Source organism: Streptomyces lincolnensis (genome assembly GCF_021173675.1).
GTDB lineage: Bacteria > Actinomycetota > Actinomycetes > Streptomycetales > Streptomycetaceae > Streptomyces > Streptomyces lincolnensis_B.
Window position 1 is genome coordinate 1 of record NZ_JAIHON010000015.1, and the last position, 53,675, is coordinate 53,675.

Annotated in this window: 64 protein-coding genes, 3 tRNA genes and 1 pseudogene (1 of these 68 running past the window's edge); 48 read left to right on the plus strand and 20 right to left on the minus strand. The window is 68.0% G+C overall.

Features of this window, described 5'->3' with window-relative positions; genetic code table 11:
* The 8 genes and pseudogenes from K4B79_RS36880 to K4B79_RS36915 form a co-directional block, all read right to left on the minus strand.
* A pseudogene (locus K4B79_RS36880) lies at positions 1–535 on the minus strand (ATP-binding protein); the annotation flags it as partial.
* Between the two features lie 121 nt (positions 536–656).
* On the minus strand, positions 657–812 hold the full coding sequence (locus tag K4B79_RS36885) for a pRL2-8 (protein WP_232031792.1): 156 nt from the start codon (positions 810–812) through the stop codon (positions 657–659).
* Between the two features lie 2 nt (positions 813–814).
* Positions 815–1,132, minus strand: coding sequence for a hypothetical protein (locus tag K4B79_RS36890; protein ID WP_232031793.1), 318 nt, complete (start codon positions 1,130–1,132; stop codon positions 815–817).
* 2 nt (positions 1,133–1,134) lie between these two features.
* A complete protein-coding gene (locus K4B79_RS36895) occupies positions 1,135–1,482 on the minus strand; it encodes an RRQRL motif-containing zinc-binding protein (protein WP_232031794.1) in 348 nt (115 codons plus the stop codon).
* Complete coding sequence (locus K4B79_RS36900; RefSeq protein ID WP_232031795.1) at positions 1,482–2,642, minus strand: conjugal transfer protein; 1,161 nt, start codon at positions 2,640–2,642, stop codon at positions 1,482–1,484. Before K4B79_RS36900 ends, K4B79_RS36895 begins: the two co-directional genes overlap by 1 nt.
* Positions 2,639–3,094 (minus strand): Pycsar system effector family protein, encoded by a 456-nt coding sequence (locus K4B79_RS36905; RefSeq protein ID WP_232031796.1) that lies wholly within the window; start codon positions 3,092–3,094, stop codon positions 2,639–2,641. The genes K4B79_RS36900 and K4B79_RS36905 overlap by 4 nt, the downstream gene beginning before the upstream one ends.
* Positions 3,091–3,354 carry a DUF6284 family protein gene (locus K4B79_RS36910; RefSeq protein WP_232031797.1) on the minus strand — a complete coding sequence of 88 codons (264 nt, stop codon included), beginning with the start codon at positions 3,352–3,354 and terminating at the stop codon, positions 3,091–3,093. The genes K4B79_RS36905 and K4B79_RS36910 overlap by 4 nt, the downstream gene beginning before the upstream one ends.
* Before the next feature lie 155 nt (positions 3,355–3,509).
* On the minus strand, positions 3,510–3,686 hold the full coding sequence (locus K4B79_RS36915; RefSeq protein ID WP_232027561.1) for a hypothetical protein: 177 nt from the start codon (positions 3,684–3,686) through the stop codon (positions 3,510–3,512).
* 611 nt (positions 3,687–4,297) lie between these two features.
* On the opposite strand from K4B79_RS36915, the gene K4B79_RS36920 reads away from it, so the two are divergent.
* The 3 genes from K4B79_RS36920 (at position 4,298) to K4B79_RS36930 (ending at position 6,192) form a co-directional block, all read left to right on the plus strand.
* On the plus strand, positions 4,298–5,056 hold the full coding sequence (locus tag K4B79_RS36920) for a GntR family transcriptional regulator (RefSeq protein WP_232031798.1): 759 nt from the start codon (positions 4,298–4,300) through the stop codon (positions 5,054–5,056).
* Positions 5,053–5,724: an AAA family ATPase gene (locus K4B79_RS36925; protein ID WP_232031799.1), complete on the plus strand. Its 672-nt coding sequence runs from the start codon at positions 5,053–5,055 to the stop codon at positions 5,722–5,724. Before K4B79_RS36920 ends, K4B79_RS36925 begins: the two co-directional genes overlap by 4 nt.
* Positions 5,725–5,979: 255 nt before the next feature.
* Positions 5,980–6,192, plus strand: coding sequence for a hypothetical protein (locus K4B79_RS36930; RefSeq protein ID WP_232031982.1), 213 nt, complete (start codon positions 5,980–5,982; stop codon positions 6,190–6,192).
* 15 nt (positions 6,193–6,207) lie between these two features.
* Here the strand turns inward: K4B79_RS36930 and K4B79_RS36935 are convergent, their stop codons facing one another.
* The 3 genes from K4B79_RS36935 to K4B79_RS36945 all read right to left on the minus strand — a co-directional run bounded on the left by K4B79_RS36935 (position 6,208) and on the right by K4B79_RS36945 (position 8,642).
* Positions 6,208–6,588 (minus strand): nuclear transport factor 2 family protein, encoded by a 381-nt coding sequence (locus tag K4B79_RS36935; RefSeq protein WP_232031800.1) that lies wholly within the window; start codon positions 6,586–6,588, stop codon positions 6,208–6,210.
* Between the two features lie 2 nt (positions 6,589–6,590).
* Positions 6,591–7,247, minus strand: coding sequence for an NAD(P)H-binding protein (locus K4B79_RS36940; protein ID WP_232031801.1), 657 nt, complete (start codon positions 7,245–7,247; stop codon positions 6,591–6,593).
* Positions 7,248–7,355: 108 nt separating this feature from the next.
* The gene (locus tag K4B79_RS36945) at positions 7,356–8,642 is read right to left on the minus strand and encodes an amidohydrolase family protein (RefSeq protein ID WP_232031802.1); all 1,287 of its coding nucleotides are present in this window, start codon (positions 8,640–8,642) and stop codon (positions 7,356–7,358) included.
* Between the two features lie 251 nt (positions 8,643–8,893).
* Between K4B79_RS36945 and K4B79_RS36950 the strand changes: the two genes are divergently transcribed.
* The 6 genes from K4B79_RS36950 (at position 8,894) to K4B79_RS36975 (ending at position 11,704) form a co-directional block, all read left to right on the plus strand.
* A tRNA-Thr gene (locus K4B79_RS36950) sits at positions 8,894–8,966 on the plus strand.
* A 46-nt stretch (positions 8,967–9,012) separates the two neighbouring features.
* Positions 9,013–9,085, plus strand: a tRNA-Met gene (locus K4B79_RS36955).
* 90 nt (positions 9,086–9,175) lie between these two features.
* Positions 9,176–9,340, plus strand: a complete 165-nt coding sequence (rpmG, locus tag K4B79_RS36960) for a 50S ribosomal protein L33 (RefSeq protein ID WP_003948671.1) — start codon at positions 9,176–9,178, stop codon at positions 9,338–9,340.
* Positions 9,341–9,447: 107 nt separating this feature from the next.
* The gene (locus K4B79_RS36965) at positions 9,448–9,900 is read left to right on the plus strand and encodes a MaoC family dehydratase N-terminal domain-containing protein (RefSeq protein ID WP_232031803.1); all 453 of its coding nucleotides are present in this window, start codon (positions 9,448–9,450) and stop codon (positions 9,898–9,900) included.
* An 8-nt stretch (positions 9,901–9,908) separates the two neighbouring features.
* On the plus strand, positions 9,909–10,337 hold the full coding sequence (locus tag K4B79_RS36970; RefSeq protein ID WP_232031804.1) for a MaoC family dehydratase: 429 nt from the start codon (positions 9,909–9,911) through the stop codon (positions 10,335–10,337).
* Between the two features lie 311 nt (positions 10,338–10,648).
* A complete protein-coding gene (locus tag K4B79_RS36975; protein WP_232031805.1) occupies positions 10,649–11,704 on the plus strand; it encodes a UDP-N-acetylmuramate dehydrogenase in 1,056 nt (351 codons plus the stop codon).
* A 42-nt stretch (positions 11,705–11,746) separates the two neighbouring features.
* Here K4B79_RS36975 and K4B79_RS36980 read toward each other — a convergent pair whose 3' ends face one another.
* Positions 11,747–12,385, minus strand: a complete 639-nt coding sequence (locus tag K4B79_RS36980) for an NAD(P)-dependent oxidoreductase (RefSeq protein WP_232031806.1) — start codon at positions 12,383–12,385, stop codon at positions 11,747–11,749.
* 106 nt (positions 12,386–12,491) lie between these two features.
* On the opposite strand from K4B79_RS36980, the gene K4B79_RS36985 reads away from it, so the two are divergent.
* Complete coding sequence (locus K4B79_RS36985) at positions 12,492–13,130, plus strand: TetR/AcrR family transcriptional regulator (RefSeq protein ID WP_232031807.1); 639 nt, start codon at positions 12,492–12,494, stop codon at positions 13,128–13,130.
* A 36-nt stretch (positions 13,131–13,166) separates the two neighbouring features.
* Positions 13,167–13,841, plus strand: coding sequence for a hypothetical protein (locus K4B79_RS36990; protein WP_232031808.1), 675 nt, complete (start codon positions 13,167–13,169; stop codon positions 13,839–13,841).
* On the opposite strand, the gene K4B79_RS36995 is transcribed toward K4B79_RS36990, so the two are convergent.
* Complete coding sequence (locus tag K4B79_RS36995) at positions 13,822–14,862, minus strand: adenosine deaminase (protein WP_232031809.1); 1,041 nt, start codon at positions 14,860–14,862, stop codon at positions 13,822–13,824. The two genes, K4B79_RS36990 and K4B79_RS36995, sit on opposite strands and share 20 nt — an antisense overlap.
* A 118-nt stretch (positions 14,863–14,980) precedes the next feature.
* Positions 14,981–16,207 (minus strand): pyridoxal phosphate-dependent aminotransferase, encoded by a 1,227-nt coding sequence (locus K4B79_RS37000; RefSeq protein WP_232031810.1) that lies wholly within the window; start codon positions 16,205–16,207, stop codon positions 14,981–14,983.
* A 250-nt stretch (positions 16,208–16,457) separates the two neighbouring features.
* Here K4B79_RS37000 and K4B79_RS37005 point away from each other — a divergent pair.
* From K4B79_RS37005 to K4B79_RS37055, 11 genes are all read left to right on the plus strand, one after another.
* Positions 16,458–16,530 (plus strand) — tRNA-Trp (locus K4B79_RS37005).
* Between the two features lie 108 nt (positions 16,531–16,638).
* On the plus strand, positions 16,639–16,926 hold the full coding sequence (gene secE / locus K4B79_RS37010) for a preprotein translocase subunit SecE (protein ID WP_232031811.1): 288 nt from the start codon (positions 16,639–16,641) through the stop codon (positions 16,924–16,926).
* 81 nt (positions 16,927–17,007) lie between these two features.
* Complete coding sequence (gene nusG / locus K4B79_RS37015; protein WP_232031812.1) at positions 17,008–17,889, plus strand: transcription termination/antitermination protein NusG; 882 nt, start codon at positions 17,008–17,010, stop codon at positions 17,887–17,889.
* Between the two features lie 148 nt (positions 17,890–18,037).
* On the plus strand, positions 18,038–18,472 hold the full coding sequence (gene rplK / locus K4B79_RS37020; protein WP_020135826.1) for a 50S ribosomal protein L11: 435 nt from the start codon (positions 18,038–18,040) through the stop codon (positions 18,470–18,472).
* A gap of 77 nt (positions 18,473–18,549) precedes the next feature.
* Positions 18,550–19,275, plus strand: coding sequence for a 50S ribosomal protein L1 (gene rplA / locus K4B79_RS37025; protein WP_232031813.1), 726 nt, complete (start codon positions 18,550–18,552; stop codon positions 19,273–19,275).
* A 123-nt stretch (positions 19,276–19,398) separates the two neighbouring features.
* Positions 19,399–20,268, plus strand: coding sequence for a hypothetical protein (locus tag K4B79_RS37030; RefSeq protein ID WP_232031814.1), 870 nt, complete (start codon positions 19,399–19,401; stop codon positions 20,266–20,268).
* 90 nt (positions 20,269–20,358) lie between these two features.
* Positions 20,359–21,207, plus strand: coding sequence for a DUF1396 domain-containing protein (locus K4B79_RS37035; RefSeq protein ID WP_232031815.1), 849 nt, complete (start codon positions 20,359–20,361; stop codon positions 21,205–21,207).
* A 288-nt stretch (positions 21,208–21,495) separates the two neighbouring features.
* On the plus strand, positions 21,496–22,026 hold the full coding sequence (gene rplJ / locus K4B79_RS37040) for a 50S ribosomal protein L10 (protein WP_030039746.1): 531 nt from the start codon (positions 21,496–21,498) through the stop codon (positions 22,024–22,026).
* Between the two features lie 116 nt (positions 22,027–22,142).
* A complete protein-coding gene (gene rplL, locus K4B79_RS37045) occupies positions 22,143–22,526 on the plus strand; it encodes a 50S ribosomal protein L7/L12 (protein ID WP_232031816.1) in 384 nt (127 codons plus the stop codon).
* A gap of 593 nt (positions 22,527–23,119) precedes the next feature.
* Positions 23,120–26,605, plus strand: coding sequence for a DNA-directed RNA polymerase subunit beta (gene rpoB / locus K4B79_RS37050; protein ID WP_232031817.1), 3,486 nt, complete (start codon positions 23,120–23,122; stop codon positions 26,603–26,605).
* Between the two features lie 100 nt (positions 26,606–26,705).
* The gene (locus K4B79_RS37055) at positions 26,706–30,605 is read left to right on the plus strand and encodes a DNA-directed RNA polymerase subunit beta' (protein WP_232031818.1); all 3,900 of its coding nucleotides are present in this window, start codon (positions 26,706–26,708) and stop codon (positions 30,603–30,605) included.
* 60 nt (positions 30,606–30,665) lie between these two features.
* Here K4B79_RS37055 and K4B79_RS37060 read toward each other — a convergent pair whose 3' ends face one another.
* From K4B79_RS37060 to K4B79_RS37085, 6 genes are all read right to left on the minus strand, one after another.
* Entirely contained in the window at positions 30,666–31,700 is a 1,035-nt protein-coding gene (locus K4B79_RS37060) for a M48 family metalloprotease (protein ID WP_232031819.1), read from the minus strand.
* A 49-nt stretch (positions 31,701–31,749) separates the two neighbouring features.
* Entirely contained in the window at positions 31,750–32,268 is a 519-nt protein-coding gene (locus K4B79_RS37065; RefSeq protein ID WP_232031820.1) for a Pycsar system effector family protein, read from the minus strand.
* Positions 32,265–33,320, minus strand: coding sequence for a hypothetical protein (locus K4B79_RS37070; protein WP_232031821.1), 1,056 nt, complete (start codon positions 33,318–33,320; stop codon positions 32,265–32,267). Before K4B79_RS37070 ends, K4B79_RS37065 begins: the two co-directional genes overlap by 4 nt.
* 20 nt (positions 33,321–33,340) lie before the next feature.
* Positions 33,341–35,461 carry a hypothetical protein gene (locus K4B79_RS37075; protein ID WP_232031822.1) on the minus strand — a complete coding sequence of 707 codons (2,121 nt, stop codon included), beginning with the start codon at positions 35,459–35,461 and terminating at the stop codon, positions 33,341–33,343.
* Entirely contained in the window at positions 35,458–36,198 is a 741-nt protein-coding gene (locus K4B79_RS37080) for a hypothetical protein (protein ID WP_232031823.1), read from the minus strand. The genes K4B79_RS37075 and K4B79_RS37080 overlap by 4 nt, the downstream gene beginning before the upstream one ends.
* 141 nt (positions 36,199–36,339) lie before the next feature.
* Positions 36,340–37,056 (minus strand): Crp/Fnr family transcriptional regulator, encoded by a 717-nt coding sequence (locus K4B79_RS37085; RefSeq protein WP_232031824.1) that lies wholly within the window; start codon positions 37,054–37,056, stop codon positions 36,340–36,342.
* Positions 37,057–37,308: 252 nt separating this feature from the next.
* Here K4B79_RS37085 and K4B79_RS37090 point away from each other — a divergent pair, with 252 nt between their 5' ends.
* The 26 genes from K4B79_RS37090 to rpsE form a co-directional block, all read left to right on the plus strand.
* Positions 37,309–37,902, plus strand: a complete 594-nt coding sequence (locus K4B79_RS37090; protein ID WP_374208555.1) for a DUF1707 and DUF4190 domain-containing protein — start codon at positions 37,309–37,311, stop codon at positions 37,900–37,902.
* A 334-nt stretch (positions 37,903–38,236) separates the two neighbouring features.
* On the plus strand, positions 38,237–38,608 hold the full coding sequence (gene rpsL / locus K4B79_RS37095; protein ID WP_003948652.1) for a 30S ribosomal protein S12: 372 nt from the start codon (positions 38,237–38,239) through the stop codon (positions 38,606–38,608).
* Positions 38,609–38,610: 2 nt separating this feature from the next.
* Complete coding sequence (rpsG, locus tag K4B79_RS37100) at positions 38,611–39,081, plus strand: 30S ribosomal protein S7 (protein WP_003998848.1); 471 nt, start codon at positions 38,611–38,613, stop codon at positions 39,079–39,081.
* Positions 39,082–39,120: 39 nt separating this feature from the next.
* Positions 39,121–41,247, plus strand: a complete 2,127-nt coding sequence (gene fusA, locus K4B79_RS37105) for an elongation factor G (RefSeq protein ID WP_232031825.1) — start codon at positions 39,121–39,123, stop codon at positions 41,245–41,247.
* 153 nt (positions 41,248–41,400) lie between these two features.
* Positions 41,401–42,594, plus strand: a complete 1,194-nt coding sequence (tuf, locus tag K4B79_RS37110) for an elongation factor Tu (protein WP_030671874.1) — start codon at positions 41,401–41,403, stop codon at positions 42,592–42,594.
* A gap of 277 nt (positions 42,595–42,871) precedes the next feature.
* Complete coding sequence (locus tag K4B79_RS37115) at positions 42,872–44,089, plus strand: acyltransferase family protein (protein ID WP_269464430.1); 1,218 nt, start codon at positions 42,872–42,874, stop codon at positions 44,087–44,089.
* A 67-nt stretch (positions 44,090–44,156) separates the two neighbouring features.
* Positions 44,157–44,534, plus strand: coding sequence for a hypothetical protein (locus tag K4B79_RS37120; RefSeq protein ID WP_232031827.1), 378 nt, complete (start codon positions 44,157–44,159; stop codon positions 44,532–44,534).
* A 453-nt stretch (positions 44,535–44,987) separates the two neighbouring features.
* Complete coding sequence (gene rpsJ, locus K4B79_RS37125) at positions 44,988–45,296, plus strand: 30S ribosomal protein S10 (protein ID WP_003948644.1); 309 nt, start codon at positions 44,988–44,990, stop codon at positions 45,294–45,296.
* A 17-nt stretch (positions 45,297–45,313) separates the two neighbouring features.
* A complete protein-coding gene (rplC, locus tag K4B79_RS37130) occupies positions 45,314–45,958 on the plus strand; it encodes a 50S ribosomal protein L3 (RefSeq protein WP_232031828.1) in 645 nt (214 codons plus the stop codon).
* Between the two features lie 7 nt (positions 45,959–45,965).
* Positions 45,966–46,622, plus strand: coding sequence for a 50S ribosomal protein L4 (rplD, locus tag K4B79_RS37135; RefSeq protein ID WP_232031829.1), 657 nt, complete (start codon positions 45,966–45,968; stop codon positions 46,620–46,622).
* On the plus strand, positions 46,622–47,041 hold the full coding sequence (gene rplW / locus K4B79_RS37140; protein WP_232031830.1) for a 50S ribosomal protein L23: 420 nt from the start codon (positions 46,622–46,624) through the stop codon (positions 47,039–47,041). Before rplD ends, rplW begins: the two co-directional genes overlap by 1 nt.
* Positions 47,042–47,079: 38 nt before the next feature.
* Positions 47,080–47,916: a 50S ribosomal protein L2 gene (gene rplB / locus K4B79_RS37145; RefSeq protein WP_028805741.1), complete on the plus strand. Its 837-nt coding sequence runs from the start codon at positions 47,080–47,082 to the stop codon at positions 47,914–47,916.
* A gap of 12 nt (positions 47,917–47,928) precedes the next feature.
* Positions 47,929–48,210, plus strand: coding sequence for a 30S ribosomal protein S19 (rpsS, locus tag K4B79_RS37150; RefSeq protein ID WP_007384069.1), 282 nt, complete (start codon positions 47,929–47,931; stop codon positions 48,208–48,210).
* 44 nt (positions 48,211–48,254) lie between these two features.
* Positions 48,255–48,602, plus strand: coding sequence for a 50S ribosomal protein L22 (rplV, locus tag K4B79_RS37155; protein WP_003974262.1), 348 nt, complete (start codon positions 48,255–48,257; stop codon positions 48,600–48,602).
* Entirely contained in the window at positions 48,602–49,426 is an 825-nt protein-coding gene (gene rpsC / locus K4B79_RS37160; protein WP_062023386.1) for a 30S ribosomal protein S3, read from the plus strand. The genes rplV and rpsC overlap by 1 nt, the downstream gene beginning before the upstream one ends.
* 5 nt (positions 49,427–49,431) lie before the next feature.
* Positions 49,432–49,851 (plus strand): 50S ribosomal protein L16, encoded by a 420-nt coding sequence (gene rplP, locus K4B79_RS37165; RefSeq protein WP_004927269.1) that lies wholly within the window; start codon positions 49,432–49,434, stop codon positions 49,849–49,851.
* Positions 49,851–50,075: a 50S ribosomal protein L29 gene (gene rpmC, locus K4B79_RS37170; protein ID WP_005481220.1), complete on the plus strand. Its 225-nt coding sequence runs from the start codon at positions 49,851–49,853 to the stop codon at positions 50,073–50,075. The genes rplP and rpmC overlap by 1 nt, the downstream gene beginning before the upstream one ends.
* Entirely contained in the window at positions 50,075–50,362 is a 288-nt protein-coding gene (gene rpsQ / locus K4B79_RS37175) for a 30S ribosomal protein S17 (RefSeq protein ID WP_079660412.1), read from the plus strand. Before rpmC ends, rpsQ begins: the two co-directional genes overlap by 1 nt.
* A gap of 98 nt (positions 50,363–50,460) precedes the next feature.
* A complete protein-coding gene (rplN, locus tag K4B79_RS37180; protein WP_003998823.1) occupies positions 50,461–50,829 on the plus strand; it encodes a 50S ribosomal protein L14 in 369 nt (122 codons plus the stop codon).
* 2 nt (positions 50,830–50,831) lie between these two features.
* Entirely contained in the window at positions 50,832–51,155 is a 324-nt protein-coding gene (gene rplX / locus K4B79_RS37185; protein WP_003992365.1) for a 50S ribosomal protein L24, read from the plus strand.
* Complete coding sequence (gene rplE / locus K4B79_RS37190; RefSeq protein ID WP_020135807.1) at positions 51,155–51,712, plus strand: 50S ribosomal protein L5; 558 nt, start codon at positions 51,155–51,157, stop codon at positions 51,710–51,712. Before rplX ends, rplE begins: the two co-directional genes overlap by 1 nt.
* Positions 51,713–51,717: 5 nt before the next feature.
* Positions 51,718–51,903 (plus strand): type Z 30S ribosomal protein S14, encoded by a 186-nt coding sequence (locus K4B79_RS37195; protein ID WP_003956452.1) that lies wholly within the window; start codon positions 51,718–51,720, stop codon positions 51,901–51,903.
* A gap of 210 nt (positions 51,904–52,113) precedes the next feature.
* On the plus strand, positions 52,114–52,512 hold the full coding sequence (gene rpsH, locus K4B79_RS37200; protein WP_007384075.1) for a 30S ribosomal protein S8: 399 nt from the start codon (positions 52,114–52,116) through the stop codon (positions 52,510–52,512).
* A gap of 24 nt (positions 52,513–52,536) precedes the next feature.
* Positions 52,537–53,076, plus strand: a complete 540-nt coding sequence (rplF, locus tag K4B79_RS37205; RefSeq protein ID WP_232031831.1) for a 50S ribosomal protein L6 — start codon at positions 52,537–52,539, stop codon at positions 53,074–53,076.
* 3 nt (positions 53,077–53,079) lie between these two features.
* A complete protein-coding gene (rplR, locus tag K4B79_RS37210) occupies positions 53,080–53,463 on the plus strand; it encodes a 50S ribosomal protein L18 (RefSeq protein WP_037680387.1) in 384 nt (127 codons plus the stop codon).
* 36 nt (positions 53,464–53,499) lie between these two features.
* Positions 53,500–53,675 carry the start of a 30S ribosomal protein S5 gene (gene rpsE / locus K4B79_RS37215; protein ID WP_108954805.1) on the plus strand. 433 nt of this gene lie beyond the right edge of the window, so only the first 176 of its 609 coding nucleotides appear in the window; it begins with the start codon at positions 53,500–53,502; its stop codon lies beyond the right edge, outside the window.

Here is a 53,675-nt window from a genome sequence, read left to right on the forward strand (position 1 = left end):
GCAGGCCGATGAACTCAATCGTGGCCGCAAGCGGGGTGATGACGTCGGTGATGTCGTGGTTGTTGATGGCCATCACGACGCCGAGCGCGACCAGGACGCCGATGCTCATGCCGACGCCGACCCCGACGCCCTTGGCGAAGTCGGCCGGGGAGTGGAGCAGGTCCATGCGGCGGCGGTGACGGGCCTCGCGGAAGCGCTGCAACCGCTCCTCCCACTCCTCCGCCAACTCGAAGTTCCCGGCCGCCTCCGCAGCCCGGAGCATGCGTTCGTAGCGGGCACCGGTCTTGCCGTCCCAGGTCCGGCGGGCCACGATCCGGCCCCCGTTGAGGGTGTAGAGGCCGTGGCGGACCACCGCGCGGGCGGTCGTCCTGGTGGTCTCGTGGGTGGCGAACGTGCGGACCGCGCGGCCGGAGCGTACCCACAGCGGGACCGGCTTGGCCGGGGCCGGGTCGGGGACCACGGTCAAGGTGGTCACGGACGCGCTCTCATCAGGGATTTCGGGGCTCTTGTGGAGGCTGACGACGTTCTCGGACATGCTGGGAGGACTCCTGACTGCCCCGGAGTTGGGGCGGGAGCTTGTGGGAGGGTGCGGGGGCGGACCGGGTCCGTGGCAGGAGAAGGTCCGCCCCGGCGTAGCGCGGGTCAGGCGGGGACGTTCACCGCCGGCGCAAGGTCTGCTTGGGCACGAGGGTGGGGCAGCCGTTGATCATGTGGTCCACGCACTGCGGGCAGTCCTCACGCGGGGCGAGGTGACGGTGCGCGCTGCGGTCGTGGGCGTGCTGCCAGCACTGCGGGCACTCCTTGCGGGCCATGCTCACCACCACCCCGACGACTTCTTCGCCGCCTTTTCCTTGGCGTCCTCGGTCACGATCTGCTGCCGCGCCTTCTGCATGGCGGTGATCTCGGTGCTGAGCCGGGTCTCGGCGGACGACCACGCGGCTTCCAGGCGGGCGTCTTGGCGGTCGGTGTCCTTGCCGCGCACGATGCGGTAGGAACCGCGGGCCATGTTGGACAGCAGTTGCCGGCGTTCGGCGCCGGTCAGCGGCCACATCTCCTGATTGCGGACCGCTTTGAGCTTGCGTTCGGCGTTGCGGATCTCGGCGTCCAGGCGGCGGGTGTTGGGCTTGCCCATGGTCAAGCACTCCTGAGGGAGGGGGAGTTGTCGGGGTAGGCGCAGGTCACGCACATGCCGAGCGAGGTGGGGATGACGTATCCGGCATCCCGGCGGCACTCGGGGCAGGTGCGGCGCGCGGTGTTGGCCTTGGCCAGGGCCGCCCACCGGCCGGGCGTCATCGGGCGGACCGGTTTGGCCAGCTCGACGCGGTACAGGTAGGCGACCAGCGGTGGCCGGCGGCGGCGCGGCCTCTCCAGCTGAGCGGCCACGTCCTGGCCGCCGGGGCGCAGGTCGAGCGCGCGGAGTTGGCGGCGGGTGGCGTAGCCGTCCGGGGCCAGGCGCCACCGGAACACCGGCAGCCCTGCCATCAGGCGGCCTCAGCGCGCTCAGCAAGGATCGTGTCCCGCAGCATCCGGGCGTTCGCCGGCGAGGTGTGCACCTCACGGCGGATGCCCTCAGCGGTCACCTTCGCGTCCGGCCAACCGGCCGTCACCGTCCGCGCCTCAGCGAGCAGTTCGGCCGGGGTGCGCTTCGGGCGCGGCGATCGGGCGGCCTCGGGGACGCGTCCGGTCGCGCCACGCGGGCGGGTCGACTCCGCCGCGACCACGGGCTTGTCCTTGGGCAGGGGCACAGCGGTCAGGACTCGATCGCGGGCGGTGGCTGCCGGGTCGATCGGTGCCGACTCGATCGCCCGCACGGGCTTGAGCGGCACCACCGACTTGGTGCAGTCGACCGGTACCGGATCGGGCACCCGCACCACGGTTGCGGTGATCGGCGACGGGGTCGATTCCGGCAGGTCAGCCGTAGACTGATTCCTGACGGTCTCGGTAGATTCCTCCGCATTCGCGTCCCGGGTGGGATCGAGGGCAGGCGCCGGGAGGGTGCCGCCGAACATCGCGGCCAGTGAGGCGTTCGCACCGGCGGTGACCCGATCGCGCTGCACCTCCAGCAGCCTCGATCCCAGCGCCACATCCCCGACGCCGACCCTGCGGGCCAGGCGCCACGACTTGCGCTCCGACCACCACTTGACCCGATCGGAAGGGTGGTTGGCGGCGCGGCCCTGGTGGTAGGCGAGGGCCTGCACGAGGTCGGCGGCCCTGCGCTCGGCTTCCGCGTCGCGGCCGTCGACGTGGACCACGATCCGGCGGGCCAAAAACGCCATCCCCTTAGCGGAGACGGACATGCCCATCGGGGTCAGGGCGTAGATGACGGTGCGGGCTGCGTCCGGGGCCGCCATCGCGGCCATCACCGACGCAGCCGCCGGCAGCGCCCACAGCCCGGCGCGCACCACGTGCGGGGAGGACTGCCCGAGCATGGTCAAGCCGAGCAGGACCAGGGCGAGCACGGCGGTGGCGCCCTCGCCGGCGGCCAGGGCTCCGAGTGCGGTGCCTTGGCCGTAGACGTGCCCGATGTTGCTGAACGTGCCGATCCCGCCGGCCACACCGGTAGCCAGCATCGGCACGAACGCGGCGATCAGGACGCCCTTTTGCGTCCGGGTCAACGACCTGCGGGTCTGCGGGGTGTTCATGCCGCACCTCCCGCCGCGATCACGACGGCGACAACGAGCAGGGCGCCGCCGGCAAGGGTCAGGTCGATCGCCCGGCGCAGGCCGGTGAACTTGACGACTGCCAGGCGGGACAGGCCGGCGATGTCGGCGGCGAGGTCCCGGGAGGCGGCGAGGTCGGCGATCTGCTCGGGGGTCAGGGTGGCCCACAGCGGGAAGCCGTGTCGACCGGACAGGTTCGGCCGCACCGACCGCAGCAACAGAGCCGCCGCCGCGACCAGCAACACCATGCCGAGTCCGCCGACGATGGCGGCGGGCAGGTTCATCGGCAGGCCGCGGGCCAGCGTCCAGGCACCGGCCAGGGTGGCGCCGACGAACGCCAGCAACAGCGCGACCTTGGTGTCGGTCCGCGCGATCTCCGCCTTCACCTCAGCATGCTGAGCGGTCAGGTTCTGCGTGGCGGGGGTGGTGCTCATGCGGCACCTCCCGCCGTGGCGGAGGTGCGGTTGGCCAGGTCCCGGCGGGCCGCGAGGACCCGGTTACGGGCCCGGCGGATGCGGCGGGCGTCGACCTCGTTCGGCGTGCGGTCCATCGCGGTGATCTGCGCGTCGAGCAGGACGACTTCCGCCAGGACGACGGGCATCTCCTGCTCGATCGCGTTCAGCTCAGCGGCGGTCGGCTCGATGAAGTCGGCGAACGCGGTAACAGCGTCCTGAACAGTAACGATGTGATTCATTGGGTCGTGTACTCCCTTGCAGGTGGAACGGCCCGAACAGCGGCTCCCGGGGTGCCTCCCGGGAGCCGCGCGCCGTTGATGGGGGAAGTGCTGGGAGACTGCGCGGTATGCGGCCGCAGTCAGCGGCCGGGTTCCCGATCGGCAGTCGGTTTGGGCTACGAGCGGTGCCAGGCCTTCTCGCGGCGGACATGCTCCGCCTCGTGGGCCCTCTTGCGTGCGATGGCCGTGGACCGGGCGGTGATCGGGCCGCTCTGGCGACCGCAAGCGCAAACCCAGATCCAGTAGCTGTTGCGGCCGTTGTGATCCAGCGTGATGCGTGCCTTGTAGGCCACGGTGAGTCCTCTCAGGCGATGGAGACGGAGTGTTCCGGCTCCCCTCAGCCCCGCTCGTGCTAGACGAGCGAGGGAGGCAACCGGCCGCAGCGATCAGCGCTGCGGAACCAGAAGAAAGTGACCGGGCTTTTGCCGGTGCGCCGTTGCCACGGAGCACCGCTCCCGAGCCGGAAGAGTCGGGTGCGTCATCGTCACTGCTCTGACGCCAGCAGGGCAGCGTGCGGCAGGTGGCACCACGTGCGGTTGACCTCCCGGAAGGAAGGGATGATCCGCGCGAGTGTTCTCCAGAGCTGACGCACAGGGCAGGACACGTTCACCTGCCACGAAGTGGCTGCCAACGGCCATCACCCCGGCCGTTCGGGGGACGGGACTCGTAGCCCGTCAGAGTTGAATCTCTATTGAATTCTCAACGAACGGTCGCTGCCTTCGTACTGACCCCTGCGGGCTTTCCTCCGGGCGGCGCCCGGCCGGAGCGCGGGCGCATCAAGGTGCAGCGCCTTCCGGTCGACGTTCCGACCGGCGGGCACATCCCTAAGGTTCCCTAGGGTTCCCTGCGGTGTCAAGCGGTAAGCTAGGGAACCTCAGGGAACCGACGCGAAGGAGCAGGAGAAATGGCCGGTCAGGCCGACAATCGGGCGCCGTACGCGAAGATTGCCGCGCACTACGCGGAGCTGATCACGTCCGGCCAGCTACCGCCGGGGACGCTCCTGCCGAGCATCAAGAACCTGTCGGAGGAGTGGAGCGTGAGCACGGCCACGGCCGAAAAGGCGCTGCGCAAGCTTCGCAACGAAGGCATGGTTCGGGGTATCCACGGGATCGGAACGGAAGTCCTAGACCAGCCGGGCCCGATGTCGTCGGGATCTCAGCGTCAGGACCGGGGCCGCCGGACCGGATCAAGTTGGGGGTCCGGCGAGCGGTCCGACTCACACAAGGCCGATGTGGTCCCTGCGCCTCTGGAAGTGGCGCAGGCTCTTGGTATCGAGCCGCGATCCGACGTGATTCGTCGGAGCCGGGTGTACCGGGACCGGCACGGCATCGTGGCGCACAGCACGTCTTGGATCCCGGCTCGATACGGCAAGCTGATCCCGCAGTTGGCGAAGAGCGAGCGATTGACGGGGGGTACCTCACTCCAGCTCATCGCCGAAGCGACCGGCCTCCCGATCAGTCATCGGATCGACACCGCGTCAGCGCGCCTGCTCACACCGGAAGACACCGAGCACTTGGAGTTGGACCCGGCGAACCCGCCGACGGAACCCGTGGTCGTGATGACCGCGAAGTTCATCGACAGCGAGAACAACGTCGTGGAATACGGCGTTGACCTCGGTGGGCCTGGTCGAACCTGGCGGACGGAATCGGAGGTTTCCCCGTGACCACCTTGGATGACACGCTCTTGAGCGTGCTTGAAGATCGGATGGGCGCTCTACTCACCGCCCGCCGTATCGGCACGCTCGCGCCCGAAGCCGAAGTGGAAATCTCTGCGATCTCCCAGACCCTCACGAGACCAATGACCGCACGTGCGCCGTTCTGCGTCCTCATGGCCGGGCTTCCTGGCTCCGGCAAGACCACGCTGTCCCGAGTCCTCACCGATCGCGGGTTCGTACGCCTCTGCCCGGATGAGGAGATGTACCGCCGACATGGCGTGTACGGGGTGGACTTCCCGCGAGGCACCTTCCCCACCCTCGAACGGCCGGTCCTTGAGGACGTGGCGGTCGAGCTACGCGAACTGCTTCAGGCAGGGCGGGACGTCGTAGTCGATCACGGCTTCTGGACTCCCGAGGACCGTGCCCGGTGGCGCACCATCGCGACCGACGCCGGCGCCACTCCGCTGCTCGTCTACCTCGAAGCAAGCCATGACGAACTCTGGTCAAGGATCAACAAGCGCAACGAGTTCCACGCCGACGATCCGAATTCGATCTACTTTTCCGAGAGTGACCTACAGCGCTACCGCACCCGCTTCGTTCCTCCCGAGGCAAGCGAACCGCACCTCATCTACCACGGTGATCCTGCGGGCGTGATCGCGGCACTGGACAGCGAATAAGCGCCCTTGATCCCCCATGTGTCCCCCGAGCGCGACCCGAGGCAAGGAAACCGCAGGTCAAAGCCACCGAACCCGTCCCGCTGTAAATCTGCCGGCTCAGCCTTCCCAGGTTCGAATCCTGGCGCCGCCACGCTGAGAAAGAGACCCCCTCCGAACTGCGGAAACGCAGGGCGGAGGGGGTCTCTTCGTGTGTCGGGGCGCCTGCCCTCGGGAGAGGCGCGTCGTGCGGGGCACACTGAGTCCATGTCCATGCCCATGTCCACGCGCCGCAGACACTGCCCCGAATGCCGCCGCGAGATCGCCGTCGTCGCCGGCCGCTTCGCCCGCCATGATCCGCCCGGCGCACGGGAGAGCGGAGGTCTGGTCTCCTGCCCCGGCTCCCGCAGGCAGGCGGAACTCGGAGCCGCGCAACCCGCGCTGGACGGATACGTCGTCCCCGAGTTCCCCGGGCAACTCCCGCTGTTCTAGACCGCGGCCCTCGCCTCAGGCCGCCGTGGCCCGCACATCCATCCGGGTCACCAGCCCGTCCTCGCCGAACCGGTACACGTGCTCGACCGTGTCACCCCAGTGATCGCCCTCCGCGTCCCGCATCCCCAGCCCGACGGTCGCCACCACCGCCTCGCCGTCCTCGTCGAGCCGCACCCCGTCCAGGCGTACGAGGGGATGCCCGGCCGCGAACTGCCGGGCCCAGTAGGCCCGTACCGCCTCGCGGCCGTGCAGCCGGACCCCGTCCAGGACGTTCGGCCAGTCCACGTCGGGAGCCAGGCAGTGCGGGACGAAGGCGTCCCGCTCGTCGGTGGAGAAGACCTCGTACATGCGCCGCAGCAGCGCCTCCCGCGCGGCCGGAACCCCCTCGGCGGCCAACGTCAGTTCCCGGCCACCGACTTGACCGCCACCGACGCCGGAACCGACCCGCTCACCAGCTCCAGGACCAACCCGGCCGTCGCGGGCGTATCGAGCAACTCCACCAGTACGGCGGCCACGTCGTCGCGCGGGATCGGGCCCCGGCCCGTGTGCGCCTCAAGGCGGACGAGGCCCTTGCCGGCGTCGTCCGTCAGCGCGCCGGGGCGCAGGATCGTCCAGTCCAGAGCGTCCAGGCCGCTCACGTACGCGTCCGCCTCGCCCTTGGCCCGCAGATAGACGTCGAAGATCTCGCTGCCCTCGTGCTTCGGATCCGCGCCCATGGACGACACGACCAGAAAACGCCGTACGCCGGCCCGTACCGCCGCGTCCGCGAACAGCACCGCCGCGGCCTTGTCCACCGTGTCCTTGCGGGCCGCGCCGCTGCCCGGGCCCGCACCCGCGGCGAACACCGCCGCGTCCGCACCCCGCAGCCGCTCCGCGACCTCCTCCACCGAAGCCGACTCCAGGTCGAGCAGCACCGGTTCGGCACCGGCCTCCCGCAGGTCGTCGCCCTGCTCGGCGCGACGGATGATCCCCGCGACCTCGTCCCCACGCGCGGCGAGCAGCCGCTCCAGCCGCAGCGCGATCTGACCATGACCACCAGCGATGACAATGCGCATGCTTCCGACCGTACGCCCGCCCGACCGCATCCGCCGCACAACTCCGGCCACGCCCCAGGGCCACAACCGAGGACCGTGAGCTACGACACGACTCCTACGGCACCACTCCTACGACACCTCCCCGCGCCCCTGCCTGGGCAGCCCCAACTCCGCCGCCGCAGCGGAGTTGCAGTACTCCCGCACCGCGCTCGTCCGGGCCACCACGCGCCCCCGGTGCACCACGATCCGGCTGTACGCCAGGGACAGCGCTCCCGACAGCCGGTCTCCGCGTACGGCCAGCAGTTCGGCCGGAAAGCCCGCCTCGACGCGGACCTCCGGCAGGCCCAGGACGGCCCGCGCCGAGGCGCTCACCGCGTCGTAGGCGTCCTCCGGGCGCAGACCGTGCCGGGAGGCCAGCAGGTAGGCCGCTTCCAGGGGGTCACCGCGTCCCACGGGATTGGACACGTCCCGCAGGGCACCGCTCCCGGCGGCCACCCGCACACCGGCCGCGCGCAGCAGCCGTACCGGAGCCGTGCTCCGCCGTTCGACGCCCCCGCAGCCGCCCTGGGGCACGCACACCACGGCGACGCCGGCGGCGGCGAGTTGGTCGGCGGTGCGGGAGGCCACCTCGGTGGGCAGGCGGCCGAGGCCACCGCACGGGGCGAGCGTCACGCCGGGCCGCAGCCCGCCGGCCATCGCCGCGATCCGGGCCAGCCGGGCCGGATCGGTGGCGTCGGTGTGCAGGTCGACGGGGCAGCCGTGCTCGGAGGCGACCTCCAGGACCGCCTGCACATAGCCCGTCGGATCCGGATCCAGGTCCGGGCAGCCGCCCACCACGGACGCCCCCATCTTCACCGCGTCCCGCAGCATCGCGAGCCCGTCGGCACCGGCCACCCCGGTCAGCAACCTCGGCATCGCCACGGTCGACAGCTCGGTGAGCCCGCGCAGGGAGCGCCGCGCCTGGAGGACGGCGGCCAGCGCGCCGAGCCCCTGGACGTCGCCCACCCGCACATGGGCGCGTACGGCGGTCGCCCCGTGACCGAGCTGGAGCAGGGCGGCCTCCGTGACCCGGCGCTGGACGTCCTTGGGGTCGTAGGAGACCGGTCCGTCCTCGTCGGCCGAGAGCGCGGTGTCGCCGTGTGCGTGCGGCTCGGCGGGAGCGGGCAGGAGCAGATAGCCGCCGAGGTCCACCCGCGCGCCGCACGCGCGCGTGCCGCCCGCCGCGAGACTCCCGGCCGTCCCGACGGCCTCGATACGCCCGCCGCCCAGCCGTACGTCCACGGTCCGGCCGTCGGTGAGCCGCGCCCCGCAGAGCAGCAGACCGGCCCCCTCGGACCGCCCCGACGAGGAGTCGGACGAAGAACTGGACGAGGAACCGGAGGAGGAGTGGGGCGGCTGCGGCTGACTGTCGGGCATCGCGCTCCAGAGGCTCGGGGGCTGCGCAAGCTCGGGGACCGCGCAAAGGGGACACAAGATCACGCAGAGTGAGTCGAGCCTAGGGTGACGCCACGCTCACGACCGGGAGGAGCGCAATAGTCGTACCGGTGTGGTCCGCCGTGCCGGAGAGGCTTCCGTGGCCGGTGGGAGAGGCGCGGATCAGCGCTGGACGAGGGCCACGAAACGGATTTGGGCGAACGGCGGCCGACCGTGTAATGTCTTCATCGCTCGCCCCAATAGCTCAGTCGGCAGAGCGTCTCCATGGTAAGGAGAAGGTCTACGGTTCGATTCCGTATTGGGGCTCTGGTGTGTGAGGTTCCCGTCGCAAGGCGGGAACGGATCGCATCACAGCGGTGTAGCTCAGTCGGTAGAGCAAGCGGCTCATAATCGCTGTGTCACCGGTTCAAGTCCGGTCACCGCTACTGACAGTAGCCGATTGTGGGGTCGGTCCTTCGATCGGCTACTCTTTTATGCGTTGAACCCGTCCCATCCGTTCGTCAAGGAGCACTCACGTGGCTGCCACCGACGTCCGCCCGAAGATCACGCTGGCCTGCGTGGAGTGCAAGGAGCGGAACTACATCACCAAGAAGAACCGGCGTAACAACCCGGACCGACTGGAGATGAAGAAGCACTGCCCGCGTTGCAATGCGCACACCGCGCACCGCGAGACGCGATAAAGATCAGGCTCGTACATGAGGCCGCCCCCGCAGTTCGGGGGGCGGCCTCATGTCGTTTCCACCGCTTCAGCGAACGTTCGTTATCGACACCAGGAGGTACCGGGCCCATGGCGCTCGACCAGTCCTTCGTGGGGCGGACTTACCCGCCCACCGACCCCTACGAGGTGGGACGGGAAAAGATCCGTGAGTTCGCGGAGGCCGTGGGGGACACGAACCCGGCGTACACGGACCCCGATGCCGCCAAGGCGCTCGGTCACCCCGATGTGATCGCCCCGCCGACCTTCGTCTTCGCGATCACCTTCAAGGCGGCCGGCCAGGCCGTCCAGGACCCGCAGCTCGGCCTGGACTACAGCCGCGTGGTCCACGGCGACCAGAAGTTCTCCTACGTCCGCCCGGTGCGCGCCGGTGACCGGCTCACCGTCACCTCGACCATCGAGGCCATCAAGTCCATGGCGGGCAACGACATCCTGGACATCCGCGGCGAGGTCCACGACGAGGCCGGCGAGCACGTCGTGACCGCCTGGACCAAGCTGGTCGCCCGTGCGGCCGAGGAGGTGTGAGCGATCCCATGACGGCTAAGATCTCCTACTCCGACGTCGAGGTAGGCACCGAGCTGCCCGCCCAGACCTTCACCGTGACCCGCGCCACCCTCGTGCGGTACGCGGGTGCCTCCGGCGACTTCAACCCGATCCACTGGAACGAGAAGTTCGCCAAGGAGGTGGGTCTCCCGGACGTCATCGCCCACGGCATGTTCACCATGGCCGAGGCGATCCGCGTGGTCACCGACTGGACCGGCGACCCGGGCGCGGTCGTCGAATACGGCGTCCGCTTCACCAAGCCCGTCGTCGTCCCCAACGACGACGAGGGCGCCGCCATCGAGGTGAGCGGCAAGATCGGCGCCAAGCTCGACGACAACACGGTCCGCGTCGACCTCACGGCCACCAGCGCCGGTCAGAAGATCCTCGGGATGTCACGGGCGGTCGTACGACTGGCCTGACCGAGGACCGGTGTAAGGGGCGCCCTCCTGTGTGCGGGTGGGTGGGGTTGCCGTGCGCCTATGGGGGTGCGAGCAAGCACAGTCGCCCGGCGATCGAAAGTAGCCGCCGACGGCGGTGAGGGGACGGGGCGGGGGGTGTCCGCCCGCAGCGGCCGGCGTCCGACACGCGGTACTGCCCGGAGAGACAGTTCCGCCGGACCGAGGACGGAGACCCCCCGACCCGTCCCCGACCCACCACACAACCGTAGGCGCTACATCCGCCCCCACCGGGGCCGCACAGCGCGCCGCAGGCACCCCGTACGCTGGGCCCCGTGCAGGTACGACACAACGCCCCCCTCGCCCCGCTGACCACCTTCCGCCTGGGCGGTCCCGCCAGTCGGCTGGTGACCGCGACCACCGACGCGGAGGTGATCGAGACCGTCCGCGAGGCGGACAGCACGGGCACCCCGCTGCTGATCGTCGGCGGCGGCTCCAACCTGGTCATCGGGGACAAGGGTTTCGACGGCACGGCCCTGCGCATCGCCACCCACGGCGTGGAACTCACCGGCACGGACCTCGAACTGGCCGCAGGCGAGGTATGGACCGACGCGGTCGCCCGCACCGTAGAGGCAGGACTCGCGGGCATCGAGTGCCTCGCCGGCATCCCCGGCTCCGCGGGCGCGACCCCCATCCAGAACGTGGGGGCGTACGGCCAGGAGGTGTCCTCCACCATCACCGAGGTCATCGCCTACGACCGCCACACCGGCGAAACGGTCACCCTCACCAACGAAGAGTGCGCCTTCGCCTACCGCCACAGCCGCTTCAAGGAAGACCCCACCCGCCACGTCGTCCTCCGCGTCCGCTTCGCACTGGAGGACGCCGACGGCCTCTCGGCCCCCGTCAAGTACGCCGAGACGGCACGAGCCCTCGGCGTGGAACCCGGCGACCGCGTCCCCCTCGCCACCGCCCGCGAGACCGTCCTGAAGCTGCGCGCCGGCAAGGGCATGGTCCTGGACCCGGAGGACCACGACACCTGGTCGGCCGGCTCCTTCTTCACCAACCCGATCCTGACGGACGCGCAGTTCACCGCATTCCGCACCCGAGTGAAGCAGCACCTCGGCGCGGACACCGACCCCCCCGCCTACCCCGCGGGACAGGGCCACACCAAGACCTCCGCCGCCTGGCTCATCGACAAGGCCGGCTTCACCAAGGGCTACGGCACCGGCCCCGCCCGCATCTCCACCAAGCACACCCTCGCCCTCACCAACCGCGGCAACGCGACCACGGAGGACCTCCTCGACCTCGCCCGCGAGGTCGTGGCAGGCGTACGAGACATCTTCGGAATCACCCTGGTCAACGAGCCGGTGACGGTGGGCGTCAGCGTGTAGCCCGACACAGCACGCCCCCCGATACAGCACCCGCTCCCCGACTCAGTACGCCACCCCCACCCCCTGCTTCACCACCCCCACATCCCCGATCATCCCCAGCATCGCGTGCGCCACATCCGCCCGCGAGATGAACCGCCCCCGAGCCGGAAACCCCCCGACCACCACGCGATACACCCCGGTCAGCGGCTTGTCCTGGAGCCGCGGCGGCCGGACGGCCGTCCAGTCCGTACCGCTCGCCGCCAACTCCGCCTCCATCTCGCTCAGATCGGCGTAGACGTCCTTCAGTACGGCGGAGACGATCCCCCGCATCGACCGGTCGAGGAACCCGTCGTCCGTCGGCGTGGGACCGACCGGAGCCGCGCTGACCACCAGCACCCGCCGCACCCGCTCCGCCTCCACGGCGGCGAGCACCGCACGGGTCAGCCGGGCCGCGATCCCGGCGTCCTTGCGGCCGCGCGGCCCGAGCCCGGACAGCACCGCGTCCCGCCCGGCCACGGCGGACCGCAGCACTCCGGGATCGGTGAAGTCGGCACGGACGACGTCCAGCCGCTCGCCGGTGAGGTCGGGCCCGAGCCGGGCGGGATCCCGTACGACCGCCGTGACGTCATGACCGGCGGCCAGCCCCTGCCGGACGATCTCGCGCCCGATGCCCCCGGTGGCGCCGAAAACTGTGAGCTTCATGGGTAACTCCCCCTGCTCGAAGATAGGTGGGTGAGTGTTCACTCACCTCCACACCCTCTAGAGTGGGTAAGTACTCACTCACCCGTCAAGCCCGCACGGAGAAAACATGAAATCCAAGCCCGCCACAGCCTCCGCCTCAGCCCCCGCCCCCACCCGCACCCGCCTCCTGGACGCCGCCCACGACCTGATGCTCACCGTGGGACTCGCACGGGCCACGACCAAGGAGATCGCCAAGGCGGCCGGCTGCTCCGAGGCGGCGCTCTACAAGCACTTCGACAGCAAGGAGGACCTGTTCATCGGCGTCCTGTCCGAACGCCTGCCCCGGCTCGCCCCCCTCCTGCACGACCTCGCCGCCGAGCCGGGCCGCCACTCCCTGGAGGAGAACCTCACCGAGATCGCCCGCCAGGCGGCCCTGTTCTACGAGCAGAGCTTCCCGATCGCCGCCTCGCTGTACGCCGAGACCCAGCTCAAGCGACGGCACGACGAGGTCATGCGCGAGAGGGGGGCCGGCCCGCACAAGCCGATCGAGTGGCTCGACGCCTACCTCCGTGCCGAGCAGTCCGCCGGCCGTGTCGCCCCGGACGCCGACACCTTCGCCGCCGCCTCCCTCCTGCTGGGGGCCTGCGCACAACGGGCGTTCGCGTACGACGCACAGGACGGCGAACGACCCCCCGTGGAGGAGTTCGCCACCCGCCTGGCCAGGACCCTCCTGGGCGGAATCTCGGTTGCAGGGAAATCGACGTGACCGCGACCCTGAACCCATGAAGACCAGGGCCACTCCATGCGCCTGAGACTGACCGAGTTCAGACCACCCCGCACCGGCCCCCACGAACACCGGATCGTCCAGCCCCGCGCCCCCCTCCGCCACACCTCCCTGAGCGCCCCGGAACCGATCGGCCTGCTCCTCGGAGACCACGACGGACTGAACAGGCTGGCCGGCCTGTTCTCCTTCGCCGCCCGTTCACGCCACACGATCGTGCACGTGCCGCTGCGGGACGGCGTCCCACCGGACGAGGGCTGGGGCGAACGGGTCGACCTCGTCCTGGCGCACGACTCGTACGGACTGCGCCCCAGCGCCTGGCCCGCGCTCCGGCGCACGCTCAAGGCGGGCACCCCCCTGACCGCGCGGACCGACGAGGCACGGACGCGGGCGGACGCCGACGCCCGGCTCCGGCGAAGCGAACGCGCGGACTTCCGGGACGAACTGCGGCACGCCACCCACGCCCGCACGTTCTTCCTGTTCGGCGAGCGCGACGCCTTCGCCCAGGTGGCCATGAACCTCGCGTACGCGGCGGGCTGGGGGCCGCGTCAGAAGGGCGTCACCAAGGGGCACATGGCACGCGTGTCAGGCCTCTGCGGACTGACGCAGCCACCCGGCGGCGGGCACCCCTACGAGATCGAGGTGTGCTTCAAGCCCTATCCGCCCTACGCCCACTTCAGGAGACCGGGCCGCTGAGCCACTCGTCCACGCCGGCCAGCAGCTTCGCCTTGGTCTCCTCCGGCGCCGCGGACGCCCGCACCGACTGCCGGGCCAGCTCCGCCAGTTCCCGGTCGGTGAAGCCGTGGTGCTCGCGGGCGATGTCGTACTGAGCGGCCAGCCGGGAACCGAACAGCAGCGGGTCGTCGGCGCCCAGCGCCATCGGCACGCCCGCCTCGAAGAGCGTCCGCAGCGGAACGTCCTCCGGCTTCTCGTACACCCCCAGGGCCACGTTCGACGCCGGGCACACCTCGCACGTCACCCCCCGGTCCGCGAGCCGCTTCAGCAGCCGCGGGTCCTCCGCCGCCCGCACGCCGTGTCCGATCCGGTGCGCGTCGAGATCGTCGAGGCAGTCCCGTACCGACGCCGGACCGGTCAGCTCACCGCCGTGGGGCGCGGACAGCAGCCCGCCCTCCCGGGCGATGGCGAAGGCACGGTCGAAGTCCCGCGCCATGCCGCGGCGCTCGTCGTTGGACAACCCGAAGCCGACCACACCCCGGTCCGCGTACCGCACCGCGAGCCGGGCCAGCGTCCGCGCGTCCAGCGGGTGCTTCATCCGGTTCGCGGCCACCAGGACCCGCATCCCGAGCCCGGTCTCCCGCGAGGTCGTCTCCACCGCGTCCAGGATGATCTCCAGAGCGGGGATGAGCCCCCCGAGCCGTGGCGCGTACGACGTCGGATCGACCTGGATCTCCAGCCAGCCGGAACCGTCCCGGACGTCCTCCTCCGCGGCCTCCCGCACCAGCCGCCGGATGTCCTCGGGCTCCCTGAGACAGGACCGCGCAGCGTCGTACAGCCGCTGGAAGCGGAACCAGCCCCGTTCGTCGGTGGCCCGCAGTCTCGGCGGCTCCCCGCTGGTCAGCGCCTCCGTCAGCGCATCGGGCAGTCGTACGCCGTACTTGTCGGCCAGTTCCAAAACCGTCCCCGGCCGCATCGACCCCGTGAAGTGCAGGTGCAGATGGGCTTTCGGCAGCTCAGAGACATCACGTACACGCTCCATTCCAGGATCCTGCCGTACGTCACGGGTGTACCGAAAGCGGAATCCACGAACGTGGTCTTGCTCGCACAAACGACAGAGGACCACCTCCGGACATCCGGAGGTGGTCCTCTGGACGACCTCAGTCCCTGGCCTCCGCCAGCAGCTTCTGGATCCGCGAGACACCCTCGACCAGATCCTCGTCGCCCAGCGCGTACGACAGACGCAGATACCCCGGCGTACCGAAGGCCTCACCGGGGACGACCGCGACCTCGGCCTCCTCCAGGATGAGCGCGGCCAGCTCGACCGAGTCCTGCGGGCGCTTGCCGCGGATCTCCTTGCCGAGCAGGGCCTTGACCGAGGGGTAGGCGTAGAAGGCGCCCTCGGGCTCCGGGCAGACCACGCCGTCGATCTCGTTGAGCATCCGCACGATGGTCCTGCGGCGCCGGTCGAAGGCCTCCCGCATCTTCGCGACGGCCTCCAGGTCACCGGAGACGGCGGCCAGGGCGGCGACCTGCGCCACGTTGGAGACGTTGGAGGTGGCGTGCGACTGGAGGTTCGTCGCGGCCTTGACGACGTCCTTCGGGCCGATGATCCAGCCGACCCGCCAGCCGGTCATGGCGTACGTCTTGGCGACACCGTTGACCACGACGCACTTGTCGCGCAGCTCCGGCAGGATCGCGGGCAGCGAGGTGAAGGTGGCGTCGCCGTAGACCAGGTGCTCGTAGATCTCGTCGGTCATCACCCACAGGCCGTGCTCCACGGCCCAGCGGCCGATCGCCTCGGCGTCCTCGGCGCTGTAGACCGCGCCGGTCGGGTTGGAGGGGGAGACGAAGAGCACGACCTTCGTCCGCTCCGTACGAGCCGCCTCCAGCTGCTCCACCGAGACCCGGTAGCCGGTCGTCTCGTCCGCGACGACGTCCACCGGCACACCGCCGGCCAGGCGGATCGACTCCGGGTACGTCGTCCAGTACGGCGCCGGGACGATGACCTCGTCGCCCGGGTCGAGGATCGCGGCGAAGGCCTCGTAGATGGCCTGCTTGCCGCCGTTGGTGACCAGGATCTGCGACGGGTCGACCTCGTAGCCGGAGTCGCGCAGCGTCTTCGCGGCGATCGCGGCCTTCAGCTCGGGCAGGCCGCCGGCCGGCGTGTAGCGGTGGTACTTCGGGTTCTTGCAGGCCTCGACGGCCGCCTCGACGATGTAGTCCGGGGTCGGGAAGTCGGGCTCACCGGCGCCGAAGCCGATCACCGGCCGCCCGGCGGCCTTCAGTGCCTTGGCCTTGGCGTCCACGGCGAGGGTGGCGGACTCGGAGATCGCGCCGACTCGGGCGGAGACCCGGCGCTCGGTGGGAGGGGTTGCAGGGCTCATGGGGCCCATCGTTTCAGACCGGAAACTCCCCCGGCACGCGGGTTTCACAGACTGAACAGCCGCTGAACAACCGTCCGGATTCGGGCCTCACGCTGGGCGATCTTCCGCGGACAACGCCCCTACGGGCACTTTCTGTTCGACGGGGCGCCCGTGAACACGTACACTCTCACCTCGTTGGCCTTCAGCGGGCTGCGCTCAACCGGTGCACACCGAGCATCCGGTCGGATGCGGTACGTTGGGGAGCGCACAAAGGGTCGTAGCTCAATTGGTAGAGCACTGGTCTCCAAAACCAGCGGTTGGGGGTTCAAGTCCCTCCGGCCCTGCTACACACACCTTCGCCAGGATGTGTGCGCATGTACGTACAGTAATGCAACGCCGTGCGGCTCAGACCGGGCGCGGCACGGCCACGACCCGGGAACAGGTGAGGACGAATGGCGGACGCCGTGGGCTCCATCGACACGCCTGATGCCCAGGACGAAGCGCCCGAGTCCAGTAAGAAGACTCGTAAGGGCGGCAAGCGAGCCAAGAAGGGCCCGCTCAAGCGTCTTGCGCTGTTCTATCGGCAGATCGTCGCGGAACTCCGCAAGGTGGTCTGGCCGACGCGCAGTCAGCTGACGACGTACACGACCGTCGTGATCATCTTCGTGATCGTCATGATCGGTCTGGTGACCCTGATTGACTATGGACTTGACCACGCCGCCAAGTACGTATTCGGCTGAGCACAGAGCGAAGGGCGCCGAGGTTACCGGCGCCCCTTTTCGCATGTTCCACCCCTATGTATCCAGGAAGAAGCAGCCACCGTGTCTGACCAGAACCTGAACGACGCCGTCGAGCCGGACGAGTCTGTGTCCGTGGAAGACGAGCTCGACATCGTCGAGGGCGCGGACGAGGACCTGGACGAGGTCGAGGCTGCCGACGCCGAGGCGGGCGAGCCCGCCGAGGAAGCCGCTCTGCACGTCGAGAACGACGAGGACGCAGACGAGTCCGCCGAGGCGGAGACCGACGCCGAGACCGACGCCGACGCCGAGACCGAAGAGGTCGAGGAGGAGGAAGAGGCCGAGCCGGTCGACCCGATCGTCGCCCTGCGCGAGGAGCTGCGCACCCTCCCCGGCGAGTGGTACGTCATCCACACCTACGCCGGCTACGAGAACCGCGTGAAGACCAACCTGGAGCAGCGCGCGGTCTCCCTGAACGTCGAGGACTACATCTTCCAGGCCGAGGTGCCGCAGGAAGAGGTCGTCCAGATCAAGAACGGCGACCGCAAGACCATCCGTCAGAACAAGCTCCCCGGCTACGTGCTGGTGCGCATGGACCTGACGAACGAGTCCTGGGGCGTCGTCCGCAACACGCCTGGTGTGACCGGCTTCGTGGGCAACGCCTACGACCCGTACCCGCTCACCCTGGACGAGATCGTCAAGATGCTCGCCCCGGAGGCCGAGGAGAAGGCCGCGCGTGAGGCCGCCGAGGCCGAGGGCAAGCCGGCCCCCGCCCGCAAGGTCGAGGTCCAGGTGCTGGACTTCGAGGTGGGCGACTCGGTCACCGTCACCGACGGTCCGTTCGCCACGCTCCAGGCGACGATCAACGAGATCAACGCCGACTCCAAGAAGGTCAAGGGTCTGGTGGAGATCTTCGGTCGTGAGACCCCGGTCGAGCTCTCCTTCGACCAGATCCAGAAGAACTAACGCCTTCGGCGACAGAGCCACCGTTCAGGTCAGACGGCTTCGCAGCCTGTCTGACCTGCTCGGTTTTTAGCCGCGCAGGGATACCCGTTAGGGTTGTGCGGTTGCCTTCGGGCATCAGGAAACTGACAGAAAAGACAGAGGACCCGGAATGCCTCCCAAGAAGAAGAAGGTCACGGGGCTCATCAAGCTCCAGATCCAGGCCGGTGCCGCCAACCCGGCTCCGCCGGTCGGCCCCGCGCTGGGTCAGCACGGCGTCAACATCATGGAGTTCTGCAAGGCCTACAACGCCGCGACCGAGTCGCAGCGTGGCTGGGTGATCCCGGTGGAGATCACGGTCTACGAGGACCGCTCCTTCACCTTCATCACCAAGACGCCGCCGGCCGCCAAGATGATCCTCAAGGCCGCGGGCATCGAGAAGGGCTCCGGCGAGCCGCACAAGACCAAGGTCGCCAAGATCACCCAGGCGCAGGTCCGCGAGATCGCCACCACCAAGCTCCCCGACCTCAACGCCAACGACCTGGACGCCGCCGCGAAGATCATCGCCGGTACCGCGCGTTCCATGGGCGTGACGGTCGAGGGCTGAAGCCCACCTCGTAGAACCGCCGTGGCAGGGCCTGCTCGGCCCGTACCACGACTCCTCAAGCACACACAGGAGCAGTAGTGAGCAAGCGCAGCAAGTCTCTCCGCGCTGCGGACGCCAAGATCGACCGGGAGAAGCTCTACGCCCCGCTCGAGGCCGTCCGTCTCGCCAAGGAGACCTCCACGACCAAGTTCGACGGCACCGTCGAGGTCGCCTTCCGTCTGGGTGTCGACCCGCGCAAGGCCGACCAGATGGTCCGTGGCACCGTGAACCTCCCGCACGGCACCGGTAAGACCGCCCGGGTCCTGGTCTTCGCGACCGGTGACCGTGCCGAGGCCGCTCGTGCCGCGGGCGCCGACATCGTCGGCGCCGACGAGCTCATCGACGAGGTGTCGAAGGGCCGTCTGGACTTCGACGCCGTCGTCGCCACCCCGGACCTCATGGGCAAGGTCGGCCGCCTCGGCCGGGTGCTCGGTCCCCGTGGTCTGATGCCGAACCCGAAGACCGGCACCGTCACCCCCGATGTCACCAAGGCTGTCAACGACATCAAGGGCGGCAAGATCGAGTTCCGCGTCGACAAGCACTCGAACCTGCACTTCATCATCGGCAAGACGTCGTTCGACGACACCAAGCTGGTGGAGAACTACGGCGCGGCCCTGGAGGAGATCCTCCGTCTGAAGCCGTCCGCCGCCAAGGGTCGCTACATCAAGAAGGCCGCGATCAGCACCACGATCGGCCCCGGCATTCCGCTCGACCCGAACCGCACCCGCAACCTCCTCGTCGAGGAGGACCCGGCCGCGGTCTGAGCCGTCATGGCTCGCTGAAGTCGGTCACGGGCCCCGCACCTTCCCAGGTGCGGGGCCCGTTCCCATGTGCGGCCGCGGTGCCCTGGGTTAGCGTGCGGACAGAGCAACGGCACAGGGGGACGCATGAAGTGCACGACAGGGCGGGGTGCGGTCCTCGCGATCGCGATGGCGGTCGCGCTGACGGGGACGGCCGCCTGCACCTCCTCGGACTCCTCCGAGCCGTCCGGGAAGCCCACGGACGCCCGCAGGACGCCCTCCGCACATCTGGACACGCTGAGGTCCGCCGAGCGGGCCACCGAGCGCGCCGCGTCGGCCCGGGTGCGGACCACCACGGTCATGGGGAGCCAGCTGTCCATCAGGGCGGAGGGCGTCCTCGGCTGGGGCGACCATCTCACCGGCACCGCGACCATCACGTACACCGGCGGAACGACGGCCGAGACGATGCGCGATCTCGGGGTCACCTCGATGCGGGCCCGCTATCTGTCCGACGCCTACTACGCGCATCTGGGCGACGCGTTCGCCCGCCGGATCGACGGCAGGCACTGGCTCAAATACGCCTACAAGGACCTCGAAGCCCTCGACGGCGGGGGCGTCGGATTCGCGGACCAGATGCGCAACACCACGCCGGACGAGACGGTGAAGCTGCTCATGGACGCCGAGGAGATACGCGAGGTCGGCGAGGAGAGCGTCGACGGACAGCGCGTCACGCACTACTCCGGCACCGTCCGAGTGCAGGACGTCACCGACACCCTGCTGAAGACCCAGCTCCAGCAGGCCGGAGTCACCTCGCAGACCGTCGACATCTGGATCGACGACCGGAACCTGCTGGTCAAGAAGGTCGAACGGGGTCAGATGGCCACCGGCCGGCTGACCCAGACCGTGCACTACAGCGACTATGGCGTGAAGGTGTCGGTCGAGAGACCCCCGGCCGCCGACACCCAGGACTTCCGCGACCTGCTGTCGAAGAAGAACGGTGCCGCGGGTGACTCCTGAGGCTCATGGAATTCAGGAAAACGTTCGAGGCTCCTGGGATACGCTCGCCGTCTTGCTGTGAATCGTCCATGTGTTCCTTGGGGGGAAACAATGGGGTCTTTCGTACGTGGTTCAGTGCACCGCAGAGCCGCCGGCACCGGGCTCGTCGCCCTGCTCGTCGCCGCCGGTGCGGTGGGATGCGGCAACGAGAAGTCGCCGGAGATGACGCCGGCGGCGGCCGTCGCCAAGGCGGCGAAGAACACGGAGGACATCACCTCCTTCCGTTACCGCATGACGGGCCGGCTGCCCGAGGAGGGCCGTATCAAGGCGGAGGCCTCGATGCGGACCAAGCCCAGCGTCGCGATGAGCATGAAGATGACCGCCCTCGACCAGGGCGCGGACGGTACCGCGGAGATCCGGCTCGTCGACAAGGCCATGTACATCGGCGGGGGAGCCGCGGCGGCCAAGGAGATGGACGGCAAGCGCTGGATCAAGTTCGACCTGGGCGCGCTCGGCGAGAGCGGCCTCGGCGGCAGCGCCCCCGGCGCCGGCCAGGCCGACCAGAACCCGGCGACCGAGTCCGCCTTCCTCACCGGCTCCGACAACATCAAGAAGGTCGGCACCGAGACCGTCGACGGTGTCGAGACCACCCGCTACTCCGGTGTCGTCGGCCTCGACGACCTCAAGGCCTCCCTCAAGGACGAGGACAAGGAGACCCGGGAGCAGCGCGAGAAGAGCCTCAAGCAGTACGAGAAGCTCGGCGTCGACGAGCTCACCATGGACATGTGGGTCGACGGCGACGACCACACCAAGCAGTTCCGGATGCGCGGCGACGCCGACAAGGGCCCGCTCGACATGACGGTCACCTTCCTCGACCTCAACGAGAAGGTGGCGGTGACCGCCCCGCCGGCCAAGGAGACGATGGACCTGGCCGAGATGATGGAGCAGGCCGGCAGCTGAGCACCGTAGGACCGGATTTGCTTGACGGCGATCCGGTCACGTACTCTCCTACAGAAGCCAAAGACCGCTGGTCGTTACCGTGTGCTCGGAAGAGGGCGCGGTGGCCGAAGGATCCGCTGATATCCGCGGACGACCCGCGCAGGTGACTGTGGAAGAGCTCCTGGAGTTCGCTGCCCTCGGGTGTGCGAGTCCCGGTCGAGCTACGCCCCGTGCGCCTGCGCCGGGGCGTTTCGTTTGTCCCAGCCCCTTCCGAGCGGTCGTCATCACCCGGAAGGAGGCCGACGCTCTATGGCAAGGCCCGACAAGGCTGCCGCGGTGGCCGAGCTCGCGGAGCAGTTCCGCAGCTCGAACGCCGCCGTGCTGACCGAGTACCGGGGTCTCACCGTGGCGCAGCTCAAGACGCTGCGTCGTTCGCTCGGTGAGAACGCCCAGTACGCCGTGGTGAAGAACACGCTGACCAAGATTGCGGCCAACGAGGCCGGAATCTCGACGCTCGACGACCTGTTCAACGGTCCGACGGCAGTTGCCTTCGTCACCGGTGACCCGGTGGAGTCGGCGAAGGGTCTTCGTGACTTCGCCAAGGACAACCCGAACCTCGTCATCAAGGGCGGTGTCCTTGACGGCAAGGCGCTGTCCGCCGACGAGATCAAGAAGCTCGCGGACCTCGAGTCCCGCGAGGTTCTGCTCTCCAAGCTGGCGGGTGCCTTCAAGGGCAAGCAGACTCAGGCTGCTCAGGTCTTCCAGGCGCTCCCGTCGAAGCTCGTCCGCACCGTGGACGCGCTTCGTGCCAAGCAGGACGAGCAGGGCGGTGCCGAGTAATTCGGCTCGCGCATTGATCCACGCCGCCTCCAGGCGCGGGTCGTAGCGGGCCGTAAGTACGCCCGCCGTTTCGATACATCCGGCACCTGCCGAAATTAGTGGAAGGATCGCCCATCATGGCGAAGCTGTCTCAGGACGACCTGCTCGCGCAGTTCGAGGAGATGACCCTCATCGAGCTCTCCGAGTTCGTGAAGGCGTTCGAGGAGAAGTTCGACGTCACCGCCGCCGCGGCCGTCGCCGTCGCGGGCCCGGCCCAGGGTGGCCCGGCCGCCCCGGTCGAGGAGGAGAAGGACGAGTTCGACGTCATCCTCACCGGTGCCGGCGACAAGAAGATCCAGGTCATCAAGGTCGTGCGTGAGCTGACCTCCCTGGGTCTGAAGGAGGCCAAGGACCTCGTGGACGGCGCCCCGAAGCCCGTCCTCGAGAAGGTCGCCAAGGACGCCGCCGAGAAGGCCGCCGAGTCCCTCAAGGGCGCCGGCGCCTCCGTCGAGGTCAAGTAACACCTCGCGGGCCCGTGAGGGCTCGCTGCGCGCCGCAGCCGTCGTAAAAGAGGGCTGTAACGCTCAAGCACCGAAGAGCGATCATCCATCCGGGTGGTCGCTCTTCGGCGTTCCGGGAGGGTCGGCCACGGTTACCTTGCACTCGCGTATGCGAGAGGTATGGTGATCTTCGTCGTGTCTCCGGGCGTCCAGGGTTCGGGCAAGGGGGCCTTGACGAACCGCACGTAGCGCGCAATTCTCAGGACGCGTCGTGAGAACGGTCCGAATCCGAGGCATGGATCGGCGACGAAGAGGGCAGTATCAACGTGCGTTGAGGCAAGGCGTTGAGGGCAGGCATGCCAAGGGCGTTGAGGACGACGAGGGTCACAGAAAATCGGGGCTGGACATCAGTGCGCCAACTGGCTACACTGACCCTTTGCGCTGCCTGTTAGCTGCCTCCTGCCCGTCACCAGGGGCATGCCCTCGCTTGAGCATCGATGACCAGAGCATCCCTGACCTGGCCTTTTTGGCCGGATCAAGGGAAATCTGTCTCGCTGCACCAGAGAGGGACCGGTACGCGCGTAGTGAGTCCGAGCCCTCGGAAGGACCCCCTCTTGGCCGCCTCGCGCAACGCCTCGACCGCGAATACGAACAACGGCGCCAGCACCGCCCCGCTGCGCATCTCTTTTGCAAAGATCAAGGAGCCTCTCGAGGTTCCCAACCTGCTCGCGCTGCAGACCGAGAGCTTCGACTGGCTCCTCGGCAACACCGCCTGGCAGAGTCGGGTCGAGGAGGCTCTGGAGAGTGGACAGGACGTCCCCACCAAGTCCGGTCTGGAGGAGATCTTCGAGGAGATCTCCCCGATCGAGGACTTCTCCGGGTCGATGTCGCTGACCTTCCGCGACCACCGTTTCGAGCCCCCGAAGAACAGCATCGACGAGTGCAAGGAGCGCGACTTCACGTACGCCGCCCCACTCTTCGTCACGGCCGAGTTCACCAACAACGAGACCGGTGAGATCAAGTCCCAGACGGTCTTCATGGGCGACTTCCCGCTCATGACGAACAAGGGCACCTTCGTCATCAACGGCACCGAGCGTGTCGTGGTGTCGCAGCTGGTCCGTTCGCCCGGCGTCTACTTCGACTCCTCCATCGACAAGACGTCCGACAAGGACATCTTCTCCGCCAAGATCATCCCGTCCCGGGGTGCCTGGCTGGAGATGGAGATCGACAAGCGCGACATGGTCGGTGTCCGTATCGACCGCAAGCGCAAGCAGTCCGTCACCGTCCTGCTCAAGGCTCTCGGCTGGACCACCGAGCAGATCCTGGAGGAGTTCGGCGAGTACGAGTCCATGCGCGCCACCCTGGAGAAGGACCACACCCAGGGCCAGGACGACGCGCTGCTCGACATCTACCGCAAGCTGCGTCCGGGCGAGCCCCCCACGCGTGAGGCCGCGCAGACGCTCCTGGAGAACCTCTACTTCAACCCCAAGCGCTACGACCTCGCCAAGGTCGGCCGCTACAAGGTCAACAAGAAGCTGGGTGCGGACGCTCCGCTGGACGCGGGCATCCTGACCGTCGAGGACATCATCTCGACGATCAAGTACCTGGTGAAGCTGCACGCCGGCGAGACGGAGACGGTCGGCGACAGCGGTGGCTCGATCGTCGTCGAGACCGACGACATCGACCACTTCGGCAACCGTCGTCTGCGCAGCGTCGGCGAGCTCATCCAGAACCAGGTCCGTACGGGTCTGGCGCGTATGGAGCGCGTCGTCCGCGAGCGCATGACGACCCAGGACGTCGAGGCGATCACGCCGCAGACCCTGATCAACATCCGGCCGGTCGTCGCCTCCATCAAGGAGTTCTTCGGCACCAGCCAGCTGTCGCAGTTCATGGACCAGAACAACCCGCTGTCGGGTCTCACCCACAAGCGCCGTCTGTCGGCTCTTGGTCCCGGTGGTCTCTCCCGTGAGCGGGCCGGCTTCGAGGTCCGTGACGTGCACCCGTCCCACTACGGCCGCATGTGCCCGATCGAGACGCCCGAAGGCCCGAACATCGGTCTGATCGGTTCGCTCGCCTCCTACGGCCGCGTCAACGCGTTCGGTTTCGTGGAGACGCCGTACCGCAAGGTCGTCGAGGGTGTCGTCACCGACGAGGTCGACTACCTCACGGCCGACGAAGAGGACCGATTCGTCATCGCGCAGGCCAACGCCACGCTCGACGACGACATGCGTTTCTCCGAGAACCGCGTCCTGGTCCGCCGTCGTGGCGGCGAGGTCGACTACGTCCCCGGTGACGACGTGGACTACATGGACGTCTCGCCGCGCCAGATGGTGTCGGTCGCGACCGCCATGATCCCGTTCCTGGAGCACGACGACGCCAACCGTGCCCTCATGGGCGCGAACATGATGCGTCAGGCCGTGCCGCTCATCAAGTCCGAGGCGCCGCTCGTCGGCACCGGCATGGAGTACCGCTCCGCGGTCGACGCCGGCGACGTGGTCAAGGCCGAGAAGGCCGGTGTGGTCCAGGAGGTCTCCGCGGACTACATCACCACCGCCAACGACGACGGTACGTACATCACGTACCGCCTGGCCAAGTTCGCCCGCTCCAACCAGGGCACCTCGGTCAACCAGAAGGTCATCGTCAACGAGGGCGACCGGATCATCGAGGGCCAGGTCCTGGCCGACGGTCCGGCCACCCAGAACGGCGAGATGGCGCTCGGCAAGAACCTGCTGGTCGCGTTCATGCCGTGGGAGGGTCACAACTACGAGGACGCGATCATCCTGTCGCAGCGCCTCGTGCAGGACGACGTCCTCTCCTCGATCCACATCGAGGAGCACGAGGTCGACGCCCGTGACACCAAGCTCGGCCCCGAGGAGATCACCCGGGACATCCCGAACGTCTCCGAGGAGGTCCTCGCCGACCTCGACGAGCGCGGCATCATCCGTATCGGTGCCGAGGTCATCGCCGGTGACATCCTCGTCGGCAAGGTCACGCCCAAGGGTGAGACCGAGCTGACCCCCGAGGAGCGTCTGCTGCGCGCGATCTTCGGTGAGAAGGCCCGTGAGGTCCGTGACACCTCGCTGAAGGTGCCGCACGGCGAGACCGGCAAGGTCATCGGCGTCCGCGTCTTCGACCGCGAGGAGGGCGACGAGCTTCCCCCGGGTGTGAACCAGCTGGTGCGCGTGTACGTGGCGCAGAAGCGCAAGATCACCGATGGTGACAAGCTCGCCGGCCGTCACGGCAACAAGGGTGTCATCTCCAAGATCCTGCCCATCGAGGACATGCCGTTCCTCGAGGACGGGACCCCGGTCGACATCATCCTCAACCCGCTGGGTGTGCCGTCCCGAATGAACCCGGGACAGGTCCTGGAGATCCACCTCGGCTGGCTCGCCAGCCGCGGCTGGGACGTCTCCGGTCTCGGCGAGGACTGGGCGCAGCGTCTCCAGGTGATCGGCGCCGACAGTGTCGAGCCCGGCACCAACGTCGCCACCCCGGTCTTCGACGGTGCGCGTGAGGACGAGCTGGCGGGTCTGCTCCAGCACACCATCCCGAACCGCGACGGCGAGCGCATGGTGCAGCCGACCGGCAAGGCGCGGCTGTTCGACGGCCGTAGCGGTGAGCCGTTCCCGGACCCGATCTCCATCGGCTACATGTACATCCTCAAGCTCCACCACCTGGTCGACGACAAGCTGCACGCCCGGTCGACCGGCCCGTACTCGATGATCACCCAGCAGCCGCTGGGTGGTAAGGCCCAGTTCGGTGGCCAGCGCTTCGGTGAGATGGAGGTGTGGGCGCTGGAGGCGTACGGCGCCGCTTACGCCCTCCAGGAGCTGCTGACCATCAAGTCCGACGACGTCACCGGCCGCGTGAAGGTCTACGAGGCCATCGTCAAGGGCGAGAACATCCCCGAGCCCGGCATCCCCGAGTCCTTCAAGGTGCTCATCAAGGAGATGCAGTCCCTGTGCCTCAACGTGGAGGTGCTGTCCTCGGACGGCATGTCCATCGAGATGCGCGACACCGACGAGGACGTCTTCCGCGCAGCGGAGGAGCTTGGCATCGACCTGTCCCGGCGCGAGCCGAGCAGCGTCGAAGAGGTCTGACGGGAGTCCGGCCGGAGGACCTGGTGAGGAACCTCCGGCCGGCCCCAGGACCCCCGTTTCAGACCCCATGACTTACAACCCTGAGAGGGATTGACGCATAGTGCTCGACGTCAACTTCTTCGACGAGCTCCGGATCGGTCTGGCCACCGCTGACGACATCCGTCAGTGGAGCCACGGCGAGGTCAAGAAGCCCGAGACCATCAACTACCGCACCCTCAAGCCCGAAAAGGACGGACTCTTCTGCGAGAAGATCTTCGGTCCGACCCGGGACTGGGAGTGCTACTGCGGCAAGTACAAGCGTGTCCGGTTCAAGGGCATCATCTGTGAGCGCTGCGGCGTCGAGGTGACTCGCGCCAAGGTGCGCCGTGAGCGGATGGGCCACATCGAGCTGGCCGCTCCCGTCACCCACATCTGGTACTTCAAGGGCGTTCCGTCGCGGCTGGGCTACCTGCTCGACCTCGCCCCGAAGGACCTGGAGAAGGTCATCTACTTCGCGGCGTACATGATCACGTACGTCGACGAGGAGCGTCGTACCCGCGACCTGCCCTCCCTGGAGGCGCACGTCTCCGTCGAGCGGCAGCAGGTCGAGAACCGCCGGGACGCCGACCTGGAGGCCCGCGCCAAGAAGCTCGAGACCGACCTGGCCGAGCTGGAGGCCGAGGGCGCCAAGGCCGACGTGCGCCGCAAGGTGCGCGAGGGCGCCGAGCGCGAGATGAAGCAGCTGCGTGACCGTGCGCAGCGCGAGATCGACCGTCTCGACGAGGTGTGGACCCGGTTCAAGAACCTCAAGGTCCAGGACCTGGAGGGCGACGAGCTCCTCTACCGCGAGCTGCGTGACCGCTTCGGCACGTACTTCGACGGTTCGATGGGTGCCGCGGCGCTGCAGAAGCGCCTGGAGTCCTTCGACCTGGACGAGGAGGCCGAGCGCCTCCGCGAGATCATCCGCACCGGCAAGGGCCAGAAGAAGACCCGTGCGCTGAAGCGGCTGAAGGTCGTGTCCGCCTTCCTGCAGACCTCCAACAGCCCCAAGGGCATGGTCCTCGACTGCGTCCCGGTCATCCCGCCGGACCTGCGTCCGATGGTGCAGCTGGACGGTGGCCGCTTCGCGACCTCCGACCTGAACGACCTGTACCGCCGTGTGATCAACCGCAACAACCGTCTGAAGCGGCTTCTCGACCTCGGCGCGCCCGAGATCATCGTGAACAACGAGAAGCGCATGCTTCAGGAGGCCGTCGACGCGCTCTTCGACAACGGCCGTCGTGGTCGCCCGGTCACGGGCCCCGGCAACCGTCCGCTGAAGTCGCTGTCCGACATGCTCAAGGGCAAGCAGGGCCGCTTCCGTCAGAACCTGCTCGGCAAGCGTGTGGACTACTCCGCGCGTTCCGTGATCGTCGTCGGTCCGCAGCTGAAGCTGCACCAGTGCGGTCTGCCGAAGGCGATGGCGCTGGAGCTCTTCAAGCCGTTCGTGATGAAGCGCCTGGTCGACCTGAACCACGCGCAGAACATCAAGAGCGCCAAGCGGATGGTCGAGCGCGGCCGGACCGTGGTGTACGACGTCCTCGAAGAGGTCATCGCCGAGCACCCGGTGCTGCTGAACCGTGCGCCCACCCTGCACCGCCTCGGCATCCAGGCCTTCGAGCCGCAGCTGGTCGAGGGCAAGGCCATCCAGATCCACCCGCTCGTCTGCACCGCGTTCAACGCGGACTTCGACGGCGACCAGATGGCCGTACACCTTCCGCTGTCCGCGGAGGCGCAGGCCGAGGCCCGCATCCTGATGCTGTCCTCGAACAACATCCTCAAGCCCGCCGACGGCCGTCCGGTGACGATGCCGACCCAGGACATGGTCCTCGGTCTGTTCTTCCTCACCACCGACGGCGAGCTGCGTGACACCAAGGGCGAGGGCCGGTCCTTCGGCTCCACGGCCGAGGCGATCATGGCGTTCGACGCCGGCGAGCTCGCGCTCCAGTCGCCGATCGACATCCGCTTCCCGGTGGGCACCATCCCGCCGCGTGGCTGGACGCCGCCGGCGCGTGAGGAGGGCGACCCGGAGTGGCAGCAGGGGGACACCTTCCGCCTGCGCACCACGCTGGGCCGCGCGCTCTTCAACGAGCTGCTGCCGGAGGACTACCCGTTCGTCGACTACTCGGTGGGCAAGAAGCAGCTCTCCGAGATCGTCAACGACCTGGCCGAGCGCTACCCCAAGGTCATCGTGGCGGCGACGCTCGACAACCTGAAGGCGGCCGGCTTCTACTGGGCGACCCGTTCCGGTGTCACCGTGGCCATCTCCGACGTCGTCGTTCCCGAGGCGAAGAAGGAGATCGTCCGCGGCTACGAGGCGCAGGACGAGAAGGTCCAGAAGCAGTACGAGCGCGGTCTGATCACCAAGGAAGAGCGCACTCAGGAGCTCATCGCGATCTGGACCAAGGCGACCAACGAGGTCGCCGAGGCGATGAACGCGAACTTCCCCAAGACGAACCCCATCTTCATGATGGTTGACTCGGGTGCCCGAGGAAACATGATGCAGATGCGGCAGATCGCCGGTATGCGTGGTCTGGTGTCGAACGCCAAGAACGAGACCATCCCGCGTCCGATCAAGGCGTCCTTCCGTGAGGGCCTGTCCGTGCTGGAGTACTTCATCTCCACGCACGGTGCCCGTAAGGGTCTGGCGGACACCGCCCTGCGTACCGCCGACTCGGGTTACCTGACCCGTCGTCTGGTGGACGTCTCGCAGGACGTCATCATCCGCGAGGAGGACTGCGGCACCGAGCGCGGTCTGAAGCTGAAGATCGCCACGCGTGGCGCCGACGGCGTGCTGCGCAAGACGGACGACGTCGAGACCAGCGTCTACGCCCGCATGCTCGCCCAGGACGTCGTCATCGACGGCAAGGTGATCGCGCCGGCCAACGTGGACCTCGGCGACGTGCTGATCGACCAGCTCGTGCACCACGGTGTCGAGGAGGTCAAGACCCGCTCGATCCTGACCTGCGAGTCCCACGTCGGCACCTGCGCCATGTGCTACGGCCGCTCGCTGGCCACCGGCAAGCTGGTCGACATCGGTGAGGCGGTCGGCATCATCGCCGCCCAGTCCATCGGTGAGCCCGGTACCCAGCTGACGATGCGTACCTTCCACACCGGTGGTGTGGCCGGTGACGACATCACGCAGGGTCTGCCGCGTGTGGTCGAGCTCTTCGAGGCCCGTACCCCGAAGGGTGTCGCCCCGATCTCCGAGGCGGACGGCCGTGTCCGCATCGAGGAGACCGAGAAGACCAAGAAGATCGTCATCACGCCGGACGACGGCAGCGACGAGACGGCGTTCCCGATCTCGAAGCGTGCCCGGCTCCTCGTCAGCGAGGGCGAGCACGTCTCGGTGGGCCAGAAGCTCACCGTGGGTGCCACCAACCCGCACGACGTGCTGCGCATCCTGGGTCAGCGTGCCGTCCAGGTCCACCTGGTCGGCGAGGTCCAGAAGGTCTACAACTCGCAGGGTGTGTCGATCCACGACAAGCACATCGAGATCATCATCCGGCAGATGCTCCGCCGCGTGACGATCATCGAGTCCGGCGACGCCGAGCTGCTGCCCGGCGAGCTGGTCGAGCGCTCGAAGTTCGAGCAGGAGAACCGTCGTGTGGTCCAGGAGGGCGGTCACCCGGCCTCCGGTCGTCCGCAGCTCATGGGTATCACCAAGGCCTCGCTGGCGACCGAGTCGTGGCTGTCCGCGGCGTCTTTCCAGGAGACGACCAGGGTCCTCACGGACGCGGCGATCAACGCCAAGTCCGACTCCCTGATCGGCCTCAAGGAGAACGTCATCATCGGTAAGCTCATCCCGGCCGGTACGGGCCTGTCCCGCTACCGCAACATCCGGGTCGAGCCGACCGAGGAGGCCAAGGCCGCGATGTACTCGGCCGTCGGCTACGACGACATCGACTACTCGCCGTTCGGCACCGGGTCCGGCCAGGCTGTTCCGCTGGAGGACTACGACTACGGGCCGTACAACCAGTAGTCGCGAGGTTGCTTGAGCTGAGGGCGGTCACCCTGTCGGGGGTGGCCGCCCTTCGGCGTTTCAGTGCCTGCTGTCCAGGTGGGCCTGCAAGTGATGGAGCCGGGTGTGCACGTCGGGGTGCGACTCCAAGAGCCGGGCGATCACCCCTTCGCTCTCGAACCGAGCACCCATGGCCGTGGTGGAGGTCCGCTCGGCTTCCTCCCGATCGTGTTCCTCGCGCAGTACCGTCATCAGCTGCTGCGCGAACCCGAGACCCGCCGCGTGCTCGTCGGCCCGCAGCTCTGCACGACGTGAGACGGCAGCCGCCAAGTAGGGCGTGGCCAGCGGCAGGAACACCAGACCGTACGTGGCCGTCGCGAGGGCGAACACGGCCGCGCCCAGCACGCCGATCACCACCGCTGCCGTCCCCACGGGAAGGCGGTCGATGCGCGAGACCAGTCGGCGAAGCAGTCGCCACGCCAGTCGTCCCGGCAATGCGTACCAGAACGCGAGCAGCGACGCCCATGCATGTCCCCTCGTGTGGTGGCCCAGCTCGTGCGCGAGTACGCCGGCGAGCTGGGCGGACGGCAGTGTGCTGAGCGAGTGCCTGGTGACGCCGACGAGGTGACCCGCGACCGCCATGGCGTTGATCTGGGTGCTGTCCTCGACCCACAGTTGGTAGGCGCGTCCGTCCACTCCGGCCCGGGCGGTGACCTCGTGCCATACGGACCGCAGCTTCCGGTCCTCCTCCGGTGTCGGATAACGCAGGCCGAACCACCACCGCGCCATGAGACGCTCACACGGGCGGTGGAAGGCCAGCGCTCCGCTGAGCACCCAGCCGGCGCAGGGCAGCCACCAGGGCAGTCCACTCAAGGCGTCGATGACGTACGCCATCACGAAGACGACGGCCAGGCTCGCGATCACATGCGGTAGGTGGAGTGCCAGGCGGGCCAGCGCGGTGGCATCCGTCCAGCGCTGACGGGCGGCGATGTGGACGCGGCCGGAGCGGCGGGGGAGATCGTCGTCGGGTTCGGACAGGGAGTGGGCCGACTTCTTCGGTTTCTCCTGATCGGGTTTCTCCTGGCCGGGTTTCTCCTGGTCGTAGGGCAGGGACATGGCTGTTCCTTCGGTGAGCGGAATCGGGAATGGGACCGTGTGGATCGGTTCAGGCGAAGAGCAGTGATCCGGGGAGCAGCACAGCCGATGAGCCGAAGGCGATCAGTCCGGTCCGGATCCAGAGGTGTTTGCGGAGGGCGATGTCACTCGTCTCGGCGAGTGCGAGCAGGAGGCCGGGCCCGGGTTCGCGCCCGGTCTCCGCGAGGGCGGACGTGAGCCGGCCGGCCTGCGCGGCTCGTCGTACGTCACCGAAGTAGGTGAGGGGACGACCGGGTGCCCAGCGGCTTGTCACGCAGCGGGGTATCACCGCGAGGACCAGGGCCAGGAGGGCGGTTGCCAGGCACGCGACCCCGGCCCACCACAGCAGGGCGGCGGGCGCGGGAAACAGGGCGGGGCTCCGGCGGCCCCCGCTCAGGAGTGCCGTCGGCACACCGGCCGACAGCCCGATTGCTCCGACCAGTACGGCTGCCTTGGCATCGGCGCGGGCGATCTCACCGCGGACGTCGGCGAGCAGTTGGGTCCCTGCCCGTGTCCGGGGGTCCTCGGACGCCGCGGTCGTCCTGCTCATGCGCCGGGCTCCGAGCTGTCCTTGGGCGGAGCGGATTCGACTGCCCGCGGGTCCGGAGCCGGACGCGGGGGCGGGTCCTCGGCCTCGGACAGGGCTGTGGTGCGCAGGATGGCCGACATACGTTCGGCGATGAGCTGGTGGGGCTCCTGGAGCTGGTAGTCCTCCAGCCGGTTGCCTGTCAGAGCCTGGTCGATGAGGTGCATCTGGGAGTCCACCAGTTTGTCCTGACCCGACCGGAGGTGCTCCAGGACGAGCTGGGTCTCTTCGGGATGCGCCGTCAGATGCAGAGCGAGAGCGGCTACACCGCCCCTGGCCAGAGTGGCCTCGTAGAACATGATCTGCTCGGCCCTGCGCTGCGCCTCGTAGGTCTCCCGAAGCCGGGACGCCTCGTGCTCCGGCCATGCGGCCTCCTTCTCGTGTCGGGCGGCCCGCAGCCTGGCCTGATGGGACCGCTCGGTGGCGTCCCGTCGCAGACGTACGGTGCACGAGACCCACAGGCCCTGAGCCAGGCCGACCGAGGAGGCGCCGTTGACCGCTTGCTGTACGCCACGCTCGGCTGCGGCGCTGGCCTTGATGGGGTGGCTGCGGCCGGCGTTGCGCATGACGGGCAGCAGGCTGCGGGTGAGGAGCCCGGGGGCATCGCGTTCCTGGCTCTTGACGAACTGCGCGGGATTGATGACGCGCCAGGTGATGTCGACGGTGACTTCGAACTCGAACGTGTCGTCGAGACTGGGGAGCGGCACGTTCAGCTGAAACGCGCGGGGGCTGGTGTCCACCTCGTACAAGGCGACGTAGCGCCGCACGGACGACGGCCGCTCGGGAGGCAGGAACGTTTCGTGTGCCCCCTTCCGGGTCACGCAGACCAGCGCGTGGTCGATGTGGCCGGTGAAGCGCCGGCTGCCGAGGCGGAAGCGCGGGAGTTGCCAGACGGTGCGGACGGGGTCCGCGTCCGTGTGAGGGGTGACGGGTTGTCGGGGCTGCTGCTGGAACCAGTCGAGTTCTTCGGACTGGTCGGGCTGGTCGGGTTGCTCCGGGTGTTCGGGGTGTTCCATGGGTGACCTCCGACAGCGGGTCAGTCGAGTGAGAGGCGCTTCAGGAGCCGGTCGGCGCCGGCCGATGGAGCTGCTTTCGAGTTGCTGAGCGTGTGCAGCAGATGGCTGATCCGCCGGCGGTTGGTCGTCGTGGTGACGAGTGCGGCGAGCAGCGTGGCGAGGGCCGACTCGGCCTCCGGGTCGTCGTCGGCCCGGTGGATCCAGCCACGCAGGACGCCGAGGGCCTGCGAGTTGTGTGCCCGGTCCGCCAACAGCGCGTTCCAGAACGCGATCAGATGCCGTGCGGCCGTCGGGTCGTCGGCCGCCGCTGCCCGCCCGTACCAGTCGAGGACGGGCGGACGGTCGATGTCGTCGTCCTTCGTCTGCTTGCAGGCTTGGAAGAAGGCGAGCAGAGCGTGCGGGCGGACCACACGGTCGCAGTGGAGGAGCTCGACCAGGGCGGCCAGCACGGGCTCCCGTACGGCGAGGAGCAGGAGCTGGAGGGCGTCGGCGAGTTGCCGGGCTTCCTCCGGAACCTCGTTGTCGTCGTCCTGCCCGTCGACTTCGGTGGACGGGTGCCGATGCATGGCGTCGACGAGGGCGCTCAGGGTCTCCTCGTGGTGCACGGGTCCCAGCAGGCCGTAGGCGCGGATGGCGGTCCAGCGGCGGCTCTCGACGTCACCGGTGCACCAGTCGTGCAGGATTCGGGAAACGGTCGGCACCTTCAGCAACTGGGTCATGGTGAGGGCGTTGGCCGCGGTCAGCCAGGAATGAGGGCTACGGCTGTCCGCCCATGGCTCGATGAGGTGGGCCATGGCGGAGGACAGGTCGGCGGTGGCCAGGAGCGCCGCGGCTGACGCCGCCCGCGTACGCACCAGAGGACGGCGGTCGTCGGCGAGCTTGTGGATCCACTCCGCGAAGGCGGGGCGTGCCGACGGGTGGAGGTTCCACACCTCCGTCAACAGCATCCGAGCCGTACGCTCGTCCCGGAAGGCGGCGCAGAACTTGCCCTCCAGAGGGCCCCACTCGGTGACCTCCGCTGTCACGTATCCGTGTGCGTGTGCGAGTCGGAGCCGTTCCTCGCGGGAGCTGCCGAAGACGGGGATGGCGGGCGGGATGCTCGGTTCCTGGACCTTGTGCAGGCGTACGAAGAGGCCGTCGGCGAGTTCGGCGGTCACCGCGTACGGCGCCTTGTCGAACACAGCGAGGGAGACCAGGAACGCCTTGTCCCGAAGATCGGGTTTCTCTCCGGTGAGCCATCGGTCCACCTGGGTCACCACTGCGGTTTCGCCGTAGGCGGCGAGTCGCTCCTCGTCGATCTCGCCGCGGTGGTGTGCGACGAGCTGCCGCGCGAACTGTTCGATCTCATCCGGCCGGTGGTGCCGGGTGAGGAACTCCTTCACCGCCGTCAGCCCGCACAGTTCCGGCCAGGCGGATTCTCCGGTCGACGGGGCGACATGGGCGTGGAGTATCTCCTCGGCCGGCGGGGGTTCCCACCGGACGAACGGGACGTCACCCAGGGCTGCCGAGGGCTCGACGGTGATCACCAGTCGCGCACGAGTGCGTTCCAGATGTTCCCGAAGGGCAAGCAGTTGGGCCTCGCGCAACGGACGGTTGCGACTGACGGCCAGATCGCACAGGACGTATCCGGTCGAGGCCTCCACCTGATCGGGCAGTTCGGGGAAGTGGATGTGGGGAACGATCGAGCGCACCGGCTCGATGCCCAGGCGGTGCAGCATCATCAGGGCGGCCGACCGGCGACCCGTCTCGCGTCCGCCCGACAGGACGACGATTCTGTCGTCCCGCAGCCGCGTGAGCGCCGCGTCGAAACTGGGGCACTCCCGGAAGACCTGGGTCAGTTTCTCGATCTCCGATCGCGGGACCGGTCCGGACAACGTCCGGTTCGCCTCGGCCCTCACTCCTAAGTGGATGTGCTGGTCGCCGTAGTGCGTGCCCCCCGTCTGCCCGAACTGGTCACGGTTGACCAGGGTGGAGACGAAGTCGGGGGCGTGAGCGATCAGGTCCCGGCGCGCCGCCCAGGCTTCCTGCCTCGGCTGGTCCTGGTTGTCGGCCGCCTCGTCCTGCTGCTTCTGCTGCTCGTCGTCCTGAGCGGGTTCCTCGGCCGGCTTCGCCGCGCCGGCCGCCGCTGCCTCCTGGCTCATCGATGCTCGTCCCGTGCCGGGCGGGTGAAGTCGAAGTGCTGGTCACCGTGGTGCGTACCGCCCACCTGGCCGTACTGATCGCCGTTGATGCGGACGTCGTTGTGCTGGGAGGAGGCGGGAGTGTCCGAGACGGGGACGGAACCGGCGGAGGATCCGGTGGAACCTGTTGGGCCCGGCTCCCCGTGCACCCACGCCACCGTCGGTCCCTCCTTCGTCTCCACCGTGATGCGGTGGAAGTCGTCCGGGCGGACGCCGAGGGGGCCGTGGCGGACTACGCCCTGGTAGATGGCGTCGGAGACGCAGAGGACGCACTCGTCGGTGCGTTCCTTGAGGGCGTCGCGGAGGGGGTCGGAGTTGAGGAGGCGTACGGCGTGGTTGAGGTCGGAGCCGACCCAGCCGTTGTCGTCGATGGCGACGTAGCCGGAGGAGAGCACGATGCGCAGACGCATTTGGGCGCTCGTCGCGATCAGGCGGTTCTTGTTGTGGAGGAGGGCCGGGGTTTCGGTCAGGAGCGTTTTCACCAGGGCCGGTACCGAGGCCTGGGCGTCGATGAGTTCCATGACGGAGTCGCCGCGGTCGGCACGCAACCGCGCGGTCTCGTCGATGTCGGCGGCGAGGAGCGTGGCATCGACGACGTCGTACAGGACGCGTCGGAGGAATGCCTGCTCGACGTCGTCACGGGTGCCGAACTGCTCGATGTCGAAGAGGAGGATCGTGCGGTGCACGGGGTTGGTCATGGTCCGCCTTCCTGCGTCGCTGTGTCCTTGGCCTTCGCCGGCCGTGTTCACAGAGCAGCACGGCGGCGGGGCGCGGCGGCGCGAAGGAGGACCGATGACACGTACGGACTGTGACCGTGTGCACAGAACGGCGGTGGGAGGTCAGGCGGGGCGCTCGCCGATGATGCGGCGGAGAGTGTCGGGGCGCAGGACCACGATGCCGCGGCGGCGGGTGGCGACCACCTGTTTGTCCCGCAGCTCCTTCAGGAGCCGGGCGACCGCCTCGCGAGAGGAACCGACGGAGCCGGCGAACTCCTGTTGGCTGAGCCGGAGGGTGAGTTCGATGCCCTCGTCCGTGCGGGTGCCGTGCGTACGGACGAGTTCGAGCAGCAGGACGGCCAGTCGCTCGCGCACCGTCAGGGCAGCCCATTCCAGCCGACGGCGGTCGGTGGAGCGCTGGCGGTCGGTGGTCAGGCCGAGCAGGCGGAGTGCCACGCGTGCGTTTCCCGAGAGGAACGCGGTGAAGCGGGTCTCGTCGATGACGACCGCGTCCACCGGCTCCAGGGCGGTCACCGTCGCCGAACGGTGGCGGCCGCTGAGCGCGGCGCCCTCCCCGAGGATGTCGCCGGGGCCGCGCAGGGCCAGGAGGGCTTCATAGCCGTTGGCGGCGGTGGCGGTGACCTTCGTCCAGCCGTGGAGGAGGAGCAGCACGTGGGCCGACGGCTCCGACTGGTGCATGAGCACACTGCGTGCCGCGTAGTGCAGAGGGCGTCCGATGGCGAGGAGAGCGGCACGGTCGGCCTTCTCCAGGCGGGCGAGGAAGGGGACGCCGTCGTCGAAACCGTCGTCGTCCCACGCGCGAGTACGTCCCCCGGTCATGCCGCCCCCGTGTTCACCTGTGGATATGCCGTCGGTCCCGCAACCAGTCAACGTAGTTGAAGGGGCCGCGCGGGAAACGAGCGACAACCGGCCGCAATGGCCGACGCGCCGCGGTCGGGAGGCTCCGGACGCACGAAGCGGGGTCCCGGGTGTGATTCCCCGAGCCGGATGTGTCCGGAAGGTGCGGGAACCTGTCCCGGTATCGGTGCGTTGGAGCATCATGGAGGCATTCGACCTCCCAGGGGGTGCTCCGTGTCGCAACCGTCGTGGCAGCCGTGGCAGGGCAAGGACGAGTCTCAGCCGGGGTCGCGGACGCCGTCCTGGCAGGGGCAGGGTGTCCCGCAGTCCTGGCAGGCCCAGCAGGCTCAGGGGGCGCCGTCGATGCTCGCCTCGCACGCCGACCGGGAGCGGGCGGTGGACGTGCTGAGAGCGGGGTACGGGGAGGGGCGGCTGGACAAGGGGGAGTTCGACAGGCGTGTGGCGCGGGCCTACGGGGCCCGGACGGTGGGGGAGCTGGCCCTGCTCGTCGCGGACCTGCCCGGCGGTCCTGTGCCGCAGCCAGGGGGTCTCCCGCCCGTTCCCCGGACGTTCCTGCCCCTCCAGCGGCCGCGGACCAACGGGAAGGCCGTGGGGGCCGCCGTGTGCGGGCTGCTGTGCGTGCCGACCTTCGGGTTCACCGGGATTCCGGCGGTGATCCTCGGACACGCGGCCCGTGCGGAGATCGAGCGGACGGGGGAGGCCGGCGAGGGGCTGGCCATGACCGGGCTCGTCCTGGGGTGGCTGTCCACGGCGGTCTGGACGCTGGTCCTGGTCCTCGTGCTGGCGGTGGGTATCGCGAGCGGGTGAGGGAGCGGAGACGGGGCCCGTACGAACGTGTGCGGGGCGTGAAATCGAAGATCGACCACGGCGTTGGGGCTTGACATGCCCGCCCTGTGATGCGAGTGCGGTTCATTTGTTTTGACCGCAGCGGATGAGCTAGGTACGCTCAAGCCTTGTGCCTGGGGTGTGCCCTGGCCCTCGTGCGTGCCTTCAACCGCATAAAGGGTCCGAGTGCGGCCACCGTAATCTGCGCCTCTTTCGCCTTGCGGCGGGATGCTGCGGGATTCGACACACCCGACCGCGTGGGTCGGAGATGTTCCAGGTTAGCTTCACCTATCGGCACACAGAAACCGGAGAAGTAGTGCCTACGATCCAGCAGCTGGTCCGTAAGGGCCGGCAGGACAAGGTCGAGAAGAACAAGACGCCCGCACTCGAGGGTTCCCCTCAGCGTCGCGGCGTCTGCACGCGTGTGTTCACGACCACCCCGAAGAAGCCGAACTCGGCCCTGCGTAAGGTCGCGCGTGTGCGTCTGACCAGCGGGATCGAGGTCACCGCTTACATTCCGGGTGAGGGACACAACCTGCAGGAGCACTCCATCGTGCTCGTGCGTGGTGGCCGTGTGAAGGACCTGCCGGGTGTTCGCTACAAGATCATCCGCGGTTCCCTCGACACCCAGGGTGTCAAGAACCGCAAGCAGGCCCGCAGCCGCTACGGCGCCAAGAAGGAGAAGTAAGAATGCCTCGTAAGGGCCCCGCCCCGAAGCGCCCGGTCATCATCGACCCGGTCTACGGTTCTCCTCTTGTCACGTCGCTCATCAACAAGGTGCTGCTGAACGGCAAGCGCTCCACCGCCGAGCGCATCGTCTACGGCGCCATGGAGGGCCTGCGCGAGAAGACCGGCAACGACCCGGTCATCACGCTGAAGCGCGCTCTCGAGAACATCAAGCCGACCCTCGAGGTCAAGTCCCGCCGTGTCGGTGGCGCCACCTACCAGGTGCCGGTCGAGGTCAAGCCCGGCCGCGCCAACACCCTGGCGCTGCGCTGGCTGGTCGGTTACTCCCGCGCCCGTCGCGAGAAGACCATGACCGAGCGTCTCCTCAACGAGCTTCTCGACGCCTCGAACGGCCTCGGTGCGGCCGTGAAGAAGCGCGAGGACACCCACAAGATGGCCGAGTCCAACAAGGCCTTCGCGCACTACCGCTGGTAGTCGCTACCCACATCGAGACCGAGAGAAGACTGAAGCCTTATGGCTACCACTTCACTTGACCTGGCCAAGGTGCGGAACATCGGCATCATGGCCCACATCGACGCGGGCAAGACGACCACCACTGAGCGGATCCTGTTCTACACCGGCGTTTCGTACAAGATCGGTGAGGTCCACGACGGCGCCGCCACCATGGACTGGATGGAGCAGGAGCAGGAGCGTGGCATCACGATCACGTCTGCTGCGACCACCTGTCACTGGCCGCTCGAGGACAACGACTACACCATCAACATCATCGACACCCCCGGGCACGTCGACTTCACCGTCGAGGTGGAGCGGTCCCTGCGTGTGCTCGACGGTGCCGTGACGGTGTTCGACGGTGTCGCCGGTGTCGAGCCGCAGTCCGAGACGGTGTGGCGTCAGGCCGACCGTTACGGCGTGCCGCGTATCTGCTTCGTGAACAAGCTGGACCGTACCGGCGCCGAGTTCCACCGCTGTGTGGACATGATCTCGGACCGCCTGGGCGCCCAGCCGCTCGTCATGCAGCTCCCGATCGGTGCCGAGGCCGACTTCAAGGGCGTCGTGGACCTGGTCCGCATGAAGGCGCTCGTGTGGTCCGCCGAGGCCGCCAAGGGTGAGATGTACGACGTCGTCGACATCCCGGCCACGCACACGGAGGCTGCCGAGGAGTACCGCGGCAAGCTGATCGAGGGCGTCGCCGAGAACGACGAAGAGATCATGGAGCTGTACCTGGAGGGCCAGGAGCCCACCGAGGAGCAGCTGTACGCCGCGATCCGTCGCATCACCATCGCGTCCGGCAAGTCCAGCGACACCACGGTCACCCCGGTGTTCTGTGGCACCGCGTTCAAGAACAAGGGCGTCCAGCCCCTGCTCGACGCGGTCGTGCGCTACCTGCCGACCCCGCTCGACGTCGAGGCCATCGAGGGCCACGACGTGAAGGACCCCGAGCTGGTCGTCAAGCGCAAGCCGTCCGAGGACGAGCCGCTGTCCGCGCTCGCGTTCAAGATCATGAGCGACCCGCACCTGGGCAAGCTCACCTTCGTCCGGGTCTACTCGGGCCGCCTGGAGTCCGGCACCGCCGTGCTGAACTCCGTCAAGGGCAAGAAGGAGCGCATCGGCAAGATCTACCGCATGCACGCCAACAAGCGTGAGGAGATCGAGTCGGTGGGCGCCGGCGACATCGTCGCCGTGATGGGCCTCAAGCAGACCACCACCGGTGAGACGCTGAGCGACGACAAGAACCCGGTCATCCTGGAGTCCATGGACTTCCCGGCGCCGGTGATCCAGGTCGCCATCGAGCCCAAGTCCAAGGGTGACCAGGAGAAGCTGGGTGTCGCCATCCAGCGTCTCGCGGAGGAGGACCCCTCCTTCCAGGTCCACTCGGACGAGGAGACCGGCCAGACCATCATCGGTGGTATGGGCGAGCTGCACCTCGAGGTGCTGGTCGACCGTATGCGCCGTGAGTTCAAGGTCGAGGCCAACGTCGGCAAGCCGCAGGTCGCGTACCGTGAGACGATCCGCAAGGCCGTCGAGCGCGTGGACTACACCCACAAGAAGCAGACCGGTGGTACCGGTCAGTTCGCCAAGGTGCAGATCGCGATCGAGCCCCTCGAGGGCGGCGACACCTCGTACGAGTTCGTGAACAAGGTGACCGGTGGCCGTATCCCGAAGGAGTACATCCCTTCGGTGGACGCCGGTGCGCAGGAGGCCATGCAGTTCGGCATCCTCGCCGGGTACGAGATGACGGGCGTCCGCGTCACGCTTCTCGACGGTGCCTACCACGAGGTCGACTCCTCCGAGCTCGCGTTCAAGATCGCCGGTTCGCAGGCCTTCAAGGAGGCCGCGCGCAAGGCCAGCCCTGTGCTCCTTGAGCCGATGATGGCCGTCGAGGTCACCACGCCCGAGGACTACATGGGTGAGGTCATCGGTGACATCAACTCCCGCCGTGGCCAGATCCAGGCCATGGAGGAGCGGGCCGGTGCCCGCGTCGTGAAGGGCCTCGTGCCCCTCTCGGAGATGTTCGGTTACGTCGGCGACCTGCGCAGCAAGACGTCCGGCCGGGCCAGCTACTCCATGCAGTTCGACTCCTACGCCGAGGTTCCGCGGAACGTCGCCGAGGAGATCATCGCGAAGGCCAAGGGCGAGTAACGGACTCCGTTCACACGCTTTAGGCTTGACTCCGGAGCCTCAGCGGCAAACACCCGGTTTCACGGGTGTTTGCCCCGGGCCCGGGCATTCCAGCAAAGATCACCTGGCGCCGATGAAGTAAGGCGTACCAGAACCACTCCCAGGAGGACCCCAGTGGCGAAGGCGAAGTTCGAGCGGACTAAGCCGCACGTCAACATCGGCACCATCGGTCACATCGACCACGGTAAGACGACCCTCACGGCCGCCATTACCAAGGTGCTGCACGACGCGTTCCCGGACCTGAACGAGGCCTCGGCGTTCGACCAGATCGACAAGGCTCCCGAAGAGCGCCAGCGCGGTATCACCATCTCCATCGCGCACGTCGAGTACCAGACGGAGACCCGTCACTACGCCCACGTCGACTGCCCCGGTCACGCGGACTACATCAAGAACATGATCACGGGTGCGGCGCAGATGGACGGCGCCATCCTCGTGGTCGCCGCCACCGACGGCCCGATGCCGCAGACCAAGGAGCACGTGCTCCTGGCCCGCCAGGTCGGCGTTCCGTACATCGTGGTCGCCCTGAACAAGGCCGACATGGTGGACGACGAGGAGATCCTGGAGCTCGTCGAGCTCGAGGTGCGTGAGCTCCTCTCCGAGTACGAGTTCCCGGGCGACGACCTGCCGGTCGTCAAGGTGTCCGCTCTGAAGGCCCTTGAGGGCGACAAGGAGTGGGGCCAGTCCGTCCTCGACCTGATGAAGGCCGTCGACGAGTCCATCCCGGAGCCCGAGCGTGACGTCGACAAGCCGTTCCTCATGCCCATCGAGGACGTCTTCACGATCACCGGCCGCGGTACGGTCGTCACCGGCCGTATCGAGCGTGGTGTCCTGAAGGTCAACGAGACCGTCGACATCATCGGCATCAAGACCGAGAAGACCACCACCACGGTCACCGGTATCGAGATGTTCCGCAAGCTGCTCGACGAGGGCCAGGCCGGTGAGAACGTCGGTCTGCTCCTCCGTGGCATCAAGCGCGAGGACGTCGAGCGCGGCCAGGTCATCATCAAGCCGGGCTCGGTCACCCCGCACACCGAGTTCGAGGCGCAGGCGTACATCCTGTCCAAGGACGAGGGCGGCCGTCACACGCCGTTCTTCAACAACTACCGTCCGCAGTTCTACTTCCGTACGACGGACGTGACCGGCGTCGTGACCCTCCCCGAGGGCACCGAGATGGTCATGCCGGGTGACAACACCGAGATGAAGGTGGAGCTCATCCAGCCCGTCGCCATGGAAGAGGGCCTGAAGTTCGCCATCCGTGAGGGTGGCCGGACCGTGGGCGCCGGCCAGGTCACCAAGATCAACAAGTAAGCTTGTCGACCTGACCTGGTAGCTCCAGCGCGAGCACCCAGAAGGGGCCCGTACGACTTCGGTCGTACGGGCCCCTTTGTCATGTCCGGGCGCCGGGTGAAGGCTCGGCGAACTCTGGGCGACGGCTCGGCGAGAGGTGCGGCAACTCCGGGGCGACGGCGGGAGGAATGTTCTTGTCTGTTCTCTGTGGGGCGATTGCGGCGGCCGTAGCGTGGGTCTTCCGGCGGCCGCCCCGGCCCGGGAATTCCTCGCGACTGGTGAGAACGGACAGGTGTCGATGCAGGGCGCGGACAGCAGGACGTCGATTCCGCGGCGGGTCGTCGGCGGCCTGCAACAACCGCTTCCGCCGCTCGTCGTGCCCGAGCGGCAGCCGCCGAAGGGCTCCCGCACGGTGGATCCCGGGGGCCGCCGTGTCGTCGTCCGCGGACGGGCGGGCCGGCGGCTCTACGCCATCGACGGCATCCGGCTCCTCGCGGCCCTGATGGTGGCCGTGCACCACTACGCCGGCACGCACCGCGTCGACCAGCCGGGCAACGCGATCTGGGGCCGGCCGGTCTCCGAGATCATGCCCACGGTGTTCCGCTTCGCCTCCTACGGCTGGATCGGCGTCGAGATCTTCTTCGTGATCAGCGGGTTCGTCATCTGCATGTCGTGCTGGGGCCGCACGCCCCGGCAGTTCTTCGTGTCGCGGGTGATCCGGCTGTACCCGGCGTACTGGTTCGCGGTGCTGTTCACCACCGCGGTGCTGGTGGCCGTACCGGGCGTCTGGGAGCGGCTGCGGCTGCGGGAGGTGCTGCTCAACCTCACGATGCTCCAGTCCGGCTCGGGCGTGACCAACGTCGACGGCGTGTACTGGACGCTCTGGTCCGAGCTGCGCTTCTACCTGCTGTTCCTGGTGGTGGTCGCAACGGGGCTGACGTACCGCAAGGTGGTCGTCTTCTGCTGTGCCTGGGGCGCGGCGGCGATGCTGGCCCCCGTCTCCGACTTCCGCCTGCTGGAGCTGGCCGCCAACCCCGAGGGGGCCTGGTACTTCATCGCGGGTCTGGCGCTGTACCTGATGCACCGCTTCGGCCAGGACCTGCTGCTGTGGGGCATCCTCGCGATGGCCTGGCTGATGGGCCAGCTGGAGCTGGGGCAGCGGATCGACGAGGTCGAGCATGTGTCCGGGTGGCGGGGGAGCGTGCTGATCTTCACCGTGTTCCTGCTGGCCATGGTGGCCATCGCGCTGGGCGCGGCCGATCGCGTGCAGGGGAAATGGCTGGTGACGGCGGGCGCGCTGACGTATCCGCTCTACCTCACGCACTACGTCGCCGGTACGACCCTGATCAACCGGCTGCGCGACACGATGGACGCGCGGCTGCTGGTCGTGGTGGTGATCGCCGGGTTCCTGGTGCTCAGCTGGGGCGTGCACCGGCTGGTGGAGCGGCCGGTGTCGGGGATGCTGAAGCGGGGGCTGGACACGTCGTTCGCGCGGTTGCGGAACGCGGGGGGCTGAGGTCCTCACCCGCGGTCTGAGTACGAGCGCTCATGCGGTCGCGTGTTCGAGGCGCTGGGATGGACGTATGTCCGACAACACACTCGACGCTCGCGATGCCCTCGACACGCTCGACGATCGTGCGCGTGGGGCGTGGGCCGCGCCGCTGATCTCGACCCTGGTCACGGTCCCCGCCTGTCTGGTCGCCTATCTCGTGGGCGGGTTCTCCGCGATGGCCTGCGACTCCTGCGACGGCACCCGGGCCGACCGCTTCGAGTCGAGCTTCGGCATCGCCTTCCCGGTCCTCCTCGGCGGCCTGGGCATCGCCCTGTTCCTGGTGGCCGCGAGCTGGGCCCTGCCGTGGGAACGCGGCAACACGGCCCGCCGGGTGGGTCTCGCGGCGGCGGCGCCCTTCATGGTGCCGTTCGCGTACGTCGTGTTCGCGGTGCTGGTCGACTGGCCCTAGAGGCGCCGTCCGGAGCGGTCAGGGTTTGACGTACGTCACCCTGCGGGTATTGTCTCCGGCTCGATTGGCCAGGCCCGTGCCCCGTATGGCAGACTAGCGGGGTTGCTCGGTCGAGTGTTGATGCTGCGCGCCTCCCGCCGGGAGGACCGGAAGCGAGTCCCACAGTACTCGTCGCCCTAACTGCCGTAAGGCAGCGCTGGGGCGGACGTACGGGAATCTTCCGGGAAGTGACAGCGCGGCACCGGCCAGGCACCCGGTGGGCCCGCGTCAGCCAATTGATGCAGTCGCCCCGGCTTGCGGTTCCGGAAGGGCCGTGCTCCCAGACAGGGAATGTTCGAACAAGGGACATCCGTGTCAGCGGCAGCGCGACACGCCCGACCGCGTGGGTCGGAGGATCGAGTAAGGGAACACCAGGTTCCAGAGCGTTAGAAGAGACAGGACTACTGAGTAGCCATGGCGGGACAGAAGATCCGCATCCGGCTCAAGGCCTACGACCACGAGGTCATCGACAGCTCGGCGAAGAAGATCGTCGAGACGGTGACGCGTACTGGTGCGTCGGTCGCGGGCCCGGTGCCGCTGCCCACTGAGAAGAACGTGTACTGCGTCATCAAGTCGCCGCACAAGTACAAGGACTCGCGCGAGCACTTCGAGATGCGCACGCACAAGCGCCTGATCGACATCCTCGACCCGACGCCCAAGACCGTTGACTCTCTGATGCGACTCGACCTCCCGGCCGGTGTCGACATCGAGATCAAGCTCTGAGGCCGGTGATCTGAACGATGGCTAAGCAGATCAAGGGCATCCTGGGCGAGAAGCTCGGCATGACGCAGGTGTGGGACGCGAACAACCGTGTTGTTCCGGTCACCGTCGTCAAGGCCGGCCCCAACGTCGTGACCCAGGTCCGTACGAACGACAGTGACGGCTACGAGTCGGTCCAGATCGCCTTCGGCGAGATCGACCCGCGCAAGGTGAACAAGCCCCTCAAGGGTCACTTCGCCAAGGCCGACGTCACCCCCCGTCGCCACCTCGTCGAGATCCGCACCGCGGACGCCTCCGAGTACACGCTGGGCCAGGAGATCACCGCTGAGGTGTTCGAGGCCGGCGTGAAGGTCGACGTGACCGGCAAGAGCAAGGGCAAGGGCTTCGCCGGTGTCATGAAGCGTCACAACTTCAAGGGCCTCGGCGCCGGACACGGCACCCAGCGCAAGCACCGCTCGCCCGGTTCCATCGGTGGCTGCGCCACCCCGGGCCGCGTGTTCAAGGGCCTCCGCATGGCGGGTCGCATGGGCAACGAGCGCGTCACCACCCAGAACCTGACCGTCCACGCCGTTGACGCGGAGAAGGGTCTGCTGCTCATCAAGGGCGCGGTTCCCGGTCCGAACGGCGGCCTCGTCCTGGTCCGCACCGCGGCCAAGGGGGCCTGAGGTACCGATGAGCACTGTTGACATCCTTTCGCCTGCAGGCGAGAAGACCGGTAGCGTCGAGCTCCCCGCGGAGATCTTCGGCGTCGAGAAGATCAGCATCCCGCTGCTTCACCAGGTCGTCGTCGCGCAGAACGCCGCTGCCCGTCAGGGCACGCACAAGACCAAGCGTCGCGGTGAAGTCCGTGGTGGCGGCAAGAAGCCGTACCGCCAGAAGGGCACCGGCCGCGCCCGTCAGGGCTCGACCCGCGCCCCGCAGTTCGCCGGCGGTGGCGTCGTCCACGGCCCGCAGCCGCGTGACTACTCGCAGCGGACCCCGAAGAAGATGAAGGCCGCGGCCCTGCGCCACGCCCTCACCGACCGGGCCCGCCACAACCGGATCCACGTCGTCTCCGGCGTCATCGAGGGCGAGAGCCCGTCGACGAAGGCCGCCCGGACGCTGTTCGGCAAGATCTCGGAGCGCAAGAACCTGCTCCTGGTCGTCGACCGCGCCGACGAGGCCGCGTGGCTCTCCGCCCGTAACCTGCCCCAGGTCCACATCCTGGAGCCGGGCCAGCTGAACACGTACGACGTTCTCGTCTCGGACGACGTGGTCTTCACCCAGGCCGCTTTCGAGTCCTTCGTGTCTGGCCCCAAGGCCGCTGACACCGAAGGGAGCGAAGCCTGATGGCCACGCGTCACCCGAGCATCGCCTCGAAGGCCGCCAAGGCGGCCAAGGCCGCGCGCGTCGCGAAGGCGCGTCGCCACGAGGCCGAGGGCAAGAACACCGTCGTCACGCCGGCGAGCAAGGCGTTCACGGACCCCCGTGACATCCTGCTCAAGCCGGTCGTGTCCGAGAAGAGCTACGCGCTTCTCGACGAGGGCAAGTACACGTTCGTCGTGGACCCGAGCGCCAACAAGACCCAGATCAAGCAGGCCGTCCAGGCGGTCTTCTCGGTCAAGGTCACCGGCGTCAACACGATCAACCGCCAGGGCAAGCGCAAGCGGACCCGCACCGGCTTCGGCAAGCGTGCCGACAGCAAGCGCGCGATCGTGACCCTTGCCGAGGGCGACCGTATCGACATCTTCGGCGGTCCGACCGCGTAAGCGGGTCGGATCGTCCGATATCGGACGAGGACTGAGAAATGGGAATCCGCAAGTACAAGCCGACTACGCCGGGCCGCCGTGGCTCCAGCGTCGCCGACTTCGTCGAGGTCACGCGGTCCACGCCGGAGAAGTCGCTGGTCCGCCCGCTGCACAGCAAGGGCGGCCGTAACAACGCCGGTCGTGTGACCGTTCGCCACCAGGGTGGCGGACACAAGCGCGCCTACCGAGTGATCGACTTCCGTCGTCACGACAAGGACGGCGTGCCGGCGAAGGTCGCGCACATCGAGTACGACCCCAACCGCACCGCGCGCATCGCGCTGCTGCACTACGCGGACGGCGAGAAGCGCTACATCCTCGCCCCCCGCAACCTGTCGCAGGGCGACCGCGTCGAGAACGGTCCCGGGGCCGACATCAAGCCGGGCAACAACCTGGCGCTCCGCAACATCCCGGTCGGTACCACGATCCACGCGATCGAGCTCCGTCCCGGTGGCGGCGCCAAGTTCGCCCGCTCCGCCGGTGCCTCCGTGCAGCTGCTCGCGAAGGAGGGCCAGATGGCCCACCTCCGCATGCCCTCCGGTGAGATCCGCCTGGTCGACGTGCGCTGCCGCGCCACCGTCGGCGAGGTCGGCAACGCCGAGCAGAGCAACATCAACTGGGGTAAGGCCGGCCGTAAGCGCTGGCTGGGCGTTCGCCCGACCGTCCGCGGTGTGGCGATGAACCCGGTGGACCACCCGCACGGTGGTGGTGAGGGCAAGACCTCCGGTGGTCGCCACCCGGTCTCCCCGTGGGGTCAGAAGGAGGGTCGTACTCGTTCGCCGAAGAAGGCTTCGAACAAGTACATCGTCCGCCGCCGCAAGACGAACAAGAAGCGCTAGGAGCGGGTTTAGATGCCGCGCAGTCTCAAGAAGGGGCCCTTCGTCGACGACCACCTGATCAAGAAGGTGGACGCCCAGAACGAAGCGGGTTCCAAGAACGTCATCAAGACCTGGTCCCGTCGCTCGATGATCGTCCCGGCCATGCTCGGCCACACGATCGCGGTGCACAACGGCAAGACCCACATCCCGGTGTTCGTCACCGAGTCGATGGTCGGCCACAAGCTCGGCGAGTTCTCGCCGACGCGCACCTTCCGGGGTCACGTCAAGGACGACCGGAAGTCGAAGCGCCGCTAATCGCGGATCGCATTCAGACACGTAAGTAACTGAGAGGGACAACCATGGAAGCCAGGGCCCAGGCGCGGTACATCCGCGTTACGCCCATGAAGGCCCGCCGCGTGGTGGACCTTATCCGTGGCATGGACGCCACGGAGGCTCAGGCTGTTCTGCGATTCGCTCCGCAGGCAGCCTCCGTGCCCGTCGGCAAGGTGCTCGACAGCGCCATCGCCAACGCCGCGCACAACTACGACCACACCGACGCCGACAGCCTCTTCATCTCCGAGGCGTACGTCGACGAGGGCCCGACCCTGAAGCGGTTCCGGCCGCGCGCCCAGGGCCGTGCCTACCGGATCCGCAAGCGGACCAGCCACATCACCGTGGTCGTCAGCAGCAAGGAAGGAACCCGGTAATGGGCCAGAAGGTTAACCCGCATGGGTTCCGGCTCGGTGTCACCACGGACTTCAAGTCCCGGTGGTACGCCGACAAGCTGTACAAGGACTACGTCAAGGAAGACGTCGCCATCCGTCGGATGATGACGTCCGGCATGGAGCGCGCCGGCATCTCGAAGGTGGAGATCGAGCGCACCCGTGACCGTGTGCGTGTGGACATCCACACCGCTCGTCCGGGCATCGTCATCGGCCGCCGTGGCGCCGAGGCCGACCGCATCCGCGGTGACCTCGAGAAGCTCACGGGCAAGCAGGTCCAGCTGAACATCCTCGAGGTCAAGAACCCCGAGACCGACGCTCAGCTGGTTGCCCAGGCCGTCGCCGAGCAGCTCTCCTCCCGCGTCTCCTTCCGTCGCGCCATGCGTAAGAGCATGCAGTCGGCGATGAAGGCCGGCGCCAAGGGCATCAAGATCCAGTGCGGTGGCCGCCTCGGCGGCGCCGAGATGTCCCGCTCGGAGTTCTACCGCGAGGGCCGCGTGCCCCTGCACACGCTCCGCGCGAACGTGGACTACGGCTTCTTCGAGGCCAAGACGACCTTCGGCCGCATCGGTGTGAAGGTCTGGATCTACAAGGGCGATGTCAAGAACATCGCCGAGGTCCGCGCCGAGAACGCTGCCGCCCGTGCGGGTAACCGCCCGGCTCGCGGTGGCGGTGCCGACCGCCCGGCCCGTGGTGGCCGTGGTGGCGAGCGGCGCGGTCGTAAGCCGCAGCAGGCTGCCGGTGCCGAGGCCCCCAAGGCCGAGGCTCCCGCCGCCGCTCCGGCTGAGAGCACCGGAACGGAGGCCTGACCGTCATGCTGATCCCCCGTAGGGTCAAGCACCGCAAGCAGCACCACCCCAAGCGCCGTGGACAGGCCAAGGGCGGTACGACGGTTGCGTTCGGCGAGTACGGCATCCAGGCGCTGACCCCGGCGTACGTGACGAACCGCCAGATCGAGGCCGCTCGTATCGCGATGACCCGCCACATCAAGCGTGGCGGCAAGGTCTGGATCAACATCTACCCGGACCGCCCGCTCACGAAGAAGCCCGCCGAGACCCGCATGGGTTCCGGTAAGGGTTCCCCCGAGTGGTGGATCGCGAACGTGCACCCGGGTCGGGTCATGTTCGAGCTGTCCTACCCCAACGAGAAGATCGCCCGTGAGGCGCTGACTCGTGCGGCCCACAAGCTGCCGATGAAGTGCCGGATCGTCAAGCGCGAGGCAGGTGAAGCGTGATGTCGGCCGGTACCAAGGCGTCCGAGCTGCGCGAACTGGGTGACGAGGAGCTGCTGAACAAGCTCCGCGAAGCCAAGGAAGAGCTGTTCAACCTCCGCTTCCAGGCGGCGACTGGCCAGCTCGAGAACCACGGTCGGCTCAAGGCCGTCCGTAAGGACATCGCGCGGATCTACACCCTGATGCGTGAGCGCGAGCTGGGCATCGAGACGGTGGAGAGCGCCTGATGAGTGAGAACAACGTGACTGAGCAGACTGCAGAGGCCCGCGGCTTCCGCAAGACCCGTGAGGGTCTCGTCGTCAGCGACAAGATGGACAAGACCGTCGTCGTCGCCGTCGAGGACCGCGTCAAGCACGCGCTGTACGGCAAGGTCATCCGCCGTACCAACAAGCTCAAGGCGCACGACGAGCAGAACGCTGCCGGCGTCGGCGACCGGGTCCTCCTCGCGGAGACCCGCCCGCTGTCGGCGACCAAGCGCTGGCGCATCGTCGAGATCCTCGAGAAGGCCAAGTAATTCCTGCGGCCAACCCCGCAGGTCAGTTCCGCCAGGCTCGGCAGGGGTCCTCGTACTGAGGCCCCTGCCGGGAACCGGCAGACAAACAGGAGATAGACGTGATCCAGCAGGAGTCGCGACTGCGTGTCGCCGACAACACTGGTGCGAAGGAGATCCTTTGCATCCGTGTGCTCGGTGGCTCCGGTCGCCGCTACGCGGGCATCGGTGACGTCATCGTCGCCACCGTCAAGGACGCGATCCCCGGTGGCAACGTGAAGAAGGGTGACGTCGTCAAGGCGGTCATCGTTCGCACCGTCAAGGAGCGCCGCCGTCCGGACGGCTCGTACATCCGCTTCGACGAGAACGCCGCCGTCATTCTGAAGAACGACGGCGACCCTCGCGGCACCCGTATCTTCGGCCCCGTCGGCCGTGAGCTGCGCGAGAAGAAGTTCATGAAGATCATCTCGCTCGCGCCGGAGGTGCTGTAAGCATGAAGATCAAGAAGGGCGACCTGGTCCAGGTCATCACCGGTAAGGACAAGGGCAAGCAGGGCAAGGTCATCGCGGCCTTCCCCCGCGAGGACCGCGTCCTGGTCGAGGGTGTCAACCGGGTCAAGAAGCACACCAAGGCCGGCCCGACCGCTCGCGGTTCGCAGGCCGGCGGCATCGTCACGACCGAGGCCCCGATCCACGTCTCCAACGTCCAGCTGGTCGTGGAGAAGGACGGCAACAAGGTCGTCACGCGTGTCGGTTACCGCTTCGACGACGAGGGCAACAAGATCCGCGTTGCCAAGCGGACGGGTGAGGACATCTGATGGCGACCACCACCACTCCGCGTCTGAAGACGAAGTACCGCGAGGAGATCGCGGGCAAGCTGCGTGACGAGTTCAAGTACGAGAACGTCATGCAGATCCCCGGCCTCGTCAAGATCGTGGTCAACATGGGTGTGGGCGACGCCGCCCGCGACTCCAAGCTGATCGAGGGCGCCATCCGCGACCTCACCACGATCACCGGTCAGAAGCCGGCCGTCACCAAGGCCCGTAAGTCCATCGCGCAGTTCAAGCTGCGTGAGGGCCAGCCGATCGGTGCCCACGTCACGCTTCGTGGCGACCGCATGTGGGAGTTCCTGGACCGCACCCTGTCGCTCGCGCTGCCGCGCATCCGCGACTTCCGTGGTCTGTCTCCCAAGCAGTTCGACGGCCGTGGCAACTACACCTTCGGTCTCACCGAGCAGGTCATGTTCCACGAGATCGACCAGGACAAGATCGACCGCACCCGGGGTATGGACATCACCGTGGTGACCACGGCGACCAACGACGCTGAGGGCCGCGCGCTCCTTCGTCACCTCGGCTTCCCCTTCAAGGAGGCGTGAGCGAGATGGCGAAGAAGGCTCTGATTGCCAAGGCTGCTCGTAAGCCCAAGTTCGGTGTGCGTGCGTACACCCGCTGCCAGCGCTGCGGCCGTCCGCACTCCGTGTACCGCAAGTTCGGCCTGTGCCGCGTGTGCCTTCGTGAGATGGCTCACCGTGGCGAGCTGCCGGGCGTGACCAAGAGCTCCTGGTAATCCCGCTTTCAGGGATTCCCGAAGCTCTCGGTAAGTAAAGGGCTGTGTCAGGTGCCCACCCCTTCATGGCTTAGGCTAGGAGGGTTGGGCGCCTGGACGCCCATACGACTTACTACGCCGTAGGTCCACCGCACCGCACCCGCCTCGTCTCGGATCGAGGAGAGGGATGGGCACCTGGAAACCCCGGCGAGAGAGGCCGAAGGCCAATTCATGACCATGACTGATCCGATCGCAGACATGCTGACGCGTCTGCGGAATGCGAACTCGGCGTACCACGACTCCGTGACGATGCCGGCATCGAAGATCAAGTCTCACATCGCGGAGATCCTCCAGCAGGAGGGCTTCATCACGGGCTGGAAGGTCGAGGACGCCGAGGTCGGCAAGAACCTCGTCCTGGAGCTGAAGTTCGGCCCCAACCGTGAGCGCTCCATCGCGGGCATCAAGCGGATCTCCAAGCCCGGTCTCCGGGTGTACGCGAAGTCCACCAACCTGCCGAAGGTGCTCGGCGGCCTCGGCGTGGCGATCATCTCCACGTCGCACGGGCTCCTCACCGACAAGCAGGCCGGCAAGAAGGGCGTGGGTGGGGAAGTCCTCGCCTACGTCTGGTAGCGGAAGGGAACGGAGGAAACAGCTATGTCGCGCATTGGCAAGCTCCCCATCACGGTTCCCGCCGGCGTGGACGTCACCATCGACGGCCGTACGGTCGCGGTCAAGGGCCCCAAGGGCTCGCTGACCCACACCGTTGCCGCGCCGATCGACATCGCCAAGGGTGAGGACGGCGTTCTCAACGTCACCCGCCCCAACGACGAGCGTCAGAGCAAGGCCCTGCACGGCCTGTCCCGCACGCTGGTGGCGAACATGATCACCGGCGTGACCCAGGGTTACGTGAAGAAGCTCGAAATCAGCGGTGTCGGTTACCGAGTGACCGCCAAGGGTTCGAACCTGGAGTTCGCTCTCGGTTACAGCCACCCGATCCTGGTCGAGGCCCCCGAGGGCATCACCTTCAAGGTGGAGTCCCCGACCCGTTTCCAGGTCGAGGGCATCGACAAGCAGAAGGTCGGCGAGGTTGCGGCCAACATCCGCAAGCTGCGCAAGCCCGACCCGTACAAGGCCAAGGGTGTCAAGTACGAGGGCGAAGTCATCCGCCGCAAGGTCGGAAAGGCGGGTAAGTAAGCCATGGCATACGGACAGAAGATCCTCAAGGGCGACGCCTACAAGCGCGCCGCGATCAAGCGCCGCCACATCCGGATCCGCAAGTCGATCAACGGTACGGCGGAGCGTCCTCGCCTGGTCGTGACCCGCTCGAACCGCCACATCGTGGCCCAGGTGATCGACGACATCAAGGGTCACACCCTTGCGTCGGCGTCCACCCTGGACACCTCGATCCGCGGTGGCGAGGGCGACAAGTCCGCGCAGGCCAAGCAGGTCGGCGCCCTGGTCGCCGAGCGCGCCAAGGCCGCCGGTGTCGAGGCTGTCGTATTCGACCGTGGTGGCAACCAGTACGCGGGGCGCATCGCCGCCCTGGCGGACGCCGCCCGCGAAGCCGGGCTCAAGTTCTGAGCCGCTTGTAGCTAGCGGAAAGAGAGAGGTAATCCAATGGCTGGACCCCAGCGCCGCGGAAGCGGTGCCGGTGGCGGCGAGCGGCGGGACCGGAAGGGCCGTGACGGCGGCGCTGCTGCCGCCGAGAAGACCGCGTACGTTGAGCGCGTCGTCGCGATCAACCGCGTCGCCAAGGTTGTGAAGGGTGGTCGTCGCTTCAGCTTCACCGCGCT

What these genes read in the sequence shown, in the direction of transcription:
- K4B79_RS36885 (WP_232031792.1), bottom strand. Translation starts at nt 812, where the DNA reads ATGGCCCGCAAGGAGTGCCCGCAGTGCTGGCAGCACGCCCACGACCGC.
- K4B79_RS36890 (WP_232031793.1), bottom strand. Translation starts at nt 1,132, where the DNA reads ATGGGCAAGCCCAACACCCGCCGCCTGGACGCCGAGATCCGCAACGCC.
- K4B79_RS36895 (WP_232031794.1), bottom strand. Translation starts at nt 1,482, where the DNA reads ATGGCAGGGCTGCCGGTGTTCCGGTGGCGCCTGGCCCCGGACGGCTAC.
- K4B79_RS36900 (WP_232031795.1), bottom strand. Translation starts at nt 2,642, where the DNA reads ATGAACACCCCGCAGACCCGCAGGTCGTTGACCCGGACGCAAAAGGGC.
- K4B79_RS36905 (WP_232031796.1), bottom strand. Translation starts at nt 3,094, where the DNA reads ATGAGCACCACCCCCGCCACGCAGAACCTGACCGCTCAGCATGCTGAG.
- K4B79_RS36910 (WP_232031797.1), bottom strand. Translation starts at nt 3,354, where the DNA reads ATGAATCACATCGTTACTGTTCAGGACGCTGTTACCGCGTTCGCCGAC.
- K4B79_RS36920 (WP_232031798.1), top strand. Translation starts at nt 4,298, where the DNA reads ATGGCCGGTCAGGCCGACAATCGGGCGCCGTACGCGAAGATTGCCGCG.
- K4B79_RS36930 (WP_232031982.1), top strand. Translation starts at nt 5,980, where the DNA reads ATGTCCACGCGCCGCAGACACTGCCCCGAATGCCGCCGCGAGATCGCC.
- K4B79_RS36940 (WP_232031801.1), bottom strand. Translation starts at nt 7,247, where the DNA reads ATGCGCATTGTCATCGCTGGTGGTCATGGTCAGATCGCGCTGCGGCTG.
- K4B79_RS36945 (WP_232031802.1), bottom strand. Translation starts at nt 8,642, where the DNA reads ATGCCCGACAGTCAGCCGCAGCCGCCCCACTCCTCCTCCGGTTCCTCG.
- K4B79_RS36965 (WP_232031803.1), top strand. Translation starts at nt 9,448, where the DNA reads ATGGCGCTCGACCAGTCCTTCGTGGGGCGGACTTACCCGCCCACCGAC.
- K4B79_RS36970 (WP_232031804.1), top strand. Translation starts at nt 9,909, where the DNA reads ATGACGGCTAAGATCTCCTACTCCGACGTCGAGGTAGGCACCGAGCTG.
- K4B79_RS36980 (WP_232031806.1), bottom strand. Translation starts at nt 12,385, where the DNA reads ATGAAGCTCACAGTTTTCGGCGCCACCGGGGGCATCGGGCGCGAGATC.
- K4B79_RS36985 (WP_232031807.1), top strand. Translation starts at nt 12,492, where the DNA reads ATGAAATCCAAGCCCGCCACAGCCTCCGCCTCAGCCCCCGCCCCCACC.
- K4B79_RS36990 (WP_232031808.1), top strand. Translation starts at nt 13,167, where the DNA reads ATGCGCCTGAGACTGACCGAGTTCAGACCACCCCGCACCGGCCCCCAC.
- K4B79_RS36995 (WP_232031809.1), bottom strand. Translation starts at nt 14,862, where the DNA reads ATGGAGCGTGTACGTGATGTCTCTGAGCTGCCGAAAGCCCATCTGCAC.
- K4B79_RS37000 (WP_232031810.1), bottom strand. Translation starts at nt 16,207, where the DNA reads ATGAGCCCTGCAACCCCTCCCACCGAGCGCCGGGTCTCCGCCCGAGTC.
- secE (WP_232031811.1), top strand. Translation starts at nt 16,639, where the DNA reads ATGGCGGACGCCGTGGGCTCCATCGACACGCCTGATGCCCAGGACGAA.
- rplK (WP_020135826.1), top strand. Translation starts at nt 18,038, where the DNA reads ATGCCTCCCAAGAAGAAGAAGGTCACGGGGCTCATCAAGCTCCAGATC.
- K4B79_RS37030 (WP_232031814.1), top strand. Translation starts at nt 19,399, where the DNA reads ATGAAGTGCACGACAGGGCGGGGTGCGGTCCTCGCGATCGCGATGGCG.
- K4B79_RS37035 (WP_232031815.1), top strand. Translation starts at nt 20,359, where the DNA reads ATGGGGTCTTTCGTACGTGGTTCAGTGCACCGCAGAGCCGCCGGCACC.
- rplJ (WP_030039746.1), top strand. Translation starts at nt 21,496, where the DNA reads ATGGCAAGGCCCGACAAGGCTGCCGCGGTGGCCGAGCTCGCGGAGCAG.
- rplL (WP_232031816.1), top strand. Translation starts at nt 22,143, where the DNA reads ATGGCGAAGCTGTCTCAGGACGACCTGCTCGCGCAGTTCGAGGAGATG.
- K4B79_RS37060 (WP_232031819.1), bottom strand. Translation starts at nt 31,700, where the DNA reads ATGTCCCTGCCCTACGACCAGGAGAAACCCGGCCAGGAGAAACCCGAT.
- K4B79_RS37065 (WP_232031820.1), bottom strand. Translation starts at nt 32,268, where the DNA reads ATGAGCAGGACGACCGCGGCGTCCGAGGACCCCCGGACACGGGCAGGG.
- K4B79_RS37070 (WP_232031821.1), bottom strand. Translation starts at nt 33,320, where the DNA reads ATGGAACACCCCGAACACCCGGAGCAACCCGACCAGCCCGACCAGTCC.
- K4B79_RS37075 (WP_232031822.1), bottom strand. Translation starts at nt 35,461, where the DNA reads ATGAGCCAGGAGGCAGCGGCGGCCGGCGCGGCGAAGCCGGCCGAGGAA.
- K4B79_RS37080 (WP_232031823.1), bottom strand. Translation starts at nt 36,198, where the DNA reads ATGACCAACCCCGTGCACCGCACGATCCTCCTCTTCGACATCGAGCAG.
- K4B79_RS37085 (WP_232031824.1), bottom strand. Translation starts at nt 37,056, where the DNA reads ATGACCGGGGGACGTACTCGCGCGTGGGACGACGACGGTTTCGACGAC.
- rpsG (WP_003998848.1), top strand. Translation starts at nt 38,611, where the DNA reads ATGCCTCGTAAGGGCCCCGCCCCGAAGCGCCCGGTCATCATCGACCCG.
- fusA (WP_232031825.1), top strand. Translation starts at nt 39,121, where the DNA reads ATGGCTACCACTTCACTTGACCTGGCCAAGGTGCGGAACATCGGCATC.
- K4B79_RS37115 (WP_269464430.1), top strand. Translation starts at nt 42,872, where the DNA reads ATGCAGGGCGCGGACAGCAGGACGTCGATTCCGCGGCGGGTCGTCGGC.
- K4B79_RS37120 (WP_232031827.1), top strand. Translation starts at nt 44,157, where the DNA reads ATGTCCGACAACACACTCGACGCTCGCGATGCCCTCGACACGCTCGAC.
- rpsJ (WP_003948644.1), top strand. Translation starts at nt 44,988, where the DNA reads ATGGCGGGACAGAAGATCCGCATCCGGCTCAAGGCCTACGACCACGAG.
- rplC (WP_232031828.1), top strand. Translation starts at nt 45,314, where the DNA reads ATGGCTAAGCAGATCAAGGGCATCCTGGGCGAGAAGCTCGGCATGACG.
- rplD (WP_232031829.1), top strand. Translation starts at nt 45,966, where the DNA reads ATGAGCACTGTTGACATCCTTTCGCCTGCAGGCGAGAAGACCGGTAGC.
- rplW (WP_232031830.1), top strand. Translation starts at nt 46,622, where the DNA reads ATGGCCACGCGTCACCCGAGCATCGCCTCGAAGGCCGCCAAGGCGGCC.
- rplB (WP_028805741.1), top strand. Translation starts at nt 47,080, where the DNA reads ATGGGAATCCGCAAGTACAAGCCGACTACGCCGGGCCGCCGTGGCTCC.
- rpsS (WP_007384069.1), top strand. Translation starts at nt 47,929, where the DNA reads ATGCCGCGCAGTCTCAAGAAGGGGCCCTTCGTCGACGACCACCTGATC.
- rplV (WP_003974262.1), top strand. Translation starts at nt 48,255, where the DNA reads ATGGAAGCCAGGGCCCAGGCGCGGTACATCCGCGTTACGCCCATGAAG.
- rpsC (WP_062023386.1), top strand. Translation starts at nt 48,602, where the DNA reads ATGGGCCAGAAGGTTAACCCGCATGGGTTCCGGCTCGGTGTCACCACG.
- rplP (WP_004927269.1), top strand. Translation starts at nt 49,432, where the DNA reads ATGCTGATCCCCCGTAGGGTCAAGCACCGCAAGCAGCACCACCCCAAG.
- rpmC (WP_005481220.1), top strand. Translation starts at nt 49,851, where the DNA reads ATGTCGGCCGGTACCAAGGCGTCCGAGCTGCGCGAACTGGGTGACGAG.
- rpsQ (WP_079660412.1), top strand. Translation starts at nt 50,075, where the DNA reads ATGAGTGAGAACAACGTGACTGAGCAGACTGCAGAGGCCCGCGGCTTC.
- rplX (WP_003992365.1), top strand. Translation starts at nt 50,832, where the DNA reads ATGAAGATCAAGAAGGGCGACCTGGTCCAGGTCATCACCGGTAAGGAC.
- rplE (WP_020135807.1), top strand. Translation starts at nt 51,155, where the DNA reads ATGGCGACCACCACCACTCCGCGTCTGAAGACGAAGTACCGCGAGGAG.
- K4B79_RS37195 (WP_003956452.1), top strand. Translation starts at nt 51,718, where the DNA reads ATGGCGAAGAAGGCTCTGATTGCCAAGGCTGCTCGTAAGCCCAAGTTC.
- rpsH (WP_007384075.1), top strand. Translation starts at nt 52,114, where the DNA reads ATGACCATGACTGATCCGATCGCAGACATGCTGACGCGTCTGCGGAAT.
- rplF (WP_232031831.1), top strand. Translation starts at nt 52,537, where the DNA reads ATGTCGCGCATTGGCAAGCTCCCCATCACGGTTCCCGCCGGCGTGGAC.
- rplR (WP_037680387.1), top strand. Translation starts at nt 53,080, where the DNA reads ATGGCATACGGACAGAAGATCCTCAAGGGCGACGCCTACAAGCGCGCC.